Origin of the sequence: Blautia sp. BCRC 81119, from assembly GCF_003184505.1 — a bacterium.
GTDB lineage: Bacteria > Bacillota > Clostridia > Lachnospirales > Lachnospiraceae > Blautia_A > Blautia_A fusiformis.
This window is the reverse complement of record NZ_QJHD01000003.1, coordinates 57,672-115,342: the sequence shown is the minus strand read 5'-3', so window position 1 is coordinate 115,342 and position 57,671 is coordinate 57,672. Positions and strand designations below refer to the sequence as shown.

54 protein-coding genes and 2 pseudogenes (1 of these 56 only partly in view) are annotated in these 57,671 nt (G+C 43.4%); 5 read left to right on the top strand and 51 right to left on the bottom strand.

The features are described 5' to 3' along the window. From DMI82_RS02675 to DMI82_RS20025, 12 genes and pseudogenes are all read right to left on the bottom strand, one after another. On the bottom strand, positions 1-2,516 hold the 5' portion of the coding sequence (locus tag DMI82_RS02675) for a CD1108 family mobile element protein (RefSeq protein WP_242981800.1). Its footprint begins 325 nt before the window's first position; the window shows 2,516 of its 2,841 coding nt (coding positions 1-2,516); it begins with the start codon at positions 2,514-2,516; its stop codon lies off the left edge, out of view. Positions 2,517-2,543: 27 nt separating this feature from the next. Beyond that, positions 2,544-4,925, bottom strand: a complete 2,382-nt coding sequence (locus tag DMI82_RS02670; RefSeq protein WP_110102473.1) for a VirB4-like conjugal transfer ATPase, CD1110 family — start codon at positions 4,923-4,925, stop codon at positions 2,544-2,546. A 55-nt stretch (positions 4,926-4,980) separates the two neighbouring features. Continuing rightward, complete coding sequence (locus DMI82_RS02665; protein WP_005426563.1) at positions 4,981-5,409, bottom strand: PrgI family protein; 429 nt, start codon at positions 5,407-5,409, stop codon at positions 4,981-4,983. A 14-nt stretch (positions 5,410-5,423) separates the two neighbouring features. Next, positions 5,424-6,296: a VirB6/TrbL-like conjugal transfer protein, CD1112 family gene (locus DMI82_RS02660; RefSeq protein ID WP_005426566.1), complete on the bottom strand. Its 873-nt coding sequence runs from the start codon at positions 6,294-6,296 to the stop codon at positions 5,424-5,426. 4 nt (positions 6,297-6,300) lie between these two features. Further along, positions 6,301-6,516, bottom strand: coding sequence for a Maff2 family mobile element protein (locus DMI82_RS02655; RefSeq protein ID WP_015524585.1), 216 nt, complete (start codon positions 6,514-6,516; stop codon positions 6,301-6,303). A 241-nt stretch (positions 6,517-6,757) separates the two neighbouring features. Further along, a pseudogene (locus DMI82_RS02650) lies at positions 6,758-7,567 on the bottom strand (VirD4-like conjugal transfer protein, CD1115 family); the annotation flags it as partial. Between the two features lie 86 nt (positions 7,568-7,653). After that, complete coding sequence (locus tag DMI82_RS02645; protein ID WP_110102437.1) at positions 7,654-8,019, bottom strand: hypothetical protein; 366 nt, start codon at positions 8,017-8,019, stop codon at positions 7,654-7,656. 78 nt (positions 8,020-8,097) lie between these two features. Next, positions 8,098-8,271, bottom strand: a complete 174-nt coding sequence (locus tag DMI82_RS02640; protein WP_442857648.1) for a transposon-encoded TnpW family protein — start codon at positions 8,269-8,271, stop codon at positions 8,098-8,100. Between the two features lie 64 nt (positions 8,272-8,335). After that, entirely contained in the window at positions 8,336-9,199 is an 864-nt protein-coding gene (locus DMI82_RS02635; RefSeq protein WP_110102435.1) for an ATP-binding protein, read from the bottom strand. Next, complete coding sequence (locus DMI82_RS02630; RefSeq protein ID WP_110102434.1) at positions 9,196-9,936, bottom strand: phage replisome organizer N-terminal domain-containing protein; 741 nt, start codon at positions 9,934-9,936, stop codon at positions 9,196-9,198. Before DMI82_RS02630 ends, DMI82_RS02635 begins: the two co-directional genes overlap by 4 nt. 113 nt (positions 9,937-10,049) lie before the next feature. After that, positions 10,050-10,448 (bottom strand): cysteine-rich VLP domain-containing protein, encoded by a 399-nt coding sequence (locus DMI82_RS02625; protein ID WP_110102433.1) that lies wholly within the window; start codon positions 10,446-10,448, stop codon positions 10,050-10,052. Beyond that, positions 10,429-10,605: a hypothetical protein gene (locus tag DMI82_RS20025; protein ID WP_009296691.1), complete on the bottom strand. Its 177-nt coding sequence runs from the start codon at positions 10,603-10,605 to the stop codon at positions 10,429-10,431. Before DMI82_RS20025 ends, DMI82_RS02625 begins: the two co-directional genes overlap by 20 nt. A gap of 106 nt (positions 10,606-10,711) precedes the next feature. On the opposite strand from DMI82_RS20025, the gene DMI82_RS02620 reads away from it, so the two are divergent. Continuing rightward, entirely contained in the window at positions 10,712-10,990 is a 279-nt protein-coding gene (locus tag DMI82_RS02620; RefSeq protein WP_005924829.1) for a type II toxin-antitoxin system RelB/DinJ family antitoxin, read from the top strand. Then, a complete protein-coding gene (locus tag DMI82_RS02615) occupies positions 10,987-11,277 on the top strand; it encodes a type II toxin-antitoxin system YafQ family toxin (protein ID WP_002596328.1) in 291 nt (96 codons plus the stop codon). The genes DMI82_RS02620 and DMI82_RS02615 overlap by 4 nt, the downstream gene beginning before the upstream one ends. Before the next feature lie 107 nt (positions 11,278-11,384). Here DMI82_RS02615 and mobQ read toward each other — a convergent pair whose 3' ends face one another. The 8 genes from mobQ to DMI82_RS02575 all read right to left on the bottom strand — a co-directional run bounded on the left by mobQ (position 11,385) and on the right by DMI82_RS02575 (position 18,224). Further along, entirely contained in the window at positions 11,385-12,830 is a 1,446-nt protein-coding gene (gene mobQ / locus DMI82_RS02610) for a MobQ family relaxase (RefSeq protein WP_110102432.1), read from the bottom strand. Between the two features lie 186 nt (positions 12,831-13,016). Then, on the bottom strand, positions 13,017-13,307 hold the full coding sequence (locus DMI82_RS02605) for a DUF3847 domain-containing protein (protein WP_110102431.1): 291 nt from the start codon (positions 13,305-13,307) through the stop codon (positions 13,017-13,019). Between the two features lie 28 nt (positions 13,308-13,335). Beyond that, complete coding sequence (locus tag DMI82_RS02600) at positions 13,336-13,797, bottom strand: RNA polymerase sigma factor (protein WP_015528452.1); 462 nt, start codon at positions 13,795-13,797, stop codon at positions 13,336-13,338. Between the two features lie 10 nt (positions 13,798-13,807). Further along, positions 13,808-14,260, bottom strand: coding sequence for an RNA polymerase subunit sigma-24 (locus tag DMI82_RS02595; protein ID WP_110102429.1), 453 nt, complete (start codon positions 14,258-14,260; stop codon positions 13,808-13,810). A 103-nt stretch (positions 14,261-14,363) separates the two neighbouring features. Beyond that, complete coding sequence (locus DMI82_RS02590; RefSeq protein ID WP_110102427.1) at positions 14,364-14,777, bottom strand: RNA polymerase sigma factor; 414 nt, start codon at positions 14,775-14,777, stop codon at positions 14,364-14,366. A 447-nt stretch (positions 14,778-15,224) separates the two neighbouring features. Then, on the bottom strand, positions 15,225-16,022 hold the full coding sequence (locus DMI82_RS19620) for a hypothetical protein (RefSeq protein ID WP_146207125.1): 798 nt from the start codon (positions 16,020-16,022) through the stop codon (positions 15,225-15,227). A 128-nt stretch (positions 16,023-16,150) separates the two neighbouring features. Beyond that, the gene (locus DMI82_RS02580) at positions 16,151-17,569 is read right to left on the bottom strand and encodes a sensor histidine kinase (RefSeq protein ID WP_110102424.1); all 1,419 of its coding nucleotides are present in this window, start codon (positions 17,567-17,569) and stop codon (positions 16,151-16,153) included. After that, positions 17,553-18,224 carry a response regulator transcription factor gene (locus DMI82_RS02575; protein WP_110102422.1) on the bottom strand — a complete coding sequence of 224 codons (672 nt, stop codon included), beginning with the start codon at positions 18,222-18,224 and terminating at the stop codon, positions 17,553-17,555. Before DMI82_RS02575 ends, DMI82_RS02580 begins: the two co-directional genes overlap by 17 nt. A gap of 185 nt (positions 18,225-18,409) precedes the next feature. On the opposite strand from DMI82_RS02575, the gene DMI82_RS02570 reads away from it, so the two are divergent. Then, on the top strand, positions 18,410-18,778 hold the full coding sequence (locus tag DMI82_RS02570; protein WP_110102421.1) for a helix-turn-helix transcriptional regulator: 369 nt from the start codon (positions 18,410-18,412) through the stop codon (positions 18,776-18,778). A 27-nt stretch (positions 18,779-18,805) separates the two neighbouring features. On the opposite strand, the gene DMI82_RS02565 is transcribed toward DMI82_RS02570, so the two are convergent. From DMI82_RS02565 to DMI82_RS02520, 11 genes and pseudogenes are all read right to left on the bottom strand, one after another. Next, positions 18,806-19,105, bottom strand: a complete 300-nt coding sequence (locus tag DMI82_RS02565) for a hypothetical protein (protein WP_110102419.1) — start codon at positions 19,103-19,105, stop codon at positions 18,806-18,808. Positions 19,106-19,121: 16 nt separating this feature from the next. Continuing rightward, positions 19,122-19,475 (bottom strand): TnpV protein, encoded by a 354-nt coding sequence (locus tag DMI82_RS02560; protein ID WP_110102417.1) that lies wholly within the window; start codon positions 19,473-19,475, stop codon positions 19,122-19,124. 26 nt (positions 19,476-19,501) lie between these two features. Further along, the gene (locus DMI82_RS02555) at positions 19,502-21,382 is read right to left on the bottom strand and encodes a recombinase family protein (RefSeq protein WP_110102415.1); all 1,881 of its coding nucleotides are present in this window, start codon (positions 21,380-21,382) and stop codon (positions 19,502-19,504) included. A 90-nt stretch (positions 21,383-21,472) separates the two neighbouring features. Continuing rightward, positions 21,473-22,423, bottom strand: a pseudogene (locus tag DMI82_RS02550) (type IV secretory system conjugative DNA transfer family protein); the annotation flags it as partial. Beyond that, on the bottom strand, positions 22,420-22,890 hold the full coding sequence (locus DMI82_RS02545) for a PcfB family protein (RefSeq protein WP_012741698.1): 471 nt from the start codon (positions 22,888-22,890) through the stop codon (positions 22,420-22,422). The pseudogene DMI82_RS02550 and the gene DMI82_RS02545, both read right to left, overlap by 4 nt. Before the next feature lie 91 nt (positions 22,891-22,981). Further along, a complete protein-coding gene (locus tag DMI82_RS02540) occupies positions 22,982-24,031 on the bottom strand; it encodes a hypothetical protein (RefSeq protein ID WP_110102413.1) in 1,050 nt (349 codons plus the stop codon). 14 nt (positions 24,032-24,045) lie between these two features. Further along, on the bottom strand, positions 24,046-24,759 hold the full coding sequence (locus tag DMI82_RS02535) for an antirestriction protein ArdA (RefSeq protein WP_110102411.1): 714 nt from the start codon (positions 24,757-24,759) through the stop codon (positions 24,046-24,048). A gap of 4 nt (positions 24,760-24,763) precedes the next feature. Next, the gene (locus DMI82_RS20210; protein WP_242981799.1) at positions 24,764-25,093 is read right to left on the bottom strand and encodes a DNA cytosine methyltransferase; all 330 of its coding nucleotides are present in this window, start codon (positions 25,091-25,093) and stop codon (positions 24,764-24,766) included. Further along, entirely contained in the window at positions 25,009-25,833 is an 825-nt protein-coding gene (locus DMI82_RS02530) for a DNA cytosine methyltransferase (RefSeq protein ID WP_227573810.1), read from the bottom strand. Before DMI82_RS02530 ends, DMI82_RS20210 begins: the two co-directional genes overlap by 85 nt. Further along, positions 25,820-26,176: a DUF7768 domain-containing protein gene (locus tag DMI82_RS02525; RefSeq protein ID WP_009901612.1), complete on the bottom strand. Its 357-nt coding sequence runs from the start codon at positions 26,174-26,176 to the stop codon at positions 25,820-25,822. The genes DMI82_RS02530 and DMI82_RS02525 overlap by 14 nt, the downstream gene beginning before the upstream one ends. 309 nt (positions 26,177-26,485) lie before the next feature. Continuing rightward, a complete protein-coding gene (locus DMI82_RS02520; protein ID WP_330409190.1) occupies positions 26,486-27,859 on the bottom strand; it encodes a ParB/RepB/Spo0J family partition protein in 1,374 nt (457 codons plus the stop codon). A 545-nt stretch (positions 27,860-28,404) separates the two neighbouring features. Between DMI82_RS02520 and DMI82_RS02505 the strand changes: the two genes are divergently transcribed. Further along, positions 28,405-28,860 (top strand): Rrf2 family transcriptional regulator, encoded by a 456-nt coding sequence (locus DMI82_RS02505; RefSeq protein ID WP_110102406.1) that lies wholly within the window; start codon positions 28,405-28,407, stop codon positions 28,858-28,860. A gap of 226 nt (positions 28,861-29,086) precedes the next feature. After that, positions 29,087-29,326 carry a helix-turn-helix transcriptional regulator gene (locus tag DMI82_RS20765; protein ID WP_110102405.1) on the top strand — a complete coding sequence of 80 codons (240 nt, stop codon included), beginning with the start codon at positions 29,087-29,089 and terminating at the stop codon, positions 29,324-29,326. Between the two features lie 151 nt (positions 29,327-29,477). Here the strand turns inward: DMI82_RS20765 and DMI82_RS02495 are convergent, their stop codons facing one another. The 20 genes from DMI82_RS02495 to DMI82_RS02400 all read right to left on the bottom strand — a co-directional run bounded on the left by DMI82_RS02495 (position 29,478) and on the right by DMI82_RS02400 (position 57,507). Then, positions 29,478-30,761: a cytidylate kinase family protein gene (locus tag DMI82_RS02495; protein ID WP_110102403.1), complete on the bottom strand. Its 1,284-nt coding sequence runs from the start codon at positions 30,759-30,761 to the stop codon at positions 29,478-29,480. A 14-nt stretch (positions 30,762-30,775) separates the two neighbouring features. Continuing rightward, positions 30,776-31,198, bottom strand: coding sequence for a MarR family winged helix-turn-helix transcriptional regulator (locus DMI82_RS02490; RefSeq protein ID WP_110102401.1), 423 nt, complete (start codon positions 31,196-31,198; stop codon positions 30,776-30,778). 452 nt (positions 31,199-31,650) lie between these two features. Next, positions 31,651-31,935, bottom strand: a complete 285-nt coding sequence (locus DMI82_RS02485; RefSeq protein WP_227573777.1) for a helix-turn-helix domain-containing protein — start codon at positions 31,933-31,935, stop codon at positions 31,651-31,653. Next, positions 31,925-32,686, bottom strand: coding sequence for a carboxymuconolactone decarboxylase family protein (locus DMI82_RS02480; protein ID WP_110102397.1), 762 nt, complete (start codon positions 32,684-32,686; stop codon positions 31,925-31,927). Before DMI82_RS02480 ends, DMI82_RS02485 begins: the two co-directional genes overlap by 11 nt. Before the next feature lie 15 nt (positions 32,687-32,701). Next, positions 32,702-33,256, bottom strand: coding sequence for a flavin reductase family protein (locus tag DMI82_RS02475; protein ID WP_006426948.1), 555 nt, complete (start codon positions 33,254-33,256; stop codon positions 32,702-32,704). Positions 33,257-33,276: 20 nt separating this feature from the next. Beyond that, a complete protein-coding gene (locus tag DMI82_RS02470) occupies positions 33,277-33,780 on the bottom strand; it encodes a flavodoxin (RefSeq protein ID WP_110102395.1) in 504 nt (167 codons plus the stop codon). A 128-nt stretch (positions 33,781-33,908) separates the two neighbouring features. Further along, a complete protein-coding gene (locus DMI82_RS02465) occupies positions 33,909-34,910 on the bottom strand; it encodes an aldo/keto reductase (RefSeq protein ID WP_015528537.1) in 1,002 nt (333 codons plus the stop codon). A gap of 144 nt (positions 34,911-35,054) precedes the next feature. Then, entirely contained in the window at positions 35,055-35,282 is a 228-nt protein-coding gene (locus tag DMI82_RS20625) for a flavodoxin (RefSeq protein WP_080543125.1), read from the bottom strand. 87 nt (positions 35,283-35,369) lie between these two features. Next, on the bottom strand, positions 35,370-36,113 hold the full coding sequence (locus DMI82_RS02455; protein ID WP_006426953.1) for a hypothetical protein: 744 nt from the start codon (positions 36,111-36,113) through the stop codon (positions 35,370-35,372). A gap of 140 nt (positions 36,114-36,253) precedes the next feature. Next, positions 36,254-36,637, bottom strand: coding sequence for a DUF6262 family protein (locus tag DMI82_RS02450; RefSeq protein ID WP_015513361.1), 384 nt, complete (start codon positions 36,635-36,637; stop codon positions 36,254-36,256). Then, a complete protein-coding gene (locus DMI82_RS02445) occupies positions 36,612-38,111 on the bottom strand; it encodes a tyrosine-type recombinase/integrase (RefSeq protein WP_006426955.1) in 1,500 nt (499 codons plus the stop codon). The genes DMI82_RS02450 and DMI82_RS02445 overlap by 26 nt, the downstream gene beginning before the upstream one ends. Further along, positions 38,101-39,831 (bottom strand): tyrosine-type recombinase/integrase, encoded by a 1,731-nt coding sequence (locus tag DMI82_RS02440; protein WP_007886448.1) that lies wholly within the window; start codon positions 39,829-39,831, stop codon positions 38,101-38,103. Before DMI82_RS02440 ends, DMI82_RS02445 begins: the two co-directional genes overlap by 11 nt. A gap of 28 nt (positions 39,832-39,859) precedes the next feature. After that, entirely contained in the window at positions 39,860-40,984 is a 1,125-nt protein-coding gene (locus DMI82_RS02435; protein ID WP_006426957.1) for a tyrosine-type recombinase/integrase, read from the bottom strand. Positions 40,985-41,139: 155 nt separating this feature from the next. Then, positions 41,140-43,107 carry an ATP-dependent DNA helicase gene (locus DMI82_RS02430; protein ID WP_110102393.1) on the bottom strand — a complete coding sequence of 656 codons (1,968 nt, stop codon included), beginning with the start codon at positions 43,105-43,107 and terminating at the stop codon, positions 41,140-41,142. A gap of 534 nt (positions 43,108-43,641) precedes the next feature. Continuing rightward, positions 43,642-44,076 carry a helix-turn-helix transcriptional regulator gene (locus DMI82_RS02425; protein ID WP_007886453.1) on the bottom strand — a complete coding sequence of 145 codons (435 nt, stop codon included), beginning with the start codon at positions 44,074-44,076 and terminating at the stop codon, positions 43,642-43,644. Between the two features lie 327 nt (positions 44,077-44,403). After that, on the bottom strand, positions 44,404-45,030 hold the full coding sequence (locus DMI82_RS02420; RefSeq protein WP_007884654.1) for a hypothetical protein: 627 nt from the start codon (positions 45,028-45,030) through the stop codon (positions 44,404-44,406). A gap of 17 nt (positions 45,031-45,047) precedes the next feature. Then, positions 45,048-45,908, bottom strand: a complete 861-nt coding sequence (locus DMI82_RS20020; RefSeq protein WP_007884653.1) for a contact-dependent growth inhibition system immunity protein — start codon at positions 45,906-45,908, stop codon at positions 45,048-45,050. 66 nt (positions 45,909-45,974) lie between these two features. After that, positions 45,975-55,331 (bottom strand): DUF6531 domain-containing protein, encoded by a 9,357-nt coding sequence (locus DMI82_RS02410; RefSeq protein WP_242981798.1) that lies wholly within the window; start codon positions 55,329-55,331, stop codon positions 45,975-45,977. 191 nt (positions 55,332-55,522) lie between these two features. Then, entirely contained in the window at positions 55,523-56,797 is a 1,275-nt protein-coding gene (locus tag DMI82_RS02405) for a sensor histidine kinase (RefSeq protein ID WP_055215245.1), read from the bottom strand. Further along, complete coding sequence (locus tag DMI82_RS02400; RefSeq protein ID WP_110102391.1) at positions 56,794-57,507, bottom strand: LytR/AlgR family response regulator transcription factor; 714 nt, start codon at positions 57,505-57,507, stop codon at positions 56,794-56,796. Before DMI82_RS02400 ends, DMI82_RS02405 begins: the two co-directional genes overlap by 4 nt. Positions 57,508-57,671: the final 164 nt, after the last annotated feature.

The window sequence follows — 57,671 nt, the reverse complement described above, 5'->3', positions numbered from 1 at the left end:
GGCATACCAAGATATTTGTCTGCTTCCGCAAATAATCTCCGCACAGTCTCATCATCATAACTGCCGCCTCCAACATACAGCCCGCTATCTCCGGTACTGATATAAAAAACAGGATTATAATATTCCCCATCTTTGACCAGTTCCAAATATAACTGGCTTCCGGTTGCACTTCCTGTACTTCCCGTTGTACCAATTACAGTATCTGTTGTTACTTCCTGACCATTTGCTACCGAAATGCTCTGCAGATAAGCGTATTTAATCTGCACACCTTTTTTATCCTGCGTAACTACATAATTTCCAAAAGTTCCGCTATATCCTACATCTACAACAAAACCATTCATCGCTGACTTCACTTCTGTTCCCTGTCGTACATTAATCGTCACACCTCTGTGAAGTTGTGTCTGCCCGGTTCCATTGTTTACAGAATACCCATAATAGGTACTGATATAGGCATACCAGTTTAACTCAACCGGAGTTTTATATGTCTGTAAATTTCCTCTGTTGGAATAGACCTCTTCATAAATTTCCTGCTCATCCTCTTCCATTCTGGACAGAATAACACTTCTAAGCGGTTTTGCCTGAACAGAAACATTCAGTACATCTGCAGTTACTGTACGGGTAACTTCCACAGAGTTCTGATTGCCCTCTGCCAGAAAACATTCCCAGGTCTGATGACCATGTGCCTCAGCTACTGCGTGATTATCATAATAAACATCAAACTGGACACCATACTGGGCAAAGTTTCCAGTATCTTCTACGGTGTACTCAATCCCATTCATCACTACTTTCGTCCCCATTGGAAGAAATGGGTTTGCAGCATCAACCGCAAGCGTATGATTAGCCTGTGGCATTGCCCCTGAAGCAGTAGGTCCTCCACTCCACACGCCACAGCAGATGGGACAATTACAGTATCCACTGGTCACAACATTTCCCAATGACTGCCCTACCTGTATTGTAGATGTTTCCTGCCGGGTTTCACTTTTTTCCTCTACGGTGATTCCGTACTGTAAAGAAAAAATTGTTTCCAGTTCTCCTTTTATCTCATCAAACTTAAAATCCCCATAACTGGCAGTCAGATAACTGATCAATGTATGAGGATCATGGCCGATTTCACCAATGTTATATCTGTATTCATCTTTTCCTGGATACCGGGCTTCCATCTGGTTTATTTTCTGTTGAAGACTGGCTTCCAACTGCGTATAATACAACTCTGCTTTTTCAATTTCGTCCGGATCCGCAATGTAACTGGAAGCGATTACCGTAGAAATTCCATTAGAAAACATAGCCGAACAGGAAGCAAATCCTGTCATTACGGAAAGAAGCAAAATCAATAACAACCCCATTGAGATCAGAGTAGTTACATTTCTTACAAATACTTCCTGTGCCTTTCTTGCAATTTTAGTAGCAAGATTTACTGACCGGATTGAGGTGTCTTTTGTTTCTTTTGCAATCTTCCCAGCCCGGTATGCCATCTGATACTCTCGCTTAATCCTCTGCTTCTGTATTAATTTTCTGATCAGCTTTTTCTGCATCTCTGGATGTTCTTCCAGATATTTCTGATATTGATACCTGGATGCACTCTTCCAGGCTCTTTTCTCTAAACGGTTTTCTTTATGTATCTGACTGCGGTTCTTCCGGATATTTCTACTGCTATGTTCCTGTAATATCCACTCACCTGAACGCACCAGCTTATGTGCTGCATCTACAGCACTGTTTTCCTCTTCGTCTTCGCCTGCTTTCTGATATACTGCATTTTTTAATGCTTTCTTTGGAACAGAAGACAAGGTTTTCTTTTTACCATCCGTTTTCCCTGTTTTTTTGTCGAAATATAAATGGTACTTTACCTTTGCTTTCTGTTCCTCATTTGTTTTCTTGGTATAAACAGAATCTTTCGGAATTTTGTTCTGCCTCTCAGCTTCCTGTTTTCTTGCAGCCTTATCCACTTCCTGATAAGTTTTTATTGTTTTTCGGCTATATTTCTGCTTTCCTTTTTTTCGGTTTGTAGAAACATCATTCTTCTCTGCCTGAAAATGTCCTCCATCTGTTTCAGCCGAAGTTTTCTTTTCTTTCTTCAGACTTCCATCTGTCTCCAGTTTTCCAAACTGCAGTCTCTGCTGCTTCTTTTTCTGTCGCTGATACTGGCTCCTGTGTTTTTCTTTGCGCTCACGTATTTCTACCGCTGAATCCACAGATACACCTGCAGGCTTGTCCCGGTATCTGTACCGTCCCTGTGTTTTTCGTTTTCCCGGAGGACTGTTTGCAGCCTCTTCTTTTTTGGCAGGATTTCCCTCCTGAACTTTTTCGGAAAATTGTTTCTTTTCAGCTTTTTTATGAGAGTTTTTCTTCTTTTCAGAAGTAATAAATGCCTGTTCTACATCCTTCTGTTTATAAGGCAACTCCTGATCGCTGTTTGTAACTTTTCTGGTCTCCTTTGTTGCAAGATTTTCCTCAACCAGACCATTTCTGGTCATACGGCTGACTTTCTTCTCTTTCGCCGTATATTTTTGTTTTCCCAATGTACCTCACCTCTGCTTTTTTGTCCGTTAAGTCTGAATCTCATCCGGTTTAGTACTCATCAAAGCATAGGTTCTGGTATCCTGCGGATATCTGTCTGCAAAAGGTATGATTACATTTCCGTAAAAAAGCAGCCCTTCTCCTGCATTACTGTTATTTACAAAAGAAATCTGATGCTTGGAAATATTCAATTTCTCCGCAAGGATCTTCTGATCCCCGCTGTGCTGATTTAACATCAGGATAAAATCACTGTTTCCCACAATACTTTCTACTGCCAGAGAGCCAAGAAAATCTGTTACATTCTGACTGATTCCTGTAATGATTCCACCCCACTTACGAAATCTCTTCCACATTTCAATAGAATAATTAGCAGTCTGTGGCTGGTTCAGCAAAAGGTGAAATTCATCCACATAATAACGGGTTGATTTCCTGCGGCTGCGGTTCTGTGATACTCTTGTCCAAACCATATGCTGGACAATCAACATCCCTGCTTTTCGTAGTGTGGTTCCAAGTTCCCGGATATCAAAGCATACCACTCTGTTCTGCGTATCGACATTACTTCGATGGTTAAATACATTCTGCGATCCTGTTACATACAACTGCAGACTGTTGGCAATGTTCTGTGCTGCTGGTTTATCTGGTGCATAAAAGTTCAGACGTTCATAGAAATCCTGCAAAGTCGGCATATTTTCCGGTTTTGGATCATTGTAAAGATATTTTTTATAAATGTCTTTTACACACAGGTCAATCATGGAAACCTCATCACCATTTAATTCTGCATTTTGAGGTTTCTTCATAATAACCTCGCAGAAAGATGTGATAAACTCTGCTTTATCAGCAATAATGGTATCAATATCCTCCACATCGCCATTAATCCTGTATTTCTCCGGATGATAAATAACATCCAGGTTCACTTCCATAGGATTGATGTAATCATTACTTTTTGCACTGATTTTAATAACTTCACCATTTAAGGCATTTACCAGCGGAAAATATTCTCCCTCCGGGTCACAGATAATAATGTCATCGTCTGTAATCAGGAAAACATTGAGAATTTCTCTTTTCGTTGCAAAACTCTTACCGGAACCAGGAGTACCCAAAATCAGGCCGTTAGGTGTTTTCAATCGTTTCCGATCCACCATAATGAGATTGTTTGACAGTGCATTTAAGCCATAGTAAAGAGCTTCACCGCCTTGGAAAAGTTCCTGTGTGGTAAACGGAACAAAGATTGCTGTAGAAGTCGTAGTCATAATTCTCTGTATTCCAGTCTGGTTCATTCCCAGTGGCAGTGATGCCACAAGTCCCTGTTCCTGCTGATATTGAATTCTCCGTATATTGCAATTATATTTCTGGGCGATTCCTGCAGTCTGATACACAATATTGTCCAGTTTTCTCTTATTGTCCGCTGTATTCATCAGCAAAAAAGTAAGTTCAAAAAGTTTCTCATTCCTGGACTGGATTTCATTGAGCAATCCCTCCACATCCTCTCCGTATGTAGAAATGTCCGTTGGAATAATATCCATATCATATCCGCTTCTGACCGCTTTCTTCTGTTCTTCAATTTTCATTTTCTGAATATTTGACAGCGTACTTTTCAGGCTTTTAATAGCTGCCTTGGGATCAATTGGACGCAGGTGCATATTGATGATAAGATTCTCTTCCAGATCCAGCAGATCTGCCAGCAGTTTATCCGTAAGTTCTGGTGATGTAATCTGTAAATATGACACGCATCCAAAAGTCTGTCCCATCCGAAAATAGCTGTCATTACGAAAATCAAATCCGGTAGGTGCAATAAAGTCTTTTGTCTGCAGACCTGTTTTTGCAACCATCCCATAATGGAAATGGAAAGATTCTTTTGTGTCCATATTCATCACATCATGCAGAATTTTCAGACGTTCTACTCCATTTAAAGGCTCTGCCATGGCTCCCATCACCTTAAAATTATTCAATACACTGGCTTCAATTCTCTCCAGCCTGGATTTTGCATTTCGCAGATTATCCGCCTTAATGGAAAATGTAATATATTTTGTTTTTACAAGCCCATTATTTCCTTTGGAAAGCTGCATTTTCAACATATCCGAATATTCTTTCCGAATATCATTGAAACAGTCATCCTGCTCTGGAATATCAATATTTTTTGCATACTCATCAAAATTCACCTGTTGATTAAGAAATGTAATTTGTACCTCAACAGAGCTGTCAAATGAATTCAGGAACTCACAATAGTTCTCAAAAATAGCCGCTTTATCATCATTCTGCGCTAACTGGTAATTTATATCGTAGAACTGCACCATCTTTGAATAATAGTTATCATCTGTCCTGCAGATACCATCCTTATATATTTTCTTATATGGAATCGTATCCTGCGCTGTAAAAGGCTTCCTCTTCTTCTGATTCTCCGCTTTTATCATCCGAAGTTCTTTCAGACGCTTTTTTTCTTCTTTCGTAAGTCCGGTTTTCTGTTTCTTATTTTTTTCGGTCTGCTTTTTTAAGGAAATGGAACGGATTTCTCGCTTCCCTGGCTTCTTTTGCCTTTTTCTCAAGCCATGCACCCTCTTTCTCTAATTTATCGTACTCTATAATCCGGTCATATAAGTTTTGGGAACGATAGACCCTGATTCCAGGTCTTAAAAATTTCTGCCGGATAATGTGAAGCAATATTTTCTCTGCTGGAAATCCATCCTTTTCATACATTGCAAAAAAGAAAAATGGCAGCATCACTATGATCATAAGCGTTGCTGCCACATCTGTTCCCAGTCCTGCTTTTGTCAGCAAATAGACCGGAACACCACAAATTCCTGCCAGAGAAAAACATATAATTTGTCTTTTAGTTAAATTCAGTGCTAATTTTGTCTTTATTTTTGAAAAATCTTTCGGCACTGGAACATATGCCATATTCTTGTTTCCTCCTAATGTGCATTGAAGATTGATTTTGCCAGGGAACTGGTCTTAAACAGGCTGAAACATAAAATAACTGTATATGCTGCAACTGACCAGATAGCTGTATGAAGATTATCTGCAACTGTAATAGCATTTACCAGAACTGCATAAATCGCAACACATACCATCATAAAAAATCCCTGGAATCCCAACGCTAATAATGCCTTCACGTAATTATTTCCAATACTTCCCCATTCCCTGTTCGTAAATGTTGAAAACGGAATAGGTGCCACAGAGACATAAAGATATATTTCTATCATTCGTCCATATAAAATGACGGTAATCAGGACTGATATGATTTTTAGACATAAACTGACCAGCATCGTTTCCAGACCAAGCCCCAGTAATTCTCCGATTCCCATATCTTCAATCTGCGTTTCAAGAAGCGTTTTCAATGCTTCTGTAACATCAATAGATGCGGAACCGGTTATCATACCGCCAGCATTGGATACCACATGATTCGCTACATCAAAAATTGCCATCGCAATATCAAAAGTATGAGTAACCAGATATACCGCTACCCACATCTTAAAAATGTATTTGAAAAACATAAACGTATCCGTATCGTGCATATTGTTTTTTTCCATAATCATGGAAATCAGCTCATAACACAGTACAAATGTAATAATCATCCCCGCAATGGGGACAATGACATTATCCGACAGATTTTTTATCATGGAAAAAATGCCACTGTTCCAATTTTGGGGTGTTTTCCCAACCTCTGTAGCAATCGTTTCTACTTTGGTATTTACATCGGTGAACATGGTATCCAGGTTTGATGTGATCCAGCCTGTTAGCAGATCCTTTATGAACTCTGTTATTTTTTCGGTTATTCCACCCATTTATTTATCCAAACAAAGTTGCAAGCTGTGGAATCAGGTTTATTCCAATCAGTACGATGCCACCGCCCGCCATCAACTGTTTTATTCCTTGTGACTTTGCACCCGGATTGTCCGTTCCATATCCTTCCAGCAGATTGATCACTCCCCAGGCTGCAAGTCCGGCTCCGATCGCACAAACCAATGTTTTTAAGGTCGTAATTGCCGTTGTAAAAAATGCCATAAGTGTACCTTTGGAAAACTTACATTTTCCAGTCCTTTCTTAGATTTTTTCCAGAAAGGGAAGAAAACACTATATAAACCCTGCCTTTTGTGCTACACTAAACATAGGATTTTCTACTTGGAAAATTCCTCACACGTACAGTCGGTATATTCATTTTCGTCGATGGATACCGACTGTTCCTTTTTTCCAAATTATTCATGATTTCCTCCCATGATCCACTTCCCGACAATTTGTCGAGAAGTTACATCTGATACAGTTCCACTTCATCCTCTGGTTTCAGTATCAGATTAGTACTCAGATATTTTTCAATATCAAAGGTATTCTTTTTGTCATAATCGGACAGATATTTGTAATTTTTATGTTTGCAAATATCGTATTTATTTGAGAAAAATGGTCTGACACCTCTCACCTGCAGAATACATTTTCCTCCGTCCATGACTGCTATTTCATCCTGGCTCATCAACTCCTTTCCTGTTTTCTGGTAGTTCATTCCATAAGACCGCTGACTGCCTCTCGTATCCGATGTGTTATAAAGATCTATGGTTTCTTTTCCCAGGATCTCCGCTATTTCCTTTAATGTCGTTTTTTCCTTTCCACCCAGGAATAAGGTCGTATCACAGTTTCCTTCGATGGTATCGGCATTATCCTTATAAATTGCCTTAAGCTGAGACTTTGACTGCAAAATAATAGAAGCTGAGATTTCCCGGCTTCTAATCGTAGCAATCAGTTTTTCAAATTTTGGAATTTGTCCGATGTTCGCAAACTCGTCCAGGAGACACCTCACATGAATTGGAAGTCTACCTCCATATACATCATCAGCTCTGTCACAGAGCAGATTAAAAAGCTGTGTGTACATAATAGAAACAATAAAATTAAAGGTATCATCGGTATCTGAAATAATAACAAACAATGCTGTTTTCCTGTCACCGACCAAATCCAGTTCCAGTTCGTCATAACTCATAAGCTCCCGCAGTTCCGCAATATCAAAGGGTGCGAGTCTTGCACCACAACTGATCAGAATAGATTTTGCTGTCTTACCAGAGACAAATTGTCAAGGACTTTTTAATCAAATTCACAAAAAATCTATAAAAAAGGTGCCAGAAGCATTGTATGGCTCCTGACACCTCGTTTGACAGATTACATTTTTCCGTTTAGCAGGTCTTTGCAGAGATACGCATAGTCTGGCAGCTGGTTGATATATGGCTCCCAGCGCCGCTTGATTTCGGCCAATTCCAGCGGGTCGGCTGCTTCCAGTGCATGATCGTTGCCCGTCATATACAAAACATCCATAGCAACATCATCCAAACACCTGCCGCAGAGATCGGCGGCAGATTCTATCCTGATACCGGTATCCACATAGACTGGATTTACGCCAATCGCCAGCCAAACATAGCCTACCTTGTCCGACCAGAGCAGTTCAAAATCAGGGCTTTGCCGCAGATGTTCCGCAAAGACTTCCTTTACTCGCTCAATCTCATTTTTCTCTTTTTCTGTGTACAGCATTTTCATGTCCTCCTTAGATAAAAGTTTTGGTGCGTACCATCAACAGTTTAGCACAATGCGGCTTCGTTTATCAGTCTGTCACATCTGCTGAATTTCATTTTTGAGCATACGCTTGATTTTATCGCTCATGGTTTCTGTGCTGGTATTGCTGAAATGGACATGAACCTTGTAGGTTGTCTTGCCGATTTTCTTTACCATCGCTGGCGTGTTTTCCGGCGCTCTGGACGCAGTAGCGGCGTCTGCCATCTGCATAGTACGGGGTTCTTTGTTCATGGCGCTCCTTTCTCCGGGCGGGTCTATATCGTCCGGCAAAAAATTACTCATGCTTACGATTCACAAGGTCTTTCGCCGCCTGTTTGGTGGCTCCGGCATTTTCTTCCCGGAAATTCTTCCCGTCAAAGAGAATCGGCGCACACCGTTCCAGAATACGGTCATAGATACGGGCGTGGGCCAGATCAGGCGGGTTTTTTAGCTCGGACAGTTTCAAGTTTGTTGTGATAATCATGGGTCTACGGCTGCGATAGCGGCTGTCGATGACGAAAAACATCTGCTCCATAGCATATTCGGTACTGCGCTCTACGCCCAGATCGTCAATGATAAGCAGGTCATACTCGTCAAAGCTGGCAATAAACTCCGACCTGTCCTCAGAGAACATCCCGGTCAGGCGGTTCAGAATGGTGGGGAAGTTTGTCATCAGCACCGGCACATCCCGGTCAAGCAAAGCGTTGGCAATACATCCGGCGAAAAAAGACTTGCCGGTTCCCACATCCCCGAACAACAGCAGGCCGGTGTTGTTCTTGTAAGCCTCCTTCCAGTTCTCCACATAGGCGCGGGCCTTGTCCATCAATGGGTTTTGCCCGTTATCATTGGAAAATGTGTAGTCATACAGATAACGGTCTTGCAAGCCCTGTGCCTTTCGGCGTTTGATACGCTCCATACAGCGCTGCCGTTCTTCAGCAGCCTTGCGCTGCTCCTCAGCCTCCCGCTGGCACTGGCAGATGCAGCGCGGCATAAAGTAGCCGGATTTCCCGAAGCATGGCACAACGGTCTGCCTCTGGCCGCCGCATTTCTTACAGTGAATGAGCCCGTCTGACGGGTCTATATACTCGTCCCCGGCCAATTCCACACCGGCAGCTGCCTTGTCGATCAGCGCCCGGATTTCTGCGGTAATCTCAATCATACAGTTTCATCCTCCTTTACGCTGTAATCCCGGTTGCGGGTGGGCAGGGCCGCCTTTTTCGCGTCCTCACCGGCCCAGCGCCGGATGGTGGCTGCATGGCTCTGATACCGCTTGCCGGTAGAAGCCATGTACTCGGACAGCTTTTCGATGTACTGGCCCCATACAGTGGGAAAGCTGGCCTGCAATTCTGCCAGTTCTTCATCCGTCAGGAAAACATTCTGGTAACGGCCATAGGCGCGGGCGGAGCGTCCCTTCTCTATCTCTCTCTTTATCTCTATCTCTATCTCTTTCTCTAACTCTATCTCTATCTCTGGTGGACGAATGTCGGACAAATGTCCGCCACTTGTCCGGGGCGCGGAAAGAGCCTTGTTTTGGAGCCTCGCCGCACGCTTTCGCTCGGCCTCGGTGGAGGACTGGCCGATCAGCAGTTCAATATTGCTCATGTAGAAGGTGCCGCTGTCCAGCACTTCCACAAGACCCAGCTTCAAAAAGATCTGCAAGGCTCTCTCCACAGTGCCGATCTGCTGGCGGGTGATGGTGGCGATCATCTGCGCCGTGTAAGGAATGTCCTCGTCAAGTTGAAGCCGTCCACCATGTTTCAGCGATTTCAGATACAGCTTGAGCAGAATGTTGGAATACAGCACACCATCCTGCATACTTTCCAGCAGCACGATGGAATCATCGTCAAAATAGTTTTCTTTGAGTTTCAGGTAATAATATTTTCGGTTGTCTGACATAGGGTTCCTCCTTGGGGTTTCTCTTGGGATTCTGTACGCATTTTAAGGCCGTTTTAGGGGTCGGAGGATAAATCTATCAGGCCCCCAGCGACACCCTCGAAAAAAGCCTTGATTTACAAGGGGTTTTCAGCCCCTAAAGCGTGACATTTCGCCCTTTGTTTCCGCTTGCGCTGGGCGGCCTTGATACGCTTCATGCGTCCGGCACATTCCGTGCAGTATTTGGCCCGGTTGGAGCCGGGGGTGAACAGCGCCCCGCAGACGGCGCACCGTTTGGCGTCCAGGCGGTGGAACAGGGCCGTTTCCAGTTCTCTGTCCAGCGGCAGCACCGCCGCCCGGAACCACCGGCACAACAGGGAGTAGGAAATGGACTGGACGCAGACACATTCCTCCCCATCATCCAGCGCGATACAGTGGCCGCCGTCATAGTTGCAGCACTCATGTACCAGCCGCCGCGCTCTGCGGTACTGACGGTAGTCCATGACGGGGACGGGTTCAGGCTTGCTTTTTTTCATGCTGGCACTTCCCACACCCGCCGCAGTTGCCGCAGCCCTGGCAGGCATGGGCCTCCGGCTCCGGGCCGGTGGGCGCGTCTGCCGATTCCGGCTGCAAGAGGGCAAGGGGCAGGCGGATATTCAGGTGGATAGTGACGGGCAAAATAATTTGCTTCATACAGTGACCTCCTTCAATGAATTTACTGTTAAATATTCGTGCAAAGTATTGTTTTCTTCGTGCAAATGGCATATACTAAAAGTACCAGCAGAAAGGGGTTGATCGTATGGCTGGAAATACCACAAACATCAGTATCCGCATGGATGCAGATTTGAAAGCGCAGGCGGACGCACTGTTTACTGAACTTGGCATGAACCTGACTACGGCGTTTAACATCTTTGTGCGCCAGTCGCTTCGTGAAGGCGGCATTCCCTTTGAAGTAAGGCTGGAACAGCCGAACAAAGAAACGGTTGCTGCCATGCTGGAAGCGGAAAGGATTGCAAAAGACCCGTCTGTAAAGGGCTACAATGACCTTGACGAGTTGTTTGCTGACCTGAAAAGATGAAAGAAACCAAATATACCGTCAAGTACACGACCAGTTTCAAAAAAGACTACAAACGAGCTATCAAGCGTGGCTTGAAGATTGAGCTGCTGGAGCAGGTCGTAGCGTTGCTGGCAATGGGCGAACCGCTGCCGGATAAGAACCGCGACCATGACCTGTCCGGCGATTGGGCAGGCCATCGGGAATGTCATATTCTCCCGGACTGGCTGCTTGTCTATCGCATAGAAGATGATGTTCTGGTGCTGACGCTGGCCCGCACCGGCACACACAGCGACTTGTTCGGCAAATAAACAGTCTGCCGCCGTATGGGGAAACCTGTACGGCGGTTTTTCTGTATGCAAAGGTATGTCGTGAAGCGCGACGCACTTGACAGGGGTACGCCAAAACGCGGTATCCTTTACCGATTCGGCTCCCGGTTGTGAGACTTGTCCCTTTCCTGTCGGGACAGCTGCTCGGCGGTTTTGCGGAGCCGTTCCACTGCTTTCAAATCCTCCCGCATGGCTTTCATGGCAAGCGTGTCCGTCTGCTTTCCAGCGGCCAGCTGGTCAATTTCCAGCTGCCATGCCTTTGGGGTGATTGCCTCGCCGCTGTCTTTCAGTTCTTTCAGATACCGGGCCGCTGCGTCATACAGAATCAGTTCCCGGCTGTGGCGCTGTTCAAACTGTTCCCGTTTTTCCGGCTTTACTTTGGCAAGCTGCTTGTGGATGGACTTGTGCTGGTTGTACTGTTCCCACATCTCCCCGCGTTCGGTAAGAATGGCGATCTGGCGCTCGGCCTTGACGATCTTTCCCCGCAGGTCATAGTAACAGCTGTTCATATCAGCGATTTTTTCATGAAGCTGCTGCATAGACTGGATGCCGTTTGCCTGCAAAAAGCTGAATAGTGCAGCGCTTTCCTGCAAAGCCCGGATTTTTCCGCTGCGGGTGTCGGGCCGCTTGAGCTGCTGCTGGGCTTCCCACAAGGCGATCAAGCTGCTTTGCTGCGTTTGTGGTTTTTCCGCTTCGTCTTTCGACCAGAGATAAAGGCGGGTAATGCGGGCCTTGATTTCCTTGAGCAGCTTGTTGTCGGCGGCGATCTGCCGGTTGACTTCTCCCTTGTCGGTGCGGATACCACGCTTCTCCATCTGGCTGGCCGCTGGCCCCATGTGGACAGAGGGGATTTTATCAATTCCCTGTCGCTTGTAGCTGCGGTGGTCTACCAGGGCGGGATGACCGGCGGCCTCCAATGCCCGGTTGGTGCAGGCCGCCCATGCCGCCCGCCAAATCTCCACATTCCCTTTGTCGTTCCAGTCGGTGGTGTCCTCCCGGTGGTTCTTCCAGCCGCCTTTCCCGTCCGGGATGCGTTGGCCGTTCTCGTCCAGATCGTATGCCTTGCGGCACTTTGAGCCCCACTGTCCATTTTCTTTCAAAGGCCGGAGCGTCAGCATGATATGGACATGAGGATTGCCGGTTCCCTTGTCATGGATAGCAAAGTCAGCACACATTCCTCTGTCTACAAAGTTGTCTTTCACATAGGCCCGGACAAGGGCAAGCTGCTGTTCTCTGGACAGTTCGCGGGGCAACGCCGCCTCAATCTCGCGGGCAAGCTGGCTGTCCCTGGCTTTCTCGATCTGCTCCACACTGTTCCAGAGGGTGGAGCGGTCTGCAAACTCTGGCGGGGCGTGGGCGGGCAGCATGATTTCCGCATGGACAACGCCGCCCTTCCGGGTATAATCGTGGGTCAGGCCGTCCCATTCATTCGTCAGCTTGGTTCCGCTACGGTAGGCGGCTGCGGCAACAGCGGAACGGCCTTCGCTGCGCTTGATGATACTGACGGGGATATGACAAAAATCTATGGGTGGCACCTCCTTTCGGTGATGGGTATTCAGGCTCCGTGGAGCCGGACAGACGCAAAGCGGGTGTTTGGCTTCGCAGAGCGCACAAGGGGTTTGGGGAGTGTAGCTCCCCATCGCGGACGAAGTACGCAACGCCCCCGGCAGGGCGCACAGCACCGGCAACGGTGTATAAGTGCGCCCTTGTAAACAAGGGACTTACGGCTTGTCCCCGGATTTCGGCAGTTTTGCGGCCAGTTCTTCCGCCCCCGGAAGATGGGACAGGGCAATCAGGAACGCTTTGACCTCTACGCCGGGAAGGTCGGGGGCCAGAGGGAAAATGCCCTCCAAAACGGCCCCACGCTCAATCAGGCGGCGGGTGCGAACCCTGCGTTCTTCATTCCGCTGCTTGTTCTCCAAAATCTTCTTTCGGTTTTCAAGCTGCCGAATCTCCTTCAGGACTTTCTCCCGTTCTTCTTTTTGGGGGTGGGCTGTAATTTTTTCGTTCATGTCAGGCACCTCTTTTCTTTGAAAATACTCATAGATTGACCGTCCATTTCTGTCGAGCAAAGTACCGGCGCAGCCTCCGCAGTGCGGCATGGATGGATTTTCCCGCCTGTGATGGCGTGATACCCTCCATTGCGGCAATATCTTTCACTTTCATACCCAGCATATAGCGGGCGTGGACACGGCGAGCCTGCATAGGCGGCAGGAAAGAAATGGCTTCATACAATCGCCGTATCAGTTCTTCGTATTCGGCTAATTCTTCTTTTTCTATCAGGTAGTCCTCCGGCGATGGCTGCGCCCAGCCGATGGCGGCATTTTCGATTCCATCGTTACAATCGAGGGAATAAAACGCCTTATACCGGAACATCTTGCGATCTCTGGCGGCTTCGGCTCTTTTATCCAGAAGAAACGCTTCGACGATCTCATCGGACACCTCCACAAAAATGTCCTCTTTGCAAAATGGATAATATTGTTTGAGATTGATGGTCTGCATAGGCACGCCCTCACTCTGTTTGAAAAAGGTCATCATAGCAGCGGCGCATATTCCGCAGCCCCCGGCGGATGGAAACGCTGACCTTGCTGCTGTGGATGCCCTCTCTCCGGGAGATTTCCGGCTGCTTGATACCGGCAATGTAGTAGGCGTGAACACGGCGGGTCTGTGTCGGAGTGGCATGAGCCAGAGCCGCAGGCAGAGCTGCAATCATGTGCAGGCGGGTGGTCATTTCTTCTCGTTCCAGCAAAATATCTTCCGGCGATCTGCTGTGTTCCAGCGCGTAATTTTCCAGCCAGCTGTATGCGTCCAGAGAGTAGTAGGCGCGGTGGTAGACTTTCCGACGCTCATAGTTCTCCATCTCCCGCTGGGCCTGATACATCGCTGCCCATACCTCGTCCGTAACATCCACAAACTCGTCATGCCGGTAGTGGGGATACATCCACCGCAGGTTGATTGTTTTCATAGGCTTACCTCCTGAAAATTGGAGAGGCGGGCAGCTCGTCCGCTGTCCGCCCCTCGCTGAGATAAGGGAAATGATCCCTTTCACTTGGTAGCCAGAAAACAGGTCATTCGTTAAGCCTGTTCTCAAAGAAATTTATAAATTTTTTTCTGACCGCCTCCACACTTTGATACACAGCCACTTTGGAGCAGCCGCACAGCACACCGATCTCTGCAAGGCTCAGTCCCTCAAGCGCATAGAGCAGGAACCGGCGGCGCTGAGCCTCGGTACAGGTGTCCAGAACCGCCATCAGCTCATGCAGCGTTTCCATGCGGCAAAGGTATTCTTCCGGCGTTTCGCCGTAGGCTCCTACACCCTCGGTGGTAATGATATACTCGTCAAACTCCCGGCCATCCCAATGCCGCCGCTGTTCATGGAACAGGTTCTCCGTTTTGTGATCGGCCCTGTCAAGAAATTCATAGACTTCCAGCGTGACCTCCACGGCCACAGCTTGTCCGTTATAATTGATGGTAACTTCCATCTGCCTTTCCTCCATTCAGATTTTTTCGGGAAAATCTGAATGGGGCGGCGGAGAACGGCACCGGGGATAAAGTTCGGGCCATGCTGACCCGATGTTCCGGCTCCACAGGGACAAAAAAGCGCCCGGACGGCATAAAGCCATACGAGCGTAATAGAGTATATTTTGCTGTTTAATTACATGGTATAGTGCATACTGCTGACCGCATTGCTCCGCTGCTGGGAACAGGCTTTTTTTAGCTGGTGCAGATCATGGATACTGCGAAAAAGAGAAAAGGACACGGCAAAATGACCTCCAATCGGCTACCGTGTCCCTGCAAGTCGTCATTGGTTTGTGTAAGCGCAAAGAAACGGCGGCTCTGAAATCAAAGCCGCCGTTTCAAATGGGCGTGAAAATATGTCTGCTCTGCGACGGCTTTTTTTCTTTTGCCGTCGTCCGGCAATTCACAAGTTATTTCACAAACTGTTCTAATTCTCCCTTATCCACAGAAACCAGCTTTTCAATGTTGCCGGCCTTGTCACGAACAACATTCAAGCTAACGCCATCACTCACACCTTTGTCGCAAAAAGTGTAACGCTCCTTGTCATAAAGGATATAGATAGGCTTTTCGTCGTACATCCAATGATTAGAAGTCTTGTCATAAGAAACGCCAAATTCGGTGTATGCGTCCAGACTGTCATCACGATAATTCGGATCGCCTTGTTCAAAGCTACCACTTCCGGCCGTAATTCCCGCCTTTTCCAATTCGGCTTTCAATGCCTCCTGCTCTTTGGTGCGAGCATTAAAGTCAGCGTCCGAGGATTGCTTTAGACCTGTCAGAGTTCCATCTTCATCTCTAATGGGTTCAACGTCTATCACGCCGTCATCATAGGAAAAGCCATCCGTTTCATTAGAATTGATCTGATCCTTGAAGTAACGCACGACTTGCCCGTTATAGAAGAAACGATCCTTTTCCGTGTCGTATGTCATACCATACGGTTCATAGATAGAATACTTTTCAGCAATCTCAGCCCGGCGTTCTTGCTCCGCTTTGGCCTGTTCCTCAGAGGAAAGGACTTCATCATTCTCGTAGGCTTGCACCGAGGAAGCCTCGTCAGAGGAAATGGAAGTGCCGCTATCTTTCGCCTCCTCAAAAGGTGTTGAGCTGGTAGTTGACTGGTTTGCCGCGCTTGCAGCACAGCCGCTTAAAACAGCCGATGCACAAAGCGCCATTGTGAGTAAAAGAGTTGTGATTTTTTGTTTTTTCATATTCTGAAACACTCCTTTCTGTTTCTGAATATATAGTAGCAGAACTGTTTGGGATACCATTGTGGCGAATATGTTTTTTATGTGTAGTTAAAAATACGGGGCGATCAAATCTGACCGTCCCGCATTTTTCAAAATCGGATTGAAAACAATACCCCTCTGTCTGTGTTTTTCAAGCTATATATTATATTGTGCTGTTCTAAAATAGTTTTGACGATATAAAGTCCTAAGCCGCTACCCCCTGTTTTTCGATTGCGTGATTGCTCCATCCTATAGAAAGCATCAAATAATTTTGGAATTTCTGCTTCTGGAATATGCACACCAGTATTTTCTATCTGGAAAACTACCGACCCATTTTTAGAAAATGCGTCCATATAGATTGAACTGCCTCTCGGAGAATATAAGATGGCATTAGAAACAATATTGTTAATTGCTTTTTGTATCAGCATTTTGTCTACGACGATTTGCAGGGCGGGAGAAATATTCTCGTTCCAGTCAATTTCCTTTTGTACAATCAGATCCTCAAATAAAGCATATTCCCGTTTCAGAAGATCAGAAAAATCCATTTTTTCTTTTCGCAGACCTACTTTAGATGATTTCATACGCGAAACCGTCAGTATTTCTTGTACCATGCTCTCCATTGTATTGATGATTTCAAGGGAGCGCGATAGATATTTATTGCGATCCTGATAATCGCCCACATTCAAAATCATCCCCTCTGTCTGCCCCTTGATAATTGTAATAGGCGTTTTTAATTCGTGAGAAACAGCAGAGAAAAAATCAAGTTGTGCCTGTTCTAATTCTTTTTCGTGCTCTATGTCTGCCTGCAATTTTATATTTGCTGCCTGTAGATTTTCCAAAGCGGCAGATAGCTTTTTAGACATTTCATTCAAGCTATGCGCCAGAACACCAAGCTCGTCTGTCCGACTTTCTTCACACTTCCAACTAAAGTTTAGTTCAGACATATTTTTTGATACTGCGCTCAGTCGTAATACGGGCCTTGTAACATAGCGGGAGTAAATCATTGAAGCAAGCGTAGCAATAATAAGAATAACAAAAAATAGAATGATAAAAACATTTGCCAGAGTATTCCTAAGCAGGTCAACCTCATGCGCGCTCCCGGCAACTGTCAATGTATAAACAGTGTCCGATCCTGCGAAAGAGAACAGGTAGCTATGTGTTGCCCGATACGCCGCCGGATCAGTATTTTCAGTTGCTATTCCTCCATCAAGAAAACGAGGAAATTCTTTTGCCCCCTGTGAGGGCAGTTCGATTGCGTTACCGTCATCGTCGGATAGTTGAAGCAATACCCCGTTATTGTTCAAAAGAAACTCATCAAAAAGCGTTCCGCTTTCCAACGGGGACATGGTTTGCAACTCCGCAATAAAAGAGGAAACCGTATTTTCCAGGCTTGCGTCAAGTGTTGTGCTATATGTTTTGGGAACGAGCCACGAAATGACGGTATATGTCAGAACACAGCAAATACTGGTCAGCAAAAAAGTGATTGCAAATATTTTTGCAAATAGACTTCCTTTAATTTTCTTTATCAATTTTATATCCCACCCCTCTGATTGTCTGGATGAAGTCAATCCCCAACTTTTTGCGAAGATTTTTAATGTGAGTATCTACAACCCTTTCATCGCCATAAAAGTCATATTTCCATAGCTTATCCAGCAGATTTTGCCGCGTAAGTACACGCCCTTGATTTAGCAGAAGCTCCCTTAACACCTCAAATTCTCGCTGGGTAAGGTCAAAAGAAACATCGTCTACCACAGCGGTATAACTGTCCATATCCAGAACGAGATTTTTATAGGTAATCGTTTGGTGTTCCTGCTCTGGTATCATAGAACTTCTGCGGAGAACAGCGCCGATTTTGCGAACCAATATCGGCATGGAGAATGGCTTTGTAATATAATCGTCAACCTGTAAATCTAAGCCTCGGATTTGTTCATCCTCTCCGTTTAGGGCAGTCAGCATGATAATAGGGACACTTGACTGCTTGCGGATCAATTCACAGACAGTAAAGCCGTCAATTTTAGGGAGCATAATGTCTAACAAAATCAGGTCAAAATGTGTGCTTGCAAAAAGGGATATTGCCTCAATGCCATCACTCGCAAGAGTAACAGCGTATCCAACTTCCTGCAAAAAGTTTTTCAATAATTCTTGAATATCTAAATCGTCCTCAACAATTAAAATGTGCTGCATAAAACCACCTCCACTGGTATAGTAGCATAAAATTTTGTGATTCGTGTGTAGTTCTATCATTATTATAGTTTTCTGTATGCCAGATTTCAAACCTCAAAATATGAATTATAAACTTCAATCAGCCTGCATATAGCAACATTCCACGAGCAAAGTATGAATTATACAATGTAACTGGGTGATGTTATATGGCGAAAGTTGAAGATTGTCCCGGTTTTGAAACCTTCGGTGCAGATGTCAAAGCCGCACGAGAGGCAAAGCGTCTGGCACGAAAAACATTGGCAGAAATGGTTGGGATTGAATGGCGGTATCTTGCCAACATTGAGAATCAAGGTGCGATTCCGAGCCTGCCTGTGATGATCCAGTTGATTAAGGTCTGCGGACTTCCCGTGGAACGGTATTTTAATCCGGAGATCATGCGGGAAGAAAGCGAACAGCGGCAACGGGTCAGTCACAAGCTGAAGCTCTGTCCTGAACAATACCTGTCGATTATTGAAGGTGCCATAGACGGGGCGCTCAAAATGGAACAGACTGCGAAGCAGAAGGAGGGCGCATAATCGCGGCCTCCTTCTGGCGTTTCTGTATCAAGTTTCCCCGCACTTTTCCCAAAGTTCCCGACAGCTCTGCTGGATTTCTCCGATTTCTTCCACAGCCAGCTCGCGGTCATTTCCGGTAATCTTATCTTCCAGAAAGTTGGCGTATGTATCCAGCAAGGCGTTTCGCAAATCCTCCGGAGTTTTCTGTATTTCAGCGCTGTACCAGTCATTTCGGTGAGGTTCCCATGCCATCAATGTATAACCGTGGCTGGTCTGCACCACCTCATACAGAGGATCATCATCCAGATATGCCTGAAACACTTTCAAAACCTTTTCAAAGGTCAGCATTTCCCGCACCTCCCATTCAGCTGCAAATCAGTTCCCTGATTAAAATTTCCTCAATCTGTGCCGTTAATGTGTTCATCAACCCCACCCAACGAATAGGGGCACAGGCTTTCAATTCCTCAGTGACACCCGCAGTCTCCATCATGTGAGGCAACATGGTGTCCACGCGCTCCTGCGCTGTCCGGTCAATCTCTAACAGGTGTGGATACAGCTTCTCGCTCATCAGCAGTTGGTTGTAGAGAATGGGGCGATGTTTCTTTAGGTAGGATTTTCTCATCCTGCCGTACTTGCCGATAGAAGTTTCCGGCTGTTCAGAAAGTTTTAGGTTGGGTATATCATAATCTCCACAACGAATGTAAGTCAACTTACTCATTTTCATTCTCCTTTGCTTCGTGATGATTAGACTGCTACGCTGGCTGCTATGCTGCCTTTGCGCGGTTCTTCTTTTGGTAGCTGACCGATAGTAGAAAAAACACCTTTTTTCATATCCTCAGCCCGGATCAGGGCTTTCTTAGCGTCCATTTCCGCTTTTTTCTTCGCCTTGATTTTGTCCTCATACCGTTTTTGTGCGCCGCTGGCTTTCCGCTTCAAATAGTTCTGATGGAGCCTGTCCTTGCGTCCTTCTTGTTTCCGCAATTCTTCCTGCTCCTCTGGAGTTAAAGGAACCGGCTGTAAGGATGGCGGGATATAGCGTCCTAAAAAATTGAAGTAAATTTCAATTTCCTGCGTGGTATCCTGACTGCCTTTTCGGGCGCGTTCGTGGACAAGGATTTTCTCTACAAACTCGTTGAGCATGGTGTTTGTCAGCGTGTCAAAATTCTCGTACTTATCAATCAGGGCTATAAATTTCTCCGCTGATTTCTGGCTTTGCTCGTAGCCGGTAACAGCCTTTTCCAGCTCCGCAATTTCAATCTCAAGTGCGCCCTGCTCTTTGGCATACTGTGCATCAAGCGCCCTATATCGTGCGTCCGGCAGCTTGCCGAGGGCATTGTCCTCATAGATTTTGCAAATCAGTTTTTCCAGTTCTCCGGCTCTCTTTTGAGCAGCAGCCAGACGCCTGCGCTTTTTCGATATATCGGCACTCTGTTGAGCAACCTGCGTTTCCTGAACGGTGTGAATAAATTCCGTCCGGTCATTTCTGGAATATTCAGCGATAGCCCGGAGCGTGTCAGAAACCAATGTCAGAACAGCACTCTCATTGATACGGTGTTGTGTAGAGCATAGTGTCCCACACGGAACTTTGGTATAATTGGAACAGGTATATTGAGAAACCCGCTTGCCATTGTTGGTGCGGTGGACATACATCTTGCCGCCACAATCGGCACAATAGAGCAAACCTGTGAGGGGAGCCGCTTCGCCCCAGCCGTTTGGATAACGCCGTACATTGCTACGGATTTTCTGCACCAGATCAAAGGTCTGCTGGTCGATAATGGCTTCATGGGTATTCTCAAAGATCGTCCATTCGTCCTCAGAAACATAGTGGCTTTTCTTGTCCTTAAAGTGCTTGCGGGTCTTGAAATTGATGGTATGCCCTAAATACTCTCGTTTTTTCAAAATATTCACGATGGTAGATGATCCCCATCCATAGGGGTCTTTGACCGGCTTTGAACGGTTCACACCCTCGTTGAAGCGGGCAAGGTGTACGACAGGAATTTCAATCCGGTCTGTGGATAATTTGCCGGCGATCTGGTAAGGCCCATATCCCTCCAGCGTGAGGGAGAATATACGGCGTACCACTTCGGCAGCTTCCTCATCTACCAGCCAATGCTCCCGTTTTTCGTCCCATAAGTAGCCGTAAATCACAGTGCCGGTCAGGTGCTTGCCACTCATGCCTTTTGACTTAAACACAGAGCGGATTTTCCGGCTGGTATCACGGGCGTAAAATTCATTCATAATGTTGCGGAACGGGGTAAAATCGTCATCGCCTTTCAGACTGTCCACACCGTCATTGATTGCAATCAGCCGAACTCCGCGCTGCCGCAAAACCTCCATGACCTGACCGACCTTTAGATAGTCGCGCCCCAACCGGCTCATGTCCTTGATGACGATTGCCTCTACACGCCCTGCCTCCACTTCCTCCATCATCGCCAAAAATCCGGGGCGGTCAAAACGGGTGCCTGAGATACCATCATCGGTAAAGTGCGTAGGGTTGGGCAGCCCGTTCCGGCGGGCAAAATCCTCTAACATCTGTTTTTGGTTGGATATGGAGTTGCTCTCGCCCTGTAACTCATCGTCCCGGCTCAGGCGCTCGTACAGTGGGGTAATTTTTTCATTTCTCATGGCTGTACCTCCTGAAACAAAAATGCTCTAAGTGATTGCTTCACTAACCATGACAAAATCATGATTAAGAAGTCACTTAGAGCATATATCACCGCTGGCGAGCTTGTATTTCTTATACTGCCTCACGGCGAAGTGCTGGGGGCTGCGGCGTTCCAGCCCGTCAAACATATAGTCCACCGCATTTTTGAAGGTTTCGTCATCCTCCCGGACTTCCATGCTGTTTATCATTTCCACCAGCGTATTCATGTTGCGTTCTTCTTCCGGCCCCTCAAAGACGATGTAGGCCACAAGGGCGCAGTACAAGAGGGTTTCGGCTTTGGTCCAGAACTCGTCGCCCTCCTTGCCGTCGCCTTTGGTGTTGGCAATCAAGGCGGTAACGAATTTCAAAACATCGCTTTCCGTCTTGATATAGGCCAGCGGATTGTAGTGCATGGATTTTGAAAAGTCGATACTGTTGAACACCCGCACCCTGTATTTCTCCCGTTGCAGAAACCGCCCGCACTGGTCGAGGGTGCCGCCCTTCGGGTCTACCACCACATACGAGGAATGGGCTTGAAGGAGCTGCGGGGTCAGCCAGAACCTTGTCTTTCCCGAGCCGGACGAGCCGATGACACAGGCGTTTAGGTTCCGGGCATTGGCGGGTATCTTCGGACGGGTGTTCATGGTAAGGAACTCCGTCCCGGTCAGAATGACATTGTTCTGAAATTTTGGGTCAACAAACGGCTTTATATCCTCCTTTGTTCCAAAGCGGGCGGTGCCGTATTCCGCATCCCGCCGGAATTTTTTCGCCTGCCTGATCTTTGACTGTATCAGCAGATACACCCCAGCCGCACCGGCAAGGCCCACCAGCAGGTCAATACCTCCCAGCCCCGGCCAGTAGGTTTCAAAGGCTTTGGGGAAGGTATCGAGCATCCCCATGAGCTTTGTCCCGAAGTCTGTGCCGGGGGCGATCCGGTAGGCCGTCCCGATTTTGGAGAAGAACCAGAACACAAAGAGGTACGGCAGGTTTGGGAGTACATATTTTCTGATTTTGTCACTCAACGTCCGTCCTTCACCGCCTCTCTGGTTCGCTGCTTTTCCTTTGCCTGTGTCCTGATCTGCTCCGTGAATTTCCGAAGCTGGCCGAGGATGGAAGCCTTGTCCTGCTCTTTATTCAGCACCTTTGCGCTGTACTTCTGGAAGGCCGCCGTGATAGCGTCCGCCTGATTGGCTTTGAAAAACAGCAGGTAATGACCGGGGCTCACTTTATGGAAAGCGTAGTCCACATGGAACTCCTTCGCGATCCGGTCAAAATCCTTTGGAGCTCCCACATAGGGCATGGCACTTTTGCCGCCATAGTGGTTCATCAGCTTTTTCACGCTCTGGCGTCCCTGCGGGGTCAGCGCCTTCCGGTGGTGCTTTTGCAGCGCCCGAACCACCTTGCCAAGAGCGGCAGCCAGCACTTTTCCTGTGAGCTTCGTTGTCCTGATTGAAAGGGCAACCGTTTTTTGGTTTACTTCTTCCTGCATAAAACCTCCTTTCCGTCGGGGTTCCCGCTATCCGGGAGGCCCCCGTACAGTCTCGGGGAACAGAAAACCTCGGGCCAATGTGGCCCGAGGCTTACCGCTCGGCATCCCTGCCGGACGGAGCTTTCTTTTCCGGCTCCGTCTGGACTTTTTCGCCCTGTTCCCGCATGGTTTGCAAGATAGAGGGCCTCTTTTGAAGCTGGGAGGGCTTTTCGCTGGACAGCGGCTTGATACATTCCAAGCGGTCAGCCGCCCGGATGGCGTTGTCCGTGAGCTGCCTCTGCCATGCGCCCACGCTGGGAGCCCAGCGGAAACCGTTGCTTTTCAGCTCGGCCCGGGTGTCCGCGTCAGGCTTTCCGTCAAAGAACACCTGCAAGCGGTTGTCCTCCCGGTTCATTTCCACACGGCCCCCATCGAACTCCCAGCCGGAAAATTCCTGCTGTGCCTGTTTGGAAAGCTGTTCGATACGGGCCTTTACCCGGCGGATTTCCGCATTGTTGTTGGTAAGCTGGTAGCTTTCAAAGGGCCTCGGATCGCTCCGCCAGCTTGACGCCATGCTTGCTTTCAGCTTTTCGATCTGATCCGGCGACAGCAGCGCACAGCCGTCCAGCTTGCCATGCTTGCGGTAATAGGCGTTGACCTCCTTCATAATGAGCTGGGAGCGTTCCAGCCCGTCCAGCTTCTTCTGGAGCTTTTCAATCGCTGCCGGGTCATCGGCGCTGATCCCGCCCATGCCGGTACTGCGTATCTTATCCAGCAGCCCTTGAATATACCGCCATTCCTCCATGTTGCTGTCCCGGGCCCGGTTCTGTTTTTCCTTCTTTCCCACCGGGAAATTGGCAGGTCCGGCGATCATCACAGAGGGAACCCTTGCGTCAATGGCAAAGCCCTGGTTCATGTTTTCGGCCAGCTTGCGGGCGTAGGTGTCTAACAGATGGTCAATCTTCTCATGGTACATGGGGTCCACCCGGGATTTCTGCTGTTCCGCTATGGCGGCGGCCTTGTCCACCATTGCCCGGTATTCCGCCGTTGCGCTCCCTTCCTTGTAGTCGGAAAAGCTGTTCATTTCCTTTGCCCGGCGGGCGGCTCCTTCATTGATAGTGTAATAGTTGATGGTATGCACCTCCTTCATGCTTCGGGCCATGCTGGCCCGAAGTCTTACCGTTCTTCATGGGAAGGCCCCGCCTTGTCCTTTTTCGGAGCGGGCGGGGCTTCTTGAAACCGTTTGAGTGCAGCGAGAATGGAGTGGACAGGCTCGGCCTTTTCAGGATAGGCAAATATCCGGTGTTCCGGCGGAATGTCCTGCGGCCCGTGGTAATACTCCTTGAAGCCCTCCGGGACTGCCGACACGTACCCACCGGGAGCGAATACGCCGCCCTCGTTGATACGCACATCCCGCCCGTATGCCTCATAATCGAAGTAGTTCTGAATGTGCTCCGGTATGTCGATGGTCCCAAGCTCGTCGGCGTAAAGACGGCCCAGCCCTTCATCATCAGAAATATCCGGGTAAAAGCGGTACAGGTCAAGGTTCTGGGTCAGGTTTATCAAATCCTTCACGCTCCGTATGTGGTTTCCCAAGACAAGAGCGGCTTCAAAGGTTTCCAGTCCGCCCTTATCCCGTACTTCCAGCAGGGCGTGGCCCAGCTCGTTCAGCTCGTCGATGTTCTCACATTCGTAGAGATGATCGTAGAGCCCCAGCACATCACTGTCAAAGCTGGTAAAGAACACTTCGCTGTACCGTTTCCCGTCTATCCCGATTTTGGCAAGGGCGGCCTGCAACTCCTGTGTCGTCATGGGGAAATGTACCGTTGTCCCTACCTCGATCCCCATCAAGGGGTACAGGGCTGTATTGGTTATATAGGCTTCAAACATGGGCTCATTCCTCCTTTTCGGCCCGGTCAGCCAGCACCTCATAAATCCCGGCCATAATGTAATCGGCGCAAGGGAGGGCAATCGCGTTTCCCAGCGCCTCGTAGCGTTGCAGAGGCCGGATCTCCACGCCGTCCGCCCCGTACTTTGTCCAGCCCTCCGGCAGCCCCATCAGCCGTTCGCTTTCCGTTTCCGTCAGAAAACGGATACAGCCGCCCTCATACCAGAAGGCAAAGGGCGTTACATCACTGGCTAAAAGAGTGGGAAAAGGGTCAGTTGGTAATCCGAAGCTGTTTCGGAAGGCCGTTTCTTCCTGCCTTTTTGCCGCTCCCCGCATACGAAAGCACTGAAAGGGGTGGATGACTGGTATCTGCCGCCCTGTTTCAAAAGAAGCTGTTCGATCTCCTTCGGCGGCGGCCCGCCCTCTCCGCAAGGCGGAGGAAGTGGGAGCATTGGACGGGGCTTAAATAGTATGTCTGCGGCACGTCTGCCTCCAAAATCCGCCACGACGAAAATCCGCTGCCTTCGTGCCAGCCTTCGGGAGCCTGCCCAATACTGGGCGTCCATGAGCCGCCAGCACACATCAGGCGTTCCCCCTCGCACCATTCCGGCGTTTCCCCATCTTCCCGAAGGAGGCATTGGAACTTCGGTGTCCGAGAAGGCGGATAGGACGGCTCTAAAGTCCATCCGGTCATTTGTAGAAAACGCTCCCATGACGTTTTCCCAAACAGCGATAGCTGGATATAGGTTATCAGTAGCATCCCTCATTTCCTGTATGATACGAAACGCCTGATAGAACAGGCTTGATTTTGCCCCGGCAAGGCCGGAGCGGTTGCCGATCAGAGAAAGGTTCTGACAGGGGGAACCGAAGGTAATTATATGGACAGGTGGGATTTTCCCGCCGTCCACCTTCGTAATATCCCCCAAATGCACCATGTCGGGAAAGTGCCTTTTGGTTATGGAGATGGGCGCTTTTTCAATCTCACTGGCCCATACCGGACGGATACCGCACCGGGAAGCAGCCAGAGGGAACACGCCAATCCCGTCGAAAAGGCTTCCCAGCTTAATGTCCGGCATGGCCCGGGGTACCATGTCCCTTCACGGCAAGCACCCCTTCCAGTGTGGTCGCCGCAATGCCCAGCCGCCCGGCAACCGCAATATCGTTTTTTACATCCTCGTCCACAACGCTGCCACAGACGATCAGGGTATGGGAGCGCCGCAGCATATCCCGGCGCATATCAATCCCGGCCTTATGTTCCTCGGGAACGCTGTCATTCAAAAACAGCGGCAGGTACAAGAGCGGGCAGATTGGGGAAAAGCCCGCCTCATAAGCAAGGCGGCAGTAGTGGGCCGCCAGCTCCATATCAACATCCGGCTCGCCGCTCCATGCGGCGGTCAGGTATGCTAAAGGTCGTTTCATTGGTTGAGCCTCCATTTCTGTTTTGGTTTAGGGAAAAGCAAGAGTTCGCCCAACCCCTCCGCCCCTTCCCCCGGGAAGGGGAACGGCTCTGGAGAATTTATATCCCCGTCGCTTGACCGGGAAAAAGCATAACCGGGAGAAATCCGTCAAGGGTGCCTCTGGCACCGCCTGCGGCGGCGCTGCCCTTGACTGATTTTCCCGGCTATGCTACGGAATAACTGGCGACGGGGAATAATTTATATCTCCAGAGCTTCGGGGCGCGGGGCAGAGCCCCGCAGTCCTCGGGCCATGCTGACCCGAAGTTTGGGCTTACTTTTCCTGTTCGGTTTTCTTCTCCGGCTTTTCATGTTCCTTCTGCTGACCCTTCCAGTCGTCCAGCAGCTTGATGATCTGGTCCTTCATTTCCCTCGGCGTAGTTTCCTTGCCGAAATACTTGCTCAGTTCCACACCTGTCAAAATCACTTTGTCTACCTCCTTTTTGTCCTCCATCATAATGCCGTCGATCACATCCCCGTTGAGCAGCTTCTTTTCGTCCAGCTCACGCATACGCTTTGCCTGCGCCTGCGAAGGAGAGGACTGCTGGCTGTCAATGGCGACGGCGATATAGTTCTGGTTCTTCTTGCCGATATAGGAAAGCTCCACCGCCGTAGTAAAACCCAGCTTTTTTTCATCCATCAGCTTCATCAGGTCGGGAACCAGCTCATTGAGCCGGATATACCGCTGCACCTGCTTGACCGCCATCTTATTGCGCTCGGCTACAATTTCGTTGGAGCGTTTTCCTGCGTCCTTCGGGTCAATCTGGCCCGAAGTGCGGGAGCCCTGGTGCTTGATGGCCTCAAGCTGCATTTTCAAGGCTTTGGCCCGCTCACTGGGGAGGATTTCTTCACGCTGGTTGAGATTGTCCTCGACCATCTGCGTGATGGCTTCATCGTCCGTCAGATTGCGAACAATACAGGGCATATCCGCATATCCGGCAAGCTCGCTGGCCTTCTGGCGGCGGTGGCCGGACACGATCTCATAGCCGCCATCCTCACGGGGACGGACGATAGCGGGCTGGGTCACGCCCTTGTCCTTGACGCTGGACACCATAGCCCGCATTTCTTCATCATCCCGAACCTCAAAGGGATGGTTCTTGAAGGCGTGAAGCTCGTTCAGCTTGATATAGACGATCTGTTCCTTGCCCCGGCGTGGTGCATCCTTCGGTTTTTCGGGTTCCTTCGGAGCGGGAGCGGTCTGCACCGTTGGAGCCGTTTTTTTCTCCGGCTCCTTTTTGACCGTCTTTTCCGGTTTCTGTGCGGGGGCTTTGGACTTCGGGGCTGCGGCCTTGTCCTTATCTGCTTTCGGGGGACGGCCCCGGCGCTTCGGCTGTTCCGGCTCTTTGGGTTTTTCCTCTGCTTTTTTCGGAGTCTCCGGCTGCTTTTCCGGTTTCTCCACTTTTGCCGGGTCAGGCTTTTCCACGCCGGGAGTTGCCGCCCGTTCCTCAGCTTTCTTTTCCTTCATAATTTCAGCGAAGTTATAGACGGAAACCTGTGGGTTCTTTACCTCTGGTTCCGTCTTTTTTCCCGGCTCCGGGGAAACGGAAACCTTCTCCGGCTCTTTTGGGGGAGCGGGAGGCGTTTCCTTGCCCGGCCCGCTATCCGTTACCGGCTGTTCCGGCGTTTTTGTGGTTTTATCATCTGCCATAAGCATTTACCTCCTGTTTTTTGGCATGAAAAAAGGGGCTCAACTTTTCAGTCAAGCCCCCGTGGGAAGTTCCTCCTTTCTCCGCCATGATACAAAAATACCGCCCGTAGTCTCGTTTGGGCGGTACTTTGTGTAAGATTGGCAGTCCATTATTAAGTTTTTTATTATGTTCCCTTTGTACACCGTTGCAATAATCAATGTTTATACAAGGATTTTAGTGTTCTCATAAATCTAACTTTGTCCGGATTCTCTTTTATCCATTCTTGGACAAAACTCATTACCTCAGTCATAGTTTCATAGATTTGTCTACGATCAGCATATTATACACTCCTCCGTAAGTTTCATTACTGTGTTGACTTTTCCTTTAAATTTCATTATAGTTGTAATTATATTATTTACAATCATCAAAATAATAAATATGCACAGTTTCTCAACACATTGAAAAGAACTGTTGAGAACTTGAAATGTTTTAGACAAACCAGAAATATTTTTGTCTCAAAAATGTGAAAAAAATCATTATATCATACTATAAGGAGTTTCTTATCATGAAATATTCAACAAAATTAAGCGATACTGTTCATGTGATGGTTCTGATTGCTATCAACCAGGAAAAATCTCTCTCCAGTGCCTCAATTGCAGAAAGTGTCCATACAAATCCCGGCTTTGTACGCCAGCTTATGTTAAAACTAAAAAAAGCCGGACTTATGACCAGTGTAGCCGGACATGCCCGTCCTTCTCTTTCAAAACCTGCAGATCAGATTACATTGCTGGATATTTATAAAGCAGTTGAAGGTGAGAAGCCGCTGCTTCATTTAGATACTCATACCAACCCTGATTGCGGCGTTGGCATTAATATTCAGTTGTCTTTACAGGAATTCTATAATGAAATCCAAAAAACTGCTGAAGAAAAAATGAATATGATTACTTTACAGGATATCATAGATACCTATTATCAGCGAACATCAATCCTCAATATCTCCCCGGTTAGCCATCACGGTTAAATTTTCATCCCGATTTACGGAAAGTGTTCCTACTACATCCGGTTCACCTTCCTTATGACCGGATTCAGGTTTCCCATAAATACTTCCTGCACAGCCGGATCAGGATTATCAAATCTTGCATCTATGGCTATCTGCATTTCTCTGCGTACCTCTTCTGGTGTTGTGTTGTACTTTTCTGCAATCTTTTCATTTATTATGAGTGTAGACATGCACAGTTTACGCTTTCATCTCGGTAATTGATTGCCGAGGATTCCTGCTTTTTATCCTAAAAAATTATACGGGACAGACTTTTTCTTCTCTTATCCAGAATATACGTCTGTCCAGAGCGGCGAAAATGTTAAAGCAGCCTGATCGTTCTGTTACTGCTGTCATGGAAGAGATCGGTTATTCCAACATTACGCATTTTTATAAAATTTTTGAGAAAAAGTTCCATATGACACCAGCGGAATACCGAAATACTTTATAAGTCCTGTATGTGTCTTATCTGTATACAATAGAAAAGAAAAAGCCTTATAATATTACTGCAAATAATATGTCCCTCAAATATGATTTTTAGATTGACTGTTCCTTAAGGGGCTATATCATTTACGACAAATATTATAAGGCTTTATATATTTTTACAGTTTCATAGCACTGCGGATGCAGTTCTCAATATATTCTTCTCCCAAATCTGTATTCAGGCTGAGATCAAAGTTTCCGGCTGCACCCCACATACGGCGGGTGTAATAACGGTAGTTATCTGCACGGAGTTTTTCATTTTTCTGAACCGTAGCTTTGGCTTCTCCCTCGGAGATATTCTGTCTCTGTGCCACTCTTCTAATTCTGCTCACAAGAGGCGCTGAAAAAAATACTTTCAGACAGTTTCCGGAATTTCTGAGAACGTAATCTGCACAACGGCCTACTATCACGCAGTTGCCTTTTTTCGCAAGATTACGTACAACCTGACATTCTGCCTCGAAAATCTTATCCTTCGGTGCTTCATCCTGCATATCCGCATTCAGATACATCTGATTAACCAGATCATAGATGAGACTGTTTGTCATGATCTCTTCGTTTTTCTTGATAAATTCCGGTGTGTATCCGGTGGTTCCTGCTGTCATCTGGATAATCTCCGCATCATAAAAATCATATCCCAACTTTTCTGCAAGAATCTTGCCAATATCGTGGCCGCCACTTCCAAACTGTCTTCCAATGGCGATAACATTTTTTCCATAGGTTCCTGCTGTCTGTTCTTTTGCTTCGTTCTCGTTTTCTGCAGATACGCTTTCCGGGAAAATCATATCTTTCAGGAATACAAGTTTCTTACCGATGAGTCTAGCGATAAAGCCTACCAGAAGGGCAGCAATAACGGTACCTTCTCTTACACCAGCCAGTCTTCCTGCAAATACGAAAGAAAGTACAGCAGCGATCACTGACATGGATACATCAAAACAGATCTTGGTTGTTCCGAAATTTGTTTTCCATGTAAGAACAATAGCACGGACAAAAGATTCTCCCGGAAGCATGACAACGTCTGCCAAGACCTCCATATATACACCTACGCCAAGAATCAGACATCCCATGAGAAGATATACAATCTTCATGATGTACGCTTCCGGATTGACCCAGGAAAAAAGAATCATGGTAAGATCAATAAAATATCCAAATATGATGGATACCGGAATCTGAAGGATGTGCTCCAATTTAAAGTTCTTTCTCAGGATGATCAACTGCAGTACGATCAGAAAGATACTGAAAAAGATGGTAAAATTTCCAAGTGTAAATGGAAAATTAAGACTTAATACGTAAGGAATTGATGAAATCGGGGATGTTCCTAGGTTTGCCTTTGTGATCAGACTGACTCCCAGGGAGTTTACAAACAATCCCACCAGAAATATTAAATATCGTTTTAGTTTCTCCATTTTTTATTTCCTCCTCATTTCATATCTGCAAGATTTCGATAGATCCGGCAAAAAATATCCATAAACAACTTCTGCTCTTCTTCGGAAATACCATTTAATGCAGTTTTTTCTATTTTCTTAAAAGCCTCCTCCACAAGCTTCTGATTTTTCTTTCCGGATTCTGTCATAAAAATATGAAAAGTACGACGGTTTCCATTGAGCATTTTTCTTTCGATCAGACCTTTTTCTTCCATACGGTTCAAAATGGACGTTAAAGATCCTGCCTCGATGAGGCATCCTGCCGCAATCTCTTTCTGGCTGGCACCATCGCGATCTTTCAGGTAATCCAATACTTTGGGCTGTCCCAAGGTAAGGCCTGTGTCTGCCAGCTGTTCCATTAGTTTTTTCTGGACAGTCATATGGTTTATCATAGACAGGTAGTGAAATGAATCATCCATTTATTATTTAGCTCCTTCTTTTATCATATAAATAGTTATAATTCAAACATTTGGAATTATAACTATATTTGTGGCGTATGTCAATAACTTTTTTAGTATATTGGAATCTTGTACAATGTATTACCCTCTTGATAATATAGTGTCTTTGTTTCAGGGTAATACCATGATATTAGCTCAAACTAAATCGTAATTGATACCTCATCAGCATTTTTCTTTTTTATTATTGTAAAATATTTTTTTACATTTTAACACTATTTTCCTCTTCTATTTGTTTGCAAAAAAAGCCATAAGATTTTCTTTTCAAAATCTTACAGCTCTTCTATCATGTTGCATCCCAAACATCATCTATACTTACATGTAATCCTGAGCGAAAGACACCTAAAAATTTCAACATCCCAGAGACGGAAACCCGGCATCCAGCCTTTTTGGCAGTTTCCGTCTTCTCAGACACTTCAAAATAAATGACTTCCGTCATTTTCCCAGAATGTTGATTGCTTTTTTAACACATCAAGTGCATCTTGGGCATCACGTAATTCACGTCTGAGACGGGCAATTTCCTTCTGCTTATCAGATGCATAATTACCAGAACCACGAACAGGAATATCACCTGATTCCCGGAAGTCTTTCAGCCATTTTGTTAATGTGCTGTATCCGATGCCAAGATTTTCTGCACATCCACGTATTCCGAGATCTTTGTGATCCTGATAGTACTGGACTGCATCAAGTTTATTTTCCATATATCTCATCCGTTACTGTTTCACACCATTCGGATGATGTTTTTTCTCCCGGTACTTCAATTGCCAGATGTGAAAACCATTCATCTGGTGCTGCTCCATGCCAGTGTTTTACTTCTGCCGGAATATTGACACAATCTCCGGGTTTCATTTCTACTGCTTCTTTTCCTTCTTCCTGATAGTATCCACGTCCTGCAATGCAGATAAGAATCTGTCCGCCTCCGCTTTTTGCATGATGAATATGCCAGTTATTCCTGCAACCAGGTTCAAAAGTCACATTGAAAATTCCAACCTGTGACGTAGACACAGGAGCCAAAAAACTTTTCCCTGTAAAATATTGTGCAAATTTATCATTTGGCTCTCCAATCGGGAATATCATCTTTTTAGCATGAGCTCTCATTGCTTCATCTTCATATGAAAGATCACCTTCGTCTATACTCCAGACATCTTTTGCAAGATTGAATGCCACCCATCCTTTTGGCCACCCTGCATAAAATGCTATATGGGTAATCACGGCTGCAATTTCTTTCTGAGTCACTCCATGAGCTTTTGCATTTTCAAAATGATGTACTAAAGATGTATTAATCATTCCTGAAGCGATAAGTGCTGTGACTGTTATAATACATCTTGTCTTTACATCAATATCCTGATTATTCCAGTTTTCTCCAAACAAAACATCATCATTAAAATGTGCAAACTGTGGTGCAAATTCATTCAGTGCGTTTCTTCCTGCTGTCTGTACAATTTTTTTCACTTTAATCACCTGTCCTTATTTTAACTTTGCTCCATCCTTAAAAGCATTTCCCACACGTTCTCCAAGTCTGTAATATCCGTGATGTACCGGATCATATGTAATTGGTGTAAACTTACTAAGATCAATTTCTCCGTCATCACCGAGATATTTCTCATCTGCACTTACATTTTTAATTTCCGCAAGATACTTGCTGCCATCAATGACTTTTACAAGTTCACACTCAAGAGTCAATGGAAGTTCATTGATGATTGGTGCATTTACAAATTCACCTTTCGTTGTAGTAAAGCCTGCTTTTTTCATCTTATCTGCTTCTTTATTTGCAGAAACAATTCCCACATAATCGCAGGCAACCAGATGTTCAAGATCTGCCACCCCTACTGTAAAAGCCTTATTTTTTATAATATTGTCTGTTGTCTTATGGGCAGACAAATCTACAATAATCTCATTTGCACCTACAATTCCGCCCCATGCAGCGTTCATTGCATTTGCCTTTCCATTTTCATCATAGGTTCCCAGAATCATAACCGGCTGTGGATATAAAAATGGCTTTGCTCCAAAATTTTTTCTCATTGTTTTATCTCTCCTTATGGTTATTTGTTTATATCAGTATTTATCTGCCCAATCCATTCTGTAATCACCTCTTCTGAAGTTTCCAGATGATCTTTTCCTTTGGAATCAAACTGAATCTGCATTTCATGTGCAAAGGCAGCTCCTTTGCAATTTTCCTCCATATCTTTTATAACATGCCCCGGCCATCCACCATTTGTCATAAATGGAATCACTGTCTTTCCTGTAAAATCATTTGTTGTCAAAAATGTAAGCACTGCAGGTGCCATCGTATACCACCACGTTGGAGTTCCGATAGCAATCACATCATAATCAGCAAGATTTACAGATATCGGATTGATCTGAGGCATAAAGCCTGCCTCTACCTCTCTTTTTCCCTGTTCAACCACATCTTCATGACTGCCGCTGTATGGCTCTGTTGTTTCGATTCTCGCAATATCTGCACCTGTCCCATTAGTCAGCTGCTCTGCAATTCTTTTCGTGTTTCCATTTGACCAGGAATAATATACAACTAACATTTTCTCCATTATCTCTATTCTCCTTTACTTATTTTAGCCCCTGTAAACAGATAGATATAACCCACCATGACTACCGCTAAGAAAGCCACTATTACCCCGATGGTTATCTTTTTCCTTGTTTTCATTGCTCACCTCTTTTATTTCTTCTGTATTTTTGAACCTCCAAACACCTGCGACATCGGCATATGGGCAAGCATCTCATCAATAGATTTTACTTCATCCTGAGTCAGCTTTATATCTGCTGATTCCATATTTTCTTCCAGTCTATTTACTTTTCTTGTTCCCGGAATTGGTACGATATATGGTTTCTTTGCAAGCATCCATGCAAGAGAAATCTGTGCAGGCGTGGCATTTTTTTCTTCTGCAATCACTTTCATCCAGGACATAAATTCATTATTTTCCTTTAATCCTTCTTCTGTAAACTGTGGCATTGCGCTTCGATAATCTCCCGGCTTTTCAAATTCCCCATGGGAATGATATGCTGCTGTCAGTAATCCATTTGCAAGCGGCGAAAATGCAACAAATCCTATTTTCAATTCTTCAAGCACCGGGAATAATTTCTCATAATCCCTGTACATCATGGAATATCTGTTCTGAATCGCTGTAACCGGGCATACTTTATGTGCACGTCGAATAATCTCTTCACTAGCTTCTGATAACCCCCAGTGTGTGATTTTTCCCTGCTCCATTAACTCCTTCATAGCTCCTGCCGTCTCTTCAATCGGTACAGTCATGTCAATACGATGAATATAATATAAATCAAGATGGTCTGTGTTAAGTCTCATTAAAGATCCCTCAATCGATGCTTTAATCGTCTCCGGTCGTCCATCAGGAATCAAAGGTTTATTTACAGTTGTTGCAGTTTCATCAAAACGTATCCCACACTTTGATGCAAGGACAATTTTGTTTCTATATGGCCTTAACACTTTCCCAAGCAGTTTTTCATTGTGATGAGGGTCTTCTGTTGTTCCGTATATCTCTGCCGTATCAAAAAATGTGCAGCCTTCATCGATCGCTTTTTCAATCAATTCTTCTGCTTCTTTCTGTGTTGAAACAGTTCCATATGCATGACTCATTCCCATACATCCAAATCCGATTTCTGATACTTCTAAGTCTCTTCCTAAAATTCTTATCTCCATCTTTATCTTCCTTTTCTATATTTCAAACTTTACTGTAAGTATAAGAAAAAGAGACTCCGGACAGAAGTCTCTCTTTGTTAGGCAGTTTAAACCTAAAGGTTATGTCTTACTTATTACGATTCCTCCAAATATTTTTATATTCTTTTATAATCCAAGACTGTCTATCCATGAACTGATATCTGATTCAGACGCTCCACCATGGAATCGTTCCCCTTCTTTCCAGTCACCTGTTCCTGTCATCTCTTCCAGAAGATTACCGCTGTCACCGATTCCCGAGGTCGCTGCTGTACAGAATGGGATGACTGTTTTTCCTGTAAAGTCATTCTCTTTTACAAAGTTATCTACTGGCCATGCTGCAATTCCCCACCAGATAGGAAATTAAAATGTAGCCAGTTCCCCTCATGCGTTGATTTTACTGGGTTTAACTGTATACAAAACTGTGTTTACTGTTACTATCTTTCATTCTTTTCCAAAATAGCTTTGAAGCATAGGCCACATTATTTTCATATATGACACAAAGCTCAGCTCTACTTGTGCTTCATTAAACCATCCAACCATAAAGCTATTTATCTCTTCAAATAATACTTTTGAAAGTTTCTGAATAATAATTGTGTTATCCACTTCTTCAGTATAATCTTTCGCATACATTTTACATATAGAACGCACTCCAAAATAATTATATAGCACACCTACCGTTGTTTTTAATGCTTCAATATCTCTTGGAAAATCTGTTCTATTCATCATATTCACTACTAATTGATGTCTTGAGTTTAGGTAATTCCTAACTGTACTATTACCTATTTCAACATCAACTGTAAATGAAAAATCTTGAGTTTGTATACTATCTGCTCCTAACATTATCATCAATTCAACTTGTGCTGCATGATATTCTGTATAACCAGACAAAGCCATATATTTCCAAGAATCTTGCTTTGCATACATTTCCGTATCTAAAATATGCGTAAATTCATGAAACACAATATACCTTGGTATTTCCGAACTTTTGCATATCCTTAATATATGTTCATCTGTTTTCGTATTATAGTAAGCTTGGGCGGCTGAAGCGAATCCTGCTGCATCGCTTTCCTCAACATTAATTTCAAAAAAATCTATCTTATACTGTGGTAATTTCTCAATTTCCATAAACTCAATATATTCTTTTTCATATTCTTTAATTAAATTTTTAATTTGTATTTCTGTCATATTGTTTTATACCTCATATCAAAGTTAGCATTTCACTTTTAGTATACCATAAAACAATCCCATTCTCATTCTATATATTTTATCCTCAACGATGAAAAGATGTGTCTGCACACATCTCTTCCATCTTATTATTTTCAATGTTATAAGTTCTTAATAAAATTCAAATCCTGTTTCCGTAATGCCTTCTGTAACTTTTCGTTCTTTCTCTTCAGTTCCTTATTTTCTCTGCTCAGAGCTGCCACCTTCTGGTTCAACAGTTCAATCTGTTTTTCCATCGCCATGTTCAGAATTTCTCTTCTTGGATCTATCATTCCGGCCTGTTGCTCTACTGCTTGGTTCAATGTATCCCGGACGGTTGGATTTTTATAAAAGAATCCTCTCGACAATCCAGTTTTCTTCATCAGCTTTGGAACGCTGATACGTTCTTTATTTGCCAGCATATCTTGTATTGCTTGCAATGCCAGTTCAATTTTCTCTTTACTTTTTCTCTGATTTTCCTCAATCATCTTGTCGTATTTGCTCATATTCTTCACCCCATCTTGCCAGACTCATATATATGATGTCACTCATCCTCTGTCTTACTTCTCTGGTTTCGTCTGCCATTCTTTGATTGCTCATTTTCCGGTAATGCTGTACATTATTCAGTCTTTTATGCCCCAATAGTCTCGCTATCGTCCAGTCATCCAGATGCATTTCTGTAAGTTTGACGCCATAGTAGTGCCGGAACATGTGCGTTCCAAACCCGAATAATTCGCCATGATCATCTTTCAACTGCTTTTCCTGTATCATGGACATGACTTTTGTTTTTATAGCCATATACTGCATCGGGCGGTCAGGTTCTTTTTCATTAACAAATATGTATTCTGTATCACCGAACTTTTCCTGTGTATATTCAATAGAACTCTGTAACAGTTTTGCAAGTTCTTTACTGATCGGTTTTTTATATCTTTTAGTTTTAACTTGATATATTTCAATCATATCTTGGCCATTTTCTCTCGTCAGACAATCTGGTCTCAGTGTAAGGGTATCTGATATCCTAGTTCCAAGCATCTGATGTATCAGAAGACATCTTGCAATCTGTACATCCATCTGTGTAATTTCCGCATTCAGTCGTTTCATTTCATCATCAGAATACACTCTAAATTCTGCATTTACTTCCGGTGGAATATCCGTATTAATAAATAAATGCTCCAATCTTTCATAGCTGTAAATTTTTCCGATTGTCTCTAACTGTCGTCTTAATGAAATTACATAAGAACTATTCGCACTATGGGAAGTATCTTTTGTTGACAGATGTATCAAAAATTCTTCCAACACTTCTCTGTCTATTTCACTGCAGCTTTTTATTTTGGAATACTCTTTTTGGAGATATTCTGAGAATATCCTCATTATTGTCAATTCTCCCTGTACAGTTCCTATTGCTTCATACTGCAGATTCATATAAACAGCTTTCTTACATTCTTCCCTGATATCTGGCTGATATATTTTTCTGAAATCCAGTGTTTTTACATTATAAATTGGATTGGATCTGATTTTAATATCCAGATTTTTTAGTTCCCAAACATCTTTTTCTATCTCATCCCGTAAATCTTCTGGCCCTAAAAATTTCAGTACGTTTCTGAAATATAATATCGTCACTGCTTCGCCATAGCTTACTGTACCATACACACTCTTCTTTTCTTTTACAATAGTTATTCCCTGTTCTAACATCCAGCCTTTTAAAAGTGATATCCATTTTTCTGGATTTCTATCTCCAAGGCTTTTGATTCTCCGATTTATTCTGCTGTTCAAAAACTTTGCAATATGATTATAAGCTGTTCGATCCTGAATCAATGCTCTAAACGTTCCGTTTTTGCAGCGATACATAATATAACCTCGAAACTCTTCCTTTAATTCTTGCGTTGGAAGCAACGTTAAATCAAATTTTCCATTATCCTTACGTGTCCCTGTTTCTTGTAAATTGGGGAAATCGCTGAAGTATATAATATCATTTTCCATCTTTTTCCTCTTTCTTTAGCCATGATGCTAAACTACTTCCTTGCATTTCAAAGAACTCATCATTTGCTTTTGCAATCCTTTGCGGCATATAATCAATATACTGTCTTGTCATCTCTTCATAAGTATGTCCAAGATAATCCCTGATACTTTGCAGTGATACATGACTGTCATAAAACATAGTTGCTACTGTATGTCGATAATCGTGTGATTGAAATAAATATTCTCCATTTGCAATCTTATTTTCCCGGCACGCTTCTATCATCTGAGTTCGGAATGTACCATATAGACAAGCACCACCTCTGCTGTTTTTAAAAATGAATTCTTCAGGCTGAATTTCATGTTTTTTCAAGTATACTTTCATAATCTGATAAAGTGCCTGTGGGATTGGAATCCTTTTATAATTCTTCATTTTGACCTGATACACCTGAATCCAATAATCCTCGCCCTGCTGATAATAAGCATTTCCTTTCAATGTACACACTTCACTCGCCCGTAATCCTAGACACCACAGATGTAGGAACATACATCGTAATCGCTCTGGAAAAAGATATAATTTTTTCAAAATTTCCATATATACTGTTTCCTCAACGCTACGATCATGATGTACTATTACTTCTTTTTGTTGGAAATATTCAATTCGGAATGGCATTCTTGTAATATACTGTTTAACTTCCATGAATTTATAAAAATGACCGATACCGAAAATTCTTTCATTAAATCCCTTTGCCTGTATTCCCCGTTCTCGCAAGCCGTCTGCATACTTTTTTACTTCTGCGACAGTTGCATGAATCGCCAGTATCTTTTCTTGTTCCAGCAGTTCAATAAAATTTCTAATACATACAAATCTTCGTACAATCGTGCTGACTGCCTGTCCAGTAATTCCCAGTTCATATTTCATGTATGCCTGTAAAATTTCTCGATTCTGTATTTCCTTGACTTCCATAAAAGAAATGCTAATTAAGGATTTACTTTCGTCTATCCGATGTTTTCCAAGATGTAATCGTTCCAGATACCATACATTTGCTTCCCATTGGATCTGTTCCTGCTGCATAAACGCATCTCTTCTGCATTCACCTAAAATACTTCGTTGACTCGTTTCGGGAAAATTCTTTAAAATAGTTTCCACTTGTTCCATTTCCAGCAATCCAATATCCGTAATATTTAACTGAACACAAGAATCATAAAGAAGTTTTAAGGATTTTAACCTGACATTTCTATAAGCCTTAGACATTGAAGTATTGGCAATGATACGACTCAACGTATAAAAAATTTGTTTCTTTAAAACTTCTGAACAATTTTGTGTAAAATCCCACACCAATAGGTTTGTTTTATAAGAAGTTTCAAAGGTCTCAGCTATTTCCTTTTCCGGATAATACTTCAGAAAATAAATTTTATTTTGATATTTCCATTCATATATCCGCTTTCCATTTAGCGTCTGCATTTGTTGATAGATATGTTGTTGTTTTACCGTATCATATATTTTCAAATAGAAAGATACAATTTGTGATCGTATCTGTCCTCTTAAATATTGTTCATACGAATTTCGCAAAGGATAATCCATTTCTTCCAGATGCCAGATTTTTCTATCTGCCAAGAACTTTTTCAATTTGTTAATTCTTGAATCGCTTTTTATTCCAAGTGCATCAATTTCTGAATATAGTTCCTGCTTTTTCTTCTCAATATCTACTTCAGATTCTGTTATGTGTTCTGCCTGTTGCAATAAATATATAGGTATTTCTCACACCTCCCTACTCCAGCAGACGTTCCGCCCCATAAATAGCAGTGTGTTGTGCATAAAACTCATTACTTGCTTCTATCAGTTCATCATCCAGCCAGTCCAGATACTTTATAGTCGTATCCAAATGTTTATGCCCCAATGCCTGACTGATCATTTCCAGTTCCCATCCTGCCTGCTTTCGCATATTTGCAAAATAGTGACGTAACATGTGGGGTGTGATTTTAACTCCGGTTTTCTTTTCCATTCGGTCCAACATATCATATACACTGTCCACTCTTAATGGCTTTCCAATGTTCTCACCCATGATATTCACAAACAGGTAATCCTGATGTTGCAGGATTTTCCGATATTTTGCCAGATAATCCATGAGAAATTCAAACGTATCATTACTTATCTTGGCACTTCTGTATTCCGCATTTTTGGCTCTCGCTTCATTTTCATTATCTTCCCGGAAGCATACCCTTATCATGTGATTCCTATAATCAATATCTTTGACATATTTTACTCCCAGTAGTTCCCCAATTCTGTATCCGGTTTCTGCTAACATAAGTAACAGAAGCTGATCTCTTCGGTTCGTACAGGCCTGTAAAATTGTAATAATCTGATTTTCTTTTGCTGTTCTCCCACGATGTTCCTCTTCCTTCAGATAGGCTTTAAAAGAATGATTCCGCAGTACCTTTTTTACTCCCACCTGATTAACCGCTATAATCTGGTTATACGATAAGGTTTTGAGACTTCCGTACTGTTCATATTCTGCCTCTATAAATAAATAGAACCTGAACACATCTTTTAAGTATGCGTTGCAGGTTCCTTCATTCGGACACTTCTTTTCTCCAGCCGTTTGCTCTGTATGGTTTCCGGCTTTAAGCCAGTATAAAAATTCCACAAAGTGTTCTGTCTGTTTTTCATAATCTAACTGATAGACTTCTGTGAGTTCCATTTCTTTCTCTGCCATATATTTCATATAATAGCAGATTGAAAATGCTGTGCGTTTCACTGTATTTGGTGAACGTTTACATTTAATCTTATGCATTAGATATTTACTTGGCAGTTCTTCAATACTCATTGTTTCCAGATTTCTGATGAAAAAATATTTTTCTGTTCCATCTTTTATCGTTTCCACCTTGTATATCATAAGCTGCCTCCTTTCCTCTAACGCTATACACAGTATACCCACTTCATGCCGAAATAGCTATTCATCAATACCAACAATCCCACCGAAAACGCCCTTGAAATACCACCAAACTTTTCGTGCAAAATCTGCTTTTTCTGTAGCAGAACCACGAACGGTTACAGGTAGTATTCCACGCCTTTCCGGTTTCGAATAAAGTGCTGGACATCCTTGATATCTTTTGCCATCTTGCAGCTCGGAAGCGCACACATTACTTCCTCATGATACCTGCCACCTTCTCCTGCACGCTCGTCTAAAATGGACACGACACAAGTATCTGTCTCGGTGCGGAGAGCACGTCCGAATCCCTGTCTTAGTTTTTTCTGCATGTCTGGAACAATCACTGCCTGAATATAATCTTTCAGGCTGGCATATTCCTTCTTCTGTGCTTCACTGATGGGATCAGGAACAGCAAAGGGCAGTTTTACTATAATCAGCGAAGATACCATATCTCCAGGGAAGTCTACTCCTTCCCAACAGGAGCCGGCTGCAAAAAGGACAGCATTGTCCATCTGTTTAAATCTTGTGATCTCTTCCGGTGAATGTCTCCACACCTCTATCATCGGGAACGGAATTTCATCCCTTAACATCTGGTAAACGTTTCCCATCAAATGATAAGATGTAAACAGCACTAGCGTATGCCCGTAAGTCGAACAGATCAGTGAATGGATATGGTCTGCTATCATCTCTGCCTCTTCCTGACTTTCTCTTCTGCATGTCTTCAAATTCTTTGGCAGATATAACAGACAGTTCTTCTGATATTCAAACGGGGAGTCTGCCACATATTCCCGGACTCTCCGCACTCTCTGTAATCCTGTCATTTTCCGAATGTGGGAAAATCCCTGTCCGGTTTTTAAAGTTCCGCTTGTCAGAATCGCTCCCATTCCTCTGCTCCATAACATCTGGTCCAGATACTGTGGAATCCGTCTGCTGGATGCACACAATATAATCCGGTGGTCATGGTCCTGCTTCAGATGCAGCACATACTTCTTATCCTGATGGAAAAAGCATTCCAGCACACTTTTGGTTTCTTCCAGCTTGTTTCTGATCCACTTTGGAATCTTCTTTTCTAATTTTTCTATGATCTTATTCATGGTCTGTATCCCCTCATATAAATACATTGCACACTCTTCTGTCATGTGGAATTCTTCTTTTATCCCATATCTGGTTCTGTGGTTTTCTCCTATGATGTCCAGCACCATCCGGATCGTCCCGGACAGTTTTCTTATCTCCGGGCCTTGGTACTCATTCCCAAGATAAAAGCAGATTTCTCGGATATCGTCATAACAGAGGCTCTTCCCAAACATCTGCTTTGCCGCATCCGGCAGCTTATGTGCTTCATCGACAATCAATGCTCGGTAGTCTTTTAATAACGGGCGGTAATCCTGCAGCCTGTGATAACCATCAGCCAGCAGATAATTGTGATTACAGATCTGAATGAACATTTCATGATCTCTGGAACGCTCCAGATACTGCTGATACCTGCATGAGCCTCTTTTCGGGCAGTCTCCCGAACAGAACTTCGGTACACTCACCATCCTTCTGTCAAACCCACTTAAGTTGGACACTTCGTCCATATCATAATGTTCTTTCAACGACAGCAGAGCTTCTTTCTGCAACGCATTTTTGTTTTTTTCTTCGATTGCAACGATTCGGTGCTCCAACCTCTCATCGCAGACAAAATGCTCTTTCCCTTTTCGTATCACAGCTTTAATAGGGGCCTGAATCGTCCCGTTCTCCTGAAGAATCCGGGAGAGAAAAGGGATATATTCTGTAAGAATTGCTTTCTGGAGTGCAATGCTGGAAGTGGATATCACGACCGGACGCTGCTCATAAGGGGAACATCCTTCTGCAAGGAGGGAATATTTTCTCATCAGAACACAGGCCACCAGATAGGCATACGTCTTGCCGATACCGACACCCGCGTCACACAGTGCTATGTTTCTTCCCAGCAGGTTATCCAGCATTTTGTGGCATAACATAATCTGTTCTTCCCTTACTGCCATTCCATGTTCCGGGAACAGCACTCGGAAAATAGTATCAATTTCTCGATGCGCTCTATTGAGATATTCTCTTGTGTAATACATAATTTGTTACCTGATATGCGTGCTGATATCACATCAATACGGCTGTAAAGGATTTCTCCCTACAGCCGTATGTATCTGATATCAACGACACATTCTTCCTTGATTTCTTATACTTTTGATTTTTGGCGTTGTATTTGTCCTCGACTCCCCCATTGCCTTACGGGAACATTACAGGCGGATGCTTGGCATTGCACCGCTCACGGATTTTCTAAAAGTCTTGCTGATTACAACCCAAAGTCCATCCTCTGCTCACTGGCAGTTCCTATGTATCATTATCCCCTCGTAAGTGATCCTCGCAAAAGACCGCCACGGTCCTGTTTCAGTTAAAGATGATTCGCTCGAAACGAAAACGCCACAAAAGAACTCTGCCTCTCACTTTCTGGTCTAATTTCTTCCATGCCCTTTTCATCTGTCCTCGCGTCTTCCTGCCACGCTTCTACTTACGGGAACGTACCTGTAATGCTGGTATGAGGTTGTCAAAGTACACTGGCAAAATTTACCTGCCTATTAAATAGCCGACGAAAAACGCCATAATTATTCAATTTTTGATAAATTTTTTAATTTTTTTCTCAAACGGTTTCTTTTGGTATAAATCGTCTGTTCTGCCATTCCCATAATCTTAGCAACTTCTCTTCCAGAATATCCCCATGTACTGAGTAAGAGGATTTCCAGTGTCTGATGCTCCGTTTCTTTCAATAGTTCATAGATTCGCTTATCACCTATGTGATCCAGAAGCTCCTTTACATCCCTTGCAAACAGCTCGCTGTCCTTTTCTTTTATGGAATCCATATCCTGCATCGTTTCATCCAGATGTTCCCGGTATCTGCGCTCTTCCAGAAAGTCTTCCCTGTCCATCTGGCGCAGCTTTTGGATCTTCTCTTCTTCCATTCCCAGTTCACGCAATTTCTTTTCTTCCTGTTCTTTCCAATAATTCCACTTTCGTTCTTCACTTGTCTTGTTATAAGCCATTTATCTTTCCTCCGATCTGATTTTTGATATAGAAATCAAATCGGAGCATGGCGGTGACCGGATAGGTACGTTATAATGTTCGAAAAATGTCGAAGAAAAAAATGCTGCAACCTCTTCGATTACAGCACTTTTTTCCATCTTACGTGAATATTTCTTGTTGGTTCATAGGAGATTCCTTCTTTTTCTCATAATGAATAAAAGACTCTTGTCATCCATTATTTATTATAATTTTTCTACTATTACAATAGCTTTTTTAACAAGTTTTCTTGTCTTGGAGTTTAAAAGAAAGCTACCAGTTTTTTTCCTCTGATAGCTTTCCATTCATTCTTATTCTGTTGGGAACATCGCTGCTTCCAACTTATTCATCTCTGTATCCAAAAGACCATATTTTCCTGAGTTATCTTTTTCCACGGATACGTTTACAGTAACAGCTTTTCCATATCTGTTCTTTTCAAGACTCTTCTGGACACTTTCTGTTAATACAGCTGCAAAGACTTCCGGATCATTTCCATCCAATCCCTGCTTTATTTTTTCATTGCTTACCTCTGTAGAGCTTTGTTGCAATGTCTGAAATACATTGGATGGTTCAACTTGTACACTTACTGTATAGACTCCATCCTCTTCTTTCACATCTTGTACTTTGTATTTTGCCAGTTTCTTTACTTCTGTCAGTTTTTCCGCATAATCAGCAATTCCTTTATCCGTAATGTTATCGGAATCATCAAATTGCTGTTGGATACTCTCATTAAAATCCTCTTCGATTTCTTTCTTGGCATCTTTTTCCGAGATTTCTAACAGATTCGCATAGTCCTTATATTCTCCATGATAGTGTGCATCAAGAGAACTTTGGACGTAGGATTTGGCATCAAAGTCTGGTTGTCTGGAGCAAGCTGATAACAATATACATACTATAATTCCTATACTTATGCACAAAACACAATTCTTCTTTTGCATATTCTCTCCTTCACGCTTTATTTATCTTCAATTTTTATCGAAAATAACATTTTTAAATACTGTTCTATTGACTCCTTTTGAACTTTTCTTTCAATATTATATGGAATGCACATAAAAAACTCCACATAACCATTATCAATAAAACTCAGCAATACTTCTCCATTTTCTGTTAAAAAATGTACATATTTTTTATTACATTTACTTTCAAATTTAATATTCGACATTTGCTTGTATATTTTTTTGTAATGATTTTTTATGCTTACTTCATCTGTACAATCAGTTCCATCACCTATCAAAAAAGAAATATACAACTTATCATAATCTTCATTTCTATATGTCATATAAGAATCTGTATGACCATCACCAATATTTTTATAATGCTCATTTGGAATCGAATAACTAATTATTTTCCCCTCTAATGTTTCAAATCTTTCTGTTTCATCAATTCTAATTTCACATGGTTCAAACATTTTTTTTATAAACAAGCCCAATTCATAATCCGACATTTCTATAAAATTAATATAATCTTTTTCTTCCGTTTTTCGCGAATATCCCCCTCTATTATTCCGTTCCCATCTTCTAATTTCTAATTCATCTCCATTTTGTTTCAAATCAATTCTTTGATAATTCTTGGAAAATGTTGGAAAACTTTTATATTTTGTTTGTTTCCAAAAATTGTTTAATTGAGATTCGTCTACTTTTGGGGAACTTTCTGCAATTTTTATTCCTTTTCTAATTGCACAGCCTATCTTATCTATTGTTTCTTCAGCCATAATTTCAATTGTAGGTTCGATAGAAATATAACATCCCATAAACCTTTCAATGGCATTAGGCACAATTAAGAAACCATATTTTTGATTATAATATACAGAAATCATATCCGTTTTCTCCTCTCTATTACTTAAGGGGAATAAAATATTCCCCTTAAGCTATTTACTTTGCTATTATTTTCCTACTGTAATAATGAGTTTAACACCTTTATCAATACCATGTTTTGTAGCATTATTAACTGCATTTATCTGAGCTTCGCTTAATGTTACATTTGGAACAACTACTTGTAATTGTCTACCCACTATTTCTTCCGCATTAACAAATTTACCATTAAATGTTTCTCCTATAAATCCTGAAACTTTATTAATGTCCTTGACAATTACCTTTTCCAATTTATTACCATTTTGATAAGTCTTTGCACCTAAGTCTCGGCTTTTAACACTAGTCACAACACCATTTTCTACTTTATCTATGGTCGGGAAATTGTGTCCCAAGTTATTTCCCATAGCTTTGTCAATAATATCTCCTCGCTCTAATGGTGGTTTTTCCCAAGTGCCTTCTGGCAATTTTGTTTCGGTTACTTCTGCAACTAATTTTTTAAACGATTTATCAATCCCATCATTATGGGTACTTCCTGCACTCCTTACTACATTCAAAAGTTTCCCAGCCCCATAACTAAGGCCACCCATAACGCCACCTGTCACTGCTCCTGCAATACCACCGACTAACGTATCTTTTGCTACTTGTTTCAGACTATTTCCAGACAAACCTGAATTCACTGCACTATATGAAGCTCCACCAATAGCTCCAATAACTGCTCCTGAAACCATCGCCGTTCCTAAGCCACCCATTGCTGGCAATGCTGCCAGAACTGCTCCTGCAGCCAAACCGCCTGTTGCAGCAACTACAAGACCAGAAACTGTAACCGCAGTTATACCAATGGCTACTTTTTTCACCGCATTCCAGTCTACTTTTCCAAGCTTATCTGTAATACGATTTGTTGTCGTACACATATGTCGTACCACTTCTGAGCGGATTTCTGCCGTTCTTTCTGAAACATAGGATTTGAAAGATGTATAAGTTTTTCCAATTTTCTGTACCCCATTGCTTACAGAACGAATAAACTGACTTCCTCTGGATGTGATCTTTTGATATGTACTGCTACTGGTTACACGATTTTTCACAGATTGATATGTCTGTTTTGCATGTTTAGCTGCATTTTTGGCAGTTTTTGCTACCCCCTTCACTGTGTTAACAATAGTTTTTGCTGCTTTCTTAGCTGTATTTACTACTGTTTTGACTACCTTTTTCGCAGTATTAACGATTTTCTTGCCGACACTCTTGACTGCTTTCGCTGCTTTTTTAGCTGTACTCTTAATCCTGCTCCACAATGAATGTCCTGTCGGATCACTGTAATTCAGCGGATTATTGGTCGTATAATCGTAGCGGTTTCTGGTCAATGGATTTTCTGTCGTTCCAAGGTCACTATCTTCAGTTGTAAAGGTTCCGGTCTCTGCGTTATAGTATCTTGCCCGCAGATACTGAAGTCCTGTTTTTACATTTGTGGACTCCCCATTGTAACCGTAGTAATTGACACCGTCTGCTGTTCCTGATGTAAGGTTACCGTATGAATCATACTGATAACTGTTCGTCAGATTAGCTGTTTCGGTCAGGATTCCGGTCACGCTGTTTCTTCCGTCATATAAATAATAACTGCTTTCTTCCGATTTATCAACGCTTACCCGTTCTCCGATTCCACTTTCTCCATAAGTATAAGCCTGACGTACTTTCTCGTCTGCTCCATACTCTGCAAGGACTTCTGTATTCTCGCGATTGATATCGTTGATATACTCTGTCAGTGTGTATCCTTTGGCATTGGAACCGCCTTTTACCAGAGAGGCAAGCTGCTCTTTCGGGCTGTTTCCATCTTCGGTACGCTGGTTCGCCGGGATCAGGACTTCATCGCCATAGCAGTCTTCCCATTTATAGGTGTTATCAAGTTCGAATACCCGGTTGTTATCTCCATCGTACATGGCTGCCATCAGGACTGTTCCACCCTGTTTTACTACTGCCAAACGATTCTCTGCTGTGTATTCATAAGTAACCGGATCTGCACTGTTTGTCTTATCACATTCCTGGATCAGATTGCCATCTTTATCATAGCTGTAGGTTGTTCCCGGATCGCCCCAGATCTTTGCATTGGTGCGTTTGATGAGCTGGTTGGAATCGTTGTACTTATAGTTATATTTTGCTTTGCTGACACCATCCTCGATCTTCTCGTAAGAGGTCCGGTTTCCAATCTTGTCATAAGTATAATTATGGACTGTCTTTTTACCGCCCTCTGCTTTTTCTGTACAGCGTGTCAGTTCCCAGTTGTCATCGTATTCATAGGTACGTGTCGTCTGGATCTCTTTTTCCTGATGCTCACAGTCTGCTTTGTCTGTCTCTTTCTGTGTATCGCCCCAGTTGTACCAGTCTTCCCAGCTTGGCGTCTTTCTTGTTCCAGCTTCCAGTTCCGTAGCTGTTTCTCCAACTACATATCCCTGATCATTGTACTTGTACTCATAAGTACTGATTACTTTGCCGCAGGAACCACAGGTATTCACAATCTTTGTGATATGATCTTCTGCATCGTAAGATACTTCCGTCTTTGTTCCATTACTTCTAGTAACTTCTGTCACACGGTTCAGTGCATCATGCTTGTAAGTGGTTACTTTTCTATTACGGTCTGTCAGTTTTACCAGATTATCATTTAAGTCGTATTCATAGCTGATCTTTGTCCCATCCGGGTATACGATTGCCTGCAGATTATCTGCGTCATCATAAACGTAGCTGACATCCTTTTTCGAACCGCTTGTCACTTTGGTGATTCTTCCAAGTGCATCGTATTCGTAGCTGCTCTTGCCTGTCTGATCCTTCATGGATACCCGTTCCCCGGCACTGTTATATGCGTAGGTCACGTCCTTTTCGGATGTCTCGCCTTTTGCGTCCTGATAAGATTTCTCCAACAGGTCATTCAGTTTGTCGTAATCATACGTGGTTTTCTTGCCGCTTGCCTGTGTATGTCCGGTCAGTCTGCCTTTTTCATCATAGTCGAATTTCTCCGTTCTTCCTGCCGGATCTTTGATGGATGTCAGGTTGCCTTCTAAGTCATAAGTATAATTCGTTGTCTTATTTGCTGCATTGGTGAAGGTCACCAGGTTATCCATGTTGTCGTAACCATAAGTTGTTACACCGCCAAGGGCATCAGTTACTTTGGTCAGGTTGTCATTCTTGTCATATTCCAGATGGCTCTTTAATCCGGTCTTATCTGTAACAACCTGAATATTCCCATGTGCATCGTAATCAAATCCCGTTGTGAATCCACGCTTGTCTGTAATAGAAGTTACCCTGCTGTCCTTATCATAGGTATAGGATTCCTTCTGCCCCAGTGCATCGGTCTCTTCTGTTACACGGTTGTCTTTATCGTAGACTGTCTTTGCAACATAGCCCATCGGATCTGTTACAGATGTAACATTATAATTCTTATCATATCCATAGCTGGTCTTTCTTCCACCCGGTTTGGTGATCTCAGTAATATTTCCTGCCGGGTCGTAAGTGTAAGCAGTTATCTTACCAAGCGGATCAGCTGCAGAAGTCATCTGACCTGCCAGGTCATAACTGTAGGTATTGCTCCGTCCAAGCGGATCTGTCTCCTTCACCAGATTGCCATACTTATCATAAGAAAAGCTGGTTGTTCCATCCAGTGCATTGGTAGAAGACTTCATGTTATGGAGCTTATCGTAAGTATAAGTAGTGGTACTCTTTAAGCTGTCGCTTTCTTTTACCACGTTGTCCACTTTATCATAAGAGAAATTTTTAGTATAACCCAGTGGACTGGTCATACTCTTCAGACGTCCGGCTTTATCATAACTATAGGTATACTCTCCACCATTCGCCTGTGTCATCTTTGTGACATTGTCATTCAGGTCAACACTGTACTGTGTCTCATTTCCCTTTGCATCCGTTACAGAAATGACATTGCCATGCTTGTCGTAATCATATTTGGTAACTGCTCCCTTTGGAGAAATCTGTTCCGTCATGTTACTCAGGCTGTCATATTTGTATTCGGTAATGAGTCCCATCGGATCTTTTGATTTGGTAAGATTTCCAATGGCATCATAACGGTATTCATTTGTTTCTTTTAACGGAGAAGTCTCACCGATCTTGCGGTCCAGTTCATCATACTGGTAGGTTGTCGTATTTCCATTTCCGTCTGTCTGGGATACGAGATTGTCATTTTTATCGTAAGCATACTTGGTAACCGTACCGTTTTCATCGACAGATTCCGTCACATTATCATTTCCGTCATACTTAAAGGTGCTGGATGCTCCCAGTGGATTTGTCTGAGAAATAACCCGGTCTTTCTTATCGTAAGCGTATTTATATGTGGCTTCCTCTTCTTCTGTCATGGATAACTGGTTGCCGACTTTATCGTAGGTAAAGGTTGTTTTATGACCTTCCGCATCCGTTACCGCTGTAATGCGGTCCATAACATCATATTCATAAGATGTGATACTTCCGTCTGCTTCAGTAAGTTTCAGGAGTCTGCCGTACTGATCGTACTTGTATGTTGCTGTCCTGCCAAGTTCATCGGTCTGTGTCAGTACATTTCCGGCACCATCATAAGTATAATCCATACTGTTTCCACCATTGTCGGAGGAATGGATCAGGTTGCCTGCTCCGTCATATTGATAGGTGATTACGAGTCCCTGTGCATCCGTACATTTTACAAGCTGTCCGATGGCATCGTACTCCATCAGCACCTTGTCCCCTGTCGGCAGTATTATGGATGTGTTATTTCCCTCTTTATCATACACATAACTATACGCATTGCCGAGGGCATCTGTCATCTTTGTGCTGTTGCCCTGTGAATCGTATTCGTAAGTGGTCTTTCCTTTCAGGGCATCCACCGTCTGTTCCAGATTGTCGGTGGAATCATATTTCATTGCTGTAATGTTGCCCTTTGCATCGCTTACCGATGTCATGTTTCCATTACCATCGTAAGTCATGGTACTGGTATTTCCATTTTCATCGGTAGAGGATACCAGATTTCCATTTAAGTCATACTTCATGGATACGGTATATCCAAGGGCATCTTTGGATGTAGTCAGATTTCCTGCCTTGTCGTAAGCATAAGTATCTGTTCTTCCCTCTTCATCGGTAGAAGATACCAGATTTCCTGCTTTATCATAAGTATATGTGGTAGTTCCACCTTCTGGGTTGGTTTCACTTAAGCGGTTTCCTGTATTATCGTAGGTATAAGTCCAGGTTCTTCCACTGTCATCTGATTTTGATACCAGATTGTCTGCCGCATCATAAGTATAAGTGGTAACTGCACCTAATTCATCTGTCTCTTTAGCGAGTCTTCCGCAGTTATCATATTCCTTGGAATGGCTGCTTCCATCTCCATAAGTAATCTTGGTTTCATTTCCTAATGCGTCATATTCATATTTGGTTATATTACCAACTGCATCTTTGGACTGAAGCACCTGTCCAAGAGAATCAAACTTGGATACGGTTGCATTTCCATTTCCATCGGTATATTTTTTCAGATTTCCTGCTTTGTCATATTCATAGAGCTTTGTTCCAAAATCTTTATTACTCTCTTCTATGACACGTCCCATGCTGTCATACTTATAAGTAATTGTATTTCCTTTTGCATCGGTTGCTTTGACCTGCTGATAATTCTTATCATAAACGTAGCTGATCTGATTTCCTTTCGGATCTGTACCACTGGTCATGTTGTACATCTTATCATAAGTATAAGTGGTGGTATTCCCCAGTGCGTCAGTACTTGCTGTAATATTTCCCACACCATCCAGCGTATAAGCGGTCACACCGCCATCGGCTGCTGTCTTGGAAGTCAGATTGCCATTCGCATCGTAACTGTTCGAGGTTACATTTCCAAGTGGATCTGTCATGGTAACTGCACGATTCATCGCGTCATACGTGAATCCCCATGCTGCTCCATTTCCATCCACATATCCGGTCATGTTCGGTCCGTCATACGAATACGTTGTTGTGACACCTCTGCCGTCTGTCTGGGATACCATACGATGTTTGTCATCGTAAGTATAGGTAATGGCTGTTCCATCCGGTTTTGTAGATGTGACCATATTTCCATTACCGTCATAACTGTAAGTAACCGTTGCTCCGTTATATCCAGTTGCACTGGTCAGCTTATTCTGCTCATTATAAGTATAAGAGGCTGTCTTTCCATCCTCTCTTGTCTCCGTTGCTACATTGCCAAATGTATCATAAGTGTAAGTTTTTGTTCCGGCTGCTGTCGTTTCGGAAGCAAGCTGATTCTCTGCATTATAAGTCTTTTCACAGGTTGTTCCATCCGGATATTCAATGGATGTTGTGCGGTACTGATCATCATAATGATAAACGGTCTTATTTCCTTCGTTATCCGTTGTTGTAGTAGAACTCTTTCCGTACTTGAAAGTTGCCGTTCCTTTTTCTGCATCAGTCTGCTCTACAACTCTTCCTTCTTTATCGTAAGTATTCTTTACAACCGTATTGCCATTCTCATCTTTCCAGCTTGTCATACGGCTGTCATCATCATATTTGTACTCTTTTGTTGTTCCATTCGGATCTGTTACAGATATCAGATTTCCCTGCTCATCATATTTGTAAGAAACTTTTCCACCATCTGGAAGAGACAGTTCCTTGATATGCCCGAATTTATCCTGTTTTACCCCGAATGTTTTTCCGGATGGTGTTGTAATCTTACTCAGATTATAATCATCGTCATAATCTAATACTGTCTTAAATCCATTCACATCCGTTACATAACGTAAAATTCCATATTTATCAAATGACCAGACGCTCTGATCCGCATCTGTCAGTTCCCATCCGATGTAGTCATGGTCTGTATCTTTATAGCTGACTGCTTTTAAATCATATACATAACCATCCGGAGCAGTGTAGCTTCCATCTTCATTCTTATCAAAGATCAGATAACTTCCGTCCCCTCTCATATACAGAAGACTTCCGTCCTCCATTTGAGAAAGTGACTGGTCATAGTTAAAGCTCCATCCACGTCCGAACATGGAATGCTGGTCTGTTCCTTTGGAATTGTAGCTTCTTGTAATGGAGAATTCTCCATTCAGTTCATTCATCGTCGCATCGGACTGATCCATGTAGAAGTTACCAGTATTTAAGTTGACTGGTTCAAATCCAAATTCACAGTGCAGGCCTCTTCCCATCAATGCTCCGTCAATCCGCATCTTATCCTGATCGGTAAGCGGTGCAGGACTATATGGAACATTTGTCTGTGGGTTACGGATAAAGATCGTGTTATTTGCGACTACCAGTGCGTCCATAACCTGATTGTCTTTCATAATGTTCTTAAGCGGAACACCATAATATTTTGCAATCTTCGGGAATGTATCAAACTGCTTCACTTCATAGATCACAAAGCTGTCACTGGTCACTTCTTTTCCTGTTTCCAGCTTTCCATCAATCTCTTTCGATGCTTTTGCTTTGATCTTATAAAGCTTGTCCTTCGTCAGCCCTGAATACAGTGCACTCTGCCAGTTGGAATCTTTGCTGTAATACTTATTCGCCTCCGGGAACTGCTTATTGTATTCAGTACTGTCTGGATAGGAATACAATGGTTTTGCATCTGTTTCGTGATGTTCTTCATTTTCCTCATCTGGAAGCAGATAATATTCTACTGTAGATTTGCTCTTTGCAATTCCGTCTGCAAATACGGCATCAAACTTCAGCTTTCCATTTGTATTCTTTTCTGTCATCGGGCGAAGCAGGATCGTTGTTTCATCCAGTGACATATCTCGCAGATATGGATCTTCAGCCGGTGACCACTGGATGCTGAGTTTCGGTCCATAAACGGATGCCCTGTTATTCAGTACCTCACACTGCATAGAAGCTCCAAGGTTATTTGCCTCGGCAATGGCTACCAGTGCAAATCCGTTATTCGCATGAGTTCCCTGCACCCAGTCATTGACCAGATCTTTGACGTCATAATTGATATAGCTGTTCCTGCTGGTACTTGCATTCTGTACATCCTGAAACGTAAGATTTACTGGTTTTGTTTTCCATGTGATGGAGGTGTTCCACGACTGATCTACACGATAAAGTCCAAACTGGGATGCACCACCACTGTATGCAGTTTTCTGACTGACTGCAAATGTTGCACTGTCAATTTTGGAATCTTTCGGAATCTGACTAAAATTTGAATTTACTTTGATATAAGTCCGGCAGTTCTGGTGTGCAGTACCAAATCCTGCAAGGTTCCCAGACTTAATACCATCATCAAATCCGACATACGGATAATTGTTGTCACCAATCTGACTGGTAGGACTTCCCTCTTCCACACCGATCATGTTAAAGGAACTCTTCTGAATCTCTACTGGTGTCGGATCGATCCTGACCGGATACTGACGTTCTTCTGCCGAAAGCCAATCCCTATCTGGTTTTACGGTCAGGATTGTTTTTCCATCTTCTTCCCGAAGTTCCAATGTGATCAGGAAACTGATTTCCCCGGCAGCATCTTCCATTGATGGCGTCTCCAGAAGATACTTCGCATCTTTGATTGTCTTCCCTTCCGGATAGATATAGACCTGATTGTCTTTTACTTCTGCCTGATACCCCGGAATCTGCAGCTCGTATTCATAGACTTCCCTGTCTGTTGGCTGCTGAAGTACGATATCTTCCTTAATGCTGGAATCCAGTACTGTATACTGAACATCTGCGCCCTCGTAAACTTCATTATAAAGGATCGCATTGTCTTTAATAACGGAATGTGTATAATCTCCATCTACCGGAATGATCCCGATTCTGGTCTTTCCATTTTCAATCGTTACACCATTCTCTTCTGACATCTGTTCCGGAAGAAGGATAGCATAATCGTTTGCCTTGTTCTGATAAACTTCTGTTTTCTCTTCCTTTTCTTCAGTTGCCACTACACTGCTGGCTTCCTGTGCTTCTTCGGATGCCGGAGTATCTGCTTCTTCTGGTTTTACAAGTGTATTATCAACCAGCTCGGTATCTCCATCCTCATTCTTATAAGTTCCGACATAACCTCCATAAACGGTTGTATACTGCTTGTCCCCTGTCTTATAAGTCTTGGAAATGGCATCATAATCAATCAGTTCACCTTCCGGTTCTTCTGGAATCGGATAGTAATCCTGTGGTTCTTTCAACTCCACTTCTTTTTCCTGCGGATTTTCTTCTGTTTCTTCCGCTGGAGTTGTCTGTTCTTCCTGCGTCTCTGTATCTTCTGATGGCGTCGTTTCATTTTGTACGTCCGCATCAGACTGCTGACTCTTATCTTGTTCTCCAGATGTGGAATCTGTAATCCCTGCTTCCTCTTCCGTCAAAGCCTCTGGTCTGGAGAAATCTGCATTCTTCTGTACATCCTCAATGGCCTCTTTTGCCTGTACAAAAATAGGCTCTGTTCCCTGTAGTGCCATCAGGAGTGCAAGTACTAAGGCTATAGCCGACTTTCGAAATCTCTTCATAGTCTCTTTCTCCCTCTTGTAATCTTTTTCTATAATTCCTTTACAAAATAACCGCTACCCTCCTTTTTTCTGACTTTGGCACTACTATAATCTAAAAAATCACAAAATTTTCATAAATGGTAAAAATGCCCCTTGAGGTGGCAAAAATAGACGAAATCGGTCGAAAAAAATAGTAAGACACCATCGCCTTACTATTTTTCATCTAATTTCATATATAATAATATTTTCACTTGAAAGGATTTCTCCGTATGGCAGATCTCCATCTGACCATGATATTTTTCTACTACGAGTTTCACATTTTGTAATCCTATTCCATGTCCTTCTTTCCTGCTTTTCGTTGTCAGATAAATTCCATTCCGCACTTTTGGTGTATCTTTTATGCTATTCTCAATCTGGATATTCATGATTCCTTTTCCATAATACATCTGAAACGATAATCTCCTTTCATCTGAAGCTGCTGTCCCACGAATAGCATTATCCATAAGATTTCCCACTATTATACTTATATCAAATAATTCTTCCCCTATATGATTCGGTATTTCTACAGAAATCTCCGGATTTTCAATTACTGATTTCGAATCTTCCAAAATATAATTCAGCAGATTATTCATATTACGGTTTTCTGTATATAAATGATGACATAAGGCTGTTCCGGCTATATTCTCCATTTGTTTCAGATACGATAGAATCTCTTCATTTCCTCCCGTTTTTGCCATTGCCCCTATTGTTGTAAGATGGTGCTTGTAATCATGATGTATCTTATTCAGCCTGTCCTGTGATTTCATCATCATCTCCAGTTCTTTTGCATACTGGCTCATCTGAATTTTCATCTCTTCCTGTTTTGCTGTTTCAATATAACTTTTCTGAACCTCATCGTGCAGATAGAAAATAAACACATTGATAAACAGTAAGAATAATACAATCGTAGACCGCACACCTCTTCTGTCTGGCAGCAATATCCTGATACAGACTATAATGCTGATCACCGGGACAGAAAGCATAGCAAGCCAATGACGGTTCTTTATATAATAACTTCTCTTTACACCTACTTTTCTTTCAATAATGACTTCCAGTAAAAAGAATATAAAATTTCCCATTACAATAGTTCCCGGTCCCATGTGATGATGCACCGGATTTCTTGCTACCGCATACCGTTGAAAGAACACGATTGGAATCCCATCACATAAAATTCCCATAATATATACCATAAGTGTATTCCAGACATGATGTTGCCAGTCTGCCTGATATGCCACTGTTATAATTAACAGAGCTATCAGCTCAAAGATCAGATCTCCGTACATCGTTCCCCACTGCATGCTTCCCCAGCATGAAAGCAGATATGCACAAAAATATGCAAATAGCTTTTGTGTATCCTCATTTTTTGGATACAGGATGGTATTGTAACGGAACACAGTATAAATCCAGAATAATTTACTTGTCAGATAAGTGATCAAATGGATATTCATAATCTTTTCTTCTCCGTTTGTAATAGTCTTTCCCTGACCTTCTTGCGATTTGCTTTACTGATACTGAGACGTGTCTTGTCTTTCATAACCACGTTGTCATATTCGTAATGCTCCACGTGTTCCATATTGATGAGATAGGACTTGTGAATCAGTAAGAAATATTCTTCTGTTACATCCGCTACATCCTTTAATTTTCCTCGATATTCATATTCTTTTTCCGATGTCACGATATGTACTCTTTTTCCCAGACTATAAAAATACAGGATCTTGTCATAAGAAATCTTGTGGATTCCTTTTGTATCCGTATATTCAAATATTTTCTTCCGTTCTTTTAACAGTTCCCGTAATTCACCTATCACCCGGAAAAGTTCTTCCTCTCGGATTGGCTTTACATGAAAATCAAATGGATGAATACGGAATAATTTCATAGCATATTCCTGATATGTTGAAATATAGGTAATCCGCAGTTCTTTTCCATAATTTTTCTTTCGTATCTCCGTTCCGATATCAATTCCATTCTCATGTTCCAGACAAATATCAAGGAATAACATATCGTAGGATTCTTCTTCCAGCCTGTTAAGAAGCTGCTCCGCAGAATAGTATATTTCTATAGATATCTGACAGTCATTCGCTTTCCCATAATGGAGCAGCTTCTGTTCTAACCAATTACATAGGATGATGTCATCATCACAGATTGCAAGTTCTAGCATATTTTCTTACCCTCAGTCTTTCGTAACACGACAAATGGGGAAAAGAATCCCCTTCAATTCTTTTCCCGAATGGACATCACTAATTTTGTGTCATTTTTCCGATGCAACAGCACCACTTCCTTTGCTGTCTTATTTTGTCCTCTATATAATAAACACTTGAACAA

Coding starts and splice junctions, on each gene's coding strand:
- DMI82_RS02645 (WP_110102437.1), bottom strand. CDS start 8,019: ATGCTGTACACAGAAAAAGAGAAAAATGAGATTGAGCGAGTAAAGGAA.
- DMI82_RS02565 (WP_110102419.1), bottom strand. CDS start 19,105: ATGCTGACCTTTGAAAAGGTTTTGAAAGTGTTTCAGGCATATCTGGAT.
- DMI82_RS02630 (WP_110102434.1), bottom strand. CDS start 9,936: ATGTCAGACAACCGAAAATATTATTACCTGAAACTCAAAGAAAACTAT.
- DMI82_RS02410 (WP_242981798.1), bottom strand. CDS start 55,331: ATGAAGAGATTTCGAAAGTCGGCTATAGCCTTAGTACTTGCACTCCTG.
- DMI82_RS02490 (WP_110102401.1), bottom strand. CDS start 31,198: ATGGATGATTCATTTCACTACCTGTCTATGATAAACCATATGACTGTC.
- DMI82_RS02625 (WP_110102433.1), bottom strand. CDS start 10,448: ATGAAAAAAAGCAAGCCTGAACCCGTCCCCGTCATGGACTACCGTCAG.
- DMI82_RS02470 (WP_110102395.1), bottom strand. CDS start 33,780: ATGGAGAAAATGTTAGTTGTATATTATTCCTGGTCAAATGGAAACACG.
- DMI82_RS02590 (WP_110102427.1), bottom strand. CDS start 14,777: ATGGAAGTTACCATCAATTATAACGGACAAGCTGTGGCCGTGGAGGTC.
- DMI82_RS02475 (WP_006426948.1), bottom strand. CDS start 33,256: ATGAGAAAAAATTTTGGAGCAAAGCCATTTTTATATCCACAGCCGGTT.
- DMI82_RS02575 (WP_110102422.1), bottom strand. CDS start 18,224: ATGCAGCACATTTTAATTGTTGAGGACGATTTAGATATTCAAGAATTA.
- DMI82_RS02555 (WP_110102415.1), bottom strand. CDS start 21,382: ATGAGAAATGAAAAAATTACCCCACTGTACGAGCGCCTGAGCCGGGAC.
- DMI82_RS02485 (WP_227573777.1), bottom strand. CDS start 31,935: ATGGAAAATAAACTTGATGCAGTCCAGTACTATCAGGATCACAAAGAT.
- DMI82_RS02505 (WP_110102406.1), top strand. CDS start 28,405: ATGAAATATTCAACAAAATTAAGCGATACTGTTCATGTGATGGTTCTG.
- DMI82_RS02570 (WP_110102421.1), top strand. CDS start 18,410: ATGGCGAAAGTTGAAGATTGTCCCGGTTTTGAAACCTTCGGTGCAGAT.
- DMI82_RS02445 (WP_006426955.1), bottom strand. CDS start 38,111: ATGGAAAATGATATTATATACTTCAGCGATTTCCCCAATTTACAAGAA.
- DMI82_RS02435 (WP_006426957.1), bottom strand. CDS start 40,984: ATGATATACAAGGTGGAAACGATAAAAGATGGAACAGAAAAATATTTT.
- DMI82_RS02670 (WP_110102473.1), bottom strand. CDS start 4,925: ATGATAAAAGCGGAGAATCAGAAGAAGAGGAAGCCTTTTACAGCGCAG.
- DMI82_RS02535 (WP_110102411.1), bottom strand. CDS start 24,759: ATGTTTGAAGCCTATATAACCAATACAGCCCTGTACCCCTTGATGGGG.
- DMI82_RS20025 (WP_009296691.1), bottom strand. CDS start 10,605: ATGAAGCAAATTATTTTGCCCGTCACTATCCACCTGAATATCCGCCTG.
- DMI82_RS02660 (WP_005426566.1), bottom strand. CDS start 6,296: ATGGGTGGAATAACCGAAAAAATAACAGAGTTCATAAAGGATCTGCTA.
- DMI82_RS20210 (WP_242981799.1), bottom strand. CDS start 25,093: ATGCGGGGAGCGGCAAAAAGGCAGGAAGAAACGGCCTTCCGAAACAGC.
- DMI82_RS02605 (WP_110102431.1), bottom strand. CDS start 13,307: ATGAACGAAAAAATTACAGCCCACCCCCAAAAAGAAGAACGGGAGAAA.
- DMI82_RS02655 (WP_015524585.1), bottom strand. CDS start 6,516: ATGGCATTTTTTACAACGGCAATTACGACCTTAAAAACATTGGTTTGT.
- DMI82_RS02425 (WP_007886453.1), bottom strand. CDS start 44,076: ATGGCTTATAACAAGACAAGTGAAGAACGAAAGTGGAATTATTGGAAA.
- DMI82_RS02420 (WP_007884654.1), bottom strand. CDS start 45,030: ATGCAAAAGAAGAATTGTGTTTTGTGCATAAGTATAGGAATTATAGTA.
- DMI82_RS02545 (WP_012741698.1), bottom strand. CDS start 22,890: ATGCAGGAAGAAGTAAACCAAAAAACGGTTGCCCTTTCAATCAGGACA.
- DMI82_RS02595 (WP_110102429.1), bottom strand. CDS start 14,260: ATGAAAACAATCAACCTGCGGTGGATGTATCCCCACTACCGGCATGAC.
- DMI82_RS02560 (WP_110102417.1), bottom strand. CDS start 19,475: ATGAGTAAGTTGACTTACATTCGTTGTGGAGATTATGATATACCCAAC.
- DMI82_RS02640 (WP_442857648.1), bottom strand. CDS start 8,271: ATGCAGATGGCAGACGCCGCTACTGCGTCCAGAGCGCCGGAAAACACG.
- DMI82_RS02635 (WP_110102435.1), bottom strand. CDS start 9,199: ATGATTGAGATTACCGCAGAAATCCGGGCGCTGATCGACAAGGCAGCT.
- DMI82_RS02405 (WP_055215245.1), bottom strand. CDS start 56,797: ATGAATATCCATTTGATCACTTATCTGACAAGTAAATTATTCTGGATT.
- DMI82_RS02525 (WP_009901612.1), bottom strand. CDS start 26,176: ATGAAACGACCTTTAGCATACCTGACCGCCGCATGGAGCGGCGAGCCG.
- DMI82_RS02600 (WP_015528452.1), bottom strand. CDS start 13,797: ATGCAGACCATCAATCTCAAACAATATTATCCATTTTGCAAAGAGGAC.
- DMI82_RS20020 (WP_007884653.1), bottom strand. CDS start 45,908: ATGATTTCTGTATATTATAATCAAAAATATGGTTTCTTAATTGTGCCT.
- DMI82_RS02540 (WP_110102413.1), bottom strand. CDS start 24,031: ATGGCCCGAAGCATGAAGGAGGTGCATACCATCAACTATTACACTATC.
- DMI82_RS02465 (WP_015528537.1), bottom strand. CDS start 34,910: ATGGAGATAAGAATTTTAGGAAGAGACTTAGAAGTATCAGAAATCGGA.
- DMI82_RS02520 (WP_330409190.1), bottom strand. CDS start 27,859: ATGGCAGATGATAAAACCACAAAAACGCCGGAACAGCCGGTAACGGAT.
- DMI82_RS02615 (WP_002596328.1), top strand. CDS start 10,987: ATGAAAGAAACCAAATATACCGTCAAGTACACGACCAGTTTCAAAAAA.
- DMI82_RS02620 (WP_005924829.1), top strand. CDS start 10,712: ATGGCTGGAAATACCACAAACATCAGTATCCGCATGGATGCAGATTTG.
- DMI82_RS02455 (WP_006426953.1), bottom strand. CDS start 36,113: ATGACAGAAATACAAATTAAAAATTTAATTAAAGAATATGAAAAAGAA.
- DMI82_RS19620 (WP_146207125.1), bottom strand. CDS start 16,022: ATGAAAAAACAAAAAATCACAACTCTTTTACTCACAATGGCGCTTTGT.
- DMI82_RS02530 (WP_227573810.1), bottom strand. CDS start 25,833: ATGCCGGACATTAAGCTGGGAAGCCTTTTCGACGGGATTGGCGTGTTC.
- DMI82_RS02450 (WP_015513361.1), bottom strand. CDS start 36,637: ATGAGCAAATACGACAAGATGATTGAGGAAAATCAGAGAAAAAGTAAA.
- DMI82_RS02400 (WP_110102391.1), bottom strand. CDS start 57,507: ATGCTAGAACTTGCAATCTGTGATGATGACATCATCCTATGTAATTGG.
- DMI82_RS02665 (WP_005426563.1), bottom strand. CDS start 5,409: ATGGCATATGTTCCAGTGCCGAAAGATTTTTCAAAAATAAAGACAAAA.
- DMI82_RS02430 (WP_110102393.1), bottom strand. CDS start 43,107: ATGTATTACACAAGAGAATATCTCAATAGAGCGCATCGAGAAATTGAT.
- DMI82_RS02495 (WP_110102403.1), bottom strand. CDS start 30,761: ATGGAGAAACTAAAACGATATTTAATATTTCTGGTGGGATTGTTTGTA.